This is a genomic window from Rhodanobacter lindaniclasticus (assembly GCF_004799035.1).
Classification (GTDB): Bacteria; Pseudomonadota; Gammaproteobacteria; order Xanthomonadales; family Rhodanobacteraceae; genus Rhodanobacter; species Rhodanobacter lindaniclasticus.
Genome location: NZ_MWIO01000018.1, coordinates 1 through 57,671, shown reverse-complemented (window position 1 = coordinate 57,671; position 57,671 = coordinate 1). Strand labels below are relative to the sequence as shown.

Annotated in this window: 44 protein-coding genes and 1 tRNA gene (1 of these 45 running past the window's edge); 32 read left to right on the top strand and 13 right to left on the bottom strand. The window is 67.9% G+C overall.

What is annotated here, in order from left to right:
• The 3 genes from B1991_RS06705 to B1991_RS06695 form a co-directional block, all read right to left on the bottom strand.
• Positions 1–1,255, bottom strand: the 5' portion of a protein-coding gene (locus B1991_RS06705) for a DNA topoisomerase I (RefSeq protein WP_136257951.1). 1,244 nt of this gene lie to the left of the window's left edge; 1,255 of the gene's 2,499 nt are visible here — the first part of the coding sequence; the start codon lies at positions 1,253–1,255; its stop codon lies off the left edge, out of view.
• Between the two features lie 82 nt (positions 1,256–1,337).
• Complete coding sequence (gene dprA, locus B1991_RS06700; RefSeq protein ID WP_136257950.1) at positions 1,338–2,489, bottom strand: DNA-processing protein DprA; 1,152 nt, start codon at positions 2,487–2,489, stop codon at positions 1,338–1,340.
• Positions 2,490–2,575: 86 nt separating this feature from the next.
• Positions 2,576–3,697: a LysM peptidoglycan-binding domain-containing protein gene (locus tag B1991_RS06695; RefSeq protein WP_136257949.1), complete on the bottom strand. Its 1,122-nt coding sequence runs from the start codon at positions 3,695–3,697 to the stop codon at positions 2,576–2,578.
• A gap of 188 nt (positions 3,698–3,885) precedes the next feature.
• Between B1991_RS06695 and def the strand changes: the two genes are divergently transcribed.
• The 5 genes from def to B1991_RS06670 all read left to right on the top strand — a co-directional run bounded on the left by def (position 3,886) and on the right by B1991_RS06670 (position 9,775).
• Positions 3,886–4,395, top strand: a complete 510-nt coding sequence (gene def / locus B1991_RS06690; RefSeq protein ID WP_136257948.1) for a peptide deformylase — start codon at positions 3,886–3,888, stop codon at positions 4,393–4,395.
• Between the two features lie 11 nt (positions 4,396–4,406).
• On the top strand, positions 4,407–5,333 hold the full coding sequence (fmt, locus tag B1991_RS06685; RefSeq protein ID WP_210772097.1) for a methionyl-tRNA formyltransferase: 927 nt from the start codon (positions 4,407–4,409) through the stop codon (positions 5,331–5,333).
• Positions 5,330–6,631, top strand: coding sequence for a 16S rRNA (cytosine(967)-C(5))-methyltransferase RsmB (gene rsmB, locus B1991_RS06680; RefSeq protein ID WP_136257946.1), 1,302 nt, complete (start codon positions 5,330–5,332; stop codon positions 6,629–6,631). Before fmt ends, rsmB begins: the two co-directional genes overlap by 4 nt.
• 89 nt (positions 6,632–6,720) lie before the next feature.
• Entirely contained in the window at positions 6,721–8,430 is a 1,710-nt protein-coding gene (locus B1991_RS06675) for an ArnT family glycosyltransferase (RefSeq protein WP_136257945.1), read from the top strand.
• Positions 8,431–8,497: 67 nt separating this feature from the next.
• Complete coding sequence (locus B1991_RS06670) at positions 8,498–9,775, top strand: O-antigen ligase family protein (protein WP_136257944.1); 1,278 nt, start codon at positions 8,498–8,500, stop codon at positions 9,773–9,775.
• 18 nt (positions 9,776–9,793) lie between these two features.
• Here the strand turns inward: B1991_RS06670 and B1991_RS06665 are convergent, their stop codons facing one another.
• Positions 9,794–10,690 (bottom strand): glycosyltransferase family 2 protein, encoded by an 897-nt coding sequence (locus B1991_RS06665; protein ID WP_136257943.1) that lies wholly within the window; start codon positions 10,688–10,690, stop codon positions 9,794–9,796.
• 298 nt (positions 10,691–10,988) lie between these two features.
• Here B1991_RS06665 and B1991_RS06660 point away from each other — a divergent pair, with 298 nt between their 5' ends.
• Genes B1991_RS06660 through B1991_RS06645 form a run of 4 tightly spaced genes read left to right on the top strand, consistent with a single transcriptional unit; the run spans position 10,989 to position 14,949 of the window.
• Positions 10,989–11,807, top strand: a complete 819-nt coding sequence (locus B1991_RS06660; RefSeq protein WP_136257942.1) for a glycosyltransferase family 2 protein — start codon at positions 10,989–10,991, stop codon at positions 11,805–11,807.
• Positions 11,804–12,835, top strand: coding sequence for a CDP-glycerol glycerophosphotransferase family protein (locus B1991_RS06655; protein ID WP_136257941.1), 1,032 nt, complete (start codon positions 11,804–11,806; stop codon positions 12,833–12,835). The genes B1991_RS06660 and B1991_RS06655 overlap by 4 nt, the downstream gene beginning before the upstream one ends.
• 48 nt (positions 12,836–12,883) lie before the next feature.
• Positions 12,884–14,608: an ArnT family glycosyltransferase gene (locus tag B1991_RS06650; RefSeq protein ID WP_136257940.1), complete on the top strand. Its 1,725-nt coding sequence runs from the start codon at positions 12,884–12,886 to the stop codon at positions 14,606–14,608.
• Positions 14,605–14,949, top strand: coding sequence for a tetratricopeptide repeat protein (locus B1991_RS06645; protein ID WP_136257939.1), 345 nt, complete (start codon positions 14,605–14,607; stop codon positions 14,947–14,949). The genes B1991_RS06650 and B1991_RS06645 overlap by 4 nt, the downstream gene beginning before the upstream one ends.
• Here the strand turns inward: B1991_RS06645 and B1991_RS06640 are convergent.
• Positions 14,940–15,839 (bottom strand): LpxL/LpxP family acyltransferase, encoded by a 900-nt coding sequence (locus B1991_RS06640; protein WP_136257938.1) that lies wholly within the window; start codon positions 15,837–15,839, stop codon positions 14,940–14,942. The genes B1991_RS06645 and B1991_RS06640 overlap by 10 nt on opposite strands.
• Before the next feature lie 78 nt (positions 15,840–15,917).
• Here B1991_RS06640 and dtd point away from each other — a divergent pair, with 78 nt between their 5' ends.
• Positions 15,918–16,358 (top strand): D-aminoacyl-tRNA deacylase, encoded by a 441-nt coding sequence (dtd, locus tag B1991_RS06635; RefSeq protein ID WP_136257937.1) that lies wholly within the window; start codon positions 15,918–15,920, stop codon positions 16,356–16,358.
• A 171-nt stretch (positions 16,359–16,529) separates the two neighbouring features.
• On the top strand, positions 16,530–18,416 hold the full coding sequence (gene rpoD, locus B1991_RS06630; protein WP_136257936.1) for an RNA polymerase sigma factor RpoD: 1,887 nt from the start codon (positions 16,530–16,532) through the stop codon (positions 18,414–18,416).
• A 58-nt stretch (positions 18,417–18,474) separates the two neighbouring features.
• Here rpoD and B1991_RS06625 read toward each other — a convergent pair whose 3' ends face one another.
• Entirely contained in the window at positions 18,475–18,846 is a 372-nt protein-coding gene (locus B1991_RS06625; protein ID WP_136257935.1) for a SnoaL-like domain-containing protein, read from the bottom strand.
• Between the two features lie 124 nt (positions 18,847–18,970).
• On the opposite strand from B1991_RS06625, the gene B1991_RS06620 reads away from it, so the two are divergent.
• The 6 genes from B1991_RS06620 to B1991_RS06595 all read left to right on the top strand — a co-directional run bounded on the left by B1991_RS06620 (position 18,971) and on the right by B1991_RS06595 (position 29,381).
• A tRNA-Ile gene (locus tag B1991_RS06620) sits at positions 18,971–19,046 on the top strand.
• A gap of 282 nt (positions 19,047–19,328) precedes the next feature.
• Positions 19,329–21,800 carry an EcoAI/FtnUII family type I restriction enzme subunit R gene (hsdR, locus tag B1991_RS06615; RefSeq protein WP_136257934.1) on the top strand — a complete coding sequence of 824 codons (2,472 nt, stop codon included), beginning with the start codon at positions 19,329–19,331 and terminating at the stop codon, positions 21,798–21,800.
• 3 nt (positions 21,801–21,803) lie between these two features.
• Positions 21,804–23,261 (top strand): class I SAM-dependent DNA methyltransferase, encoded by a 1,458-nt coding sequence (locus B1991_RS06610; RefSeq protein ID WP_136257933.1) that lies wholly within the window; start codon positions 21,804–21,806, stop codon positions 23,259–23,261.
• Positions 23,258–25,540, top strand: coding sequence for a restriction endonuclease subunit S (locus B1991_RS06605; RefSeq protein WP_136257932.1), 2,283 nt, complete (start codon positions 23,258–23,260; stop codon positions 25,538–25,540). The genes B1991_RS06610 and B1991_RS06605 overlap by 4 nt, the downstream gene beginning before the upstream one ends.
• 3 nt (positions 25,541–25,543) lie before the next feature.
• A complete protein-coding gene (locus B1991_RS06600) occupies positions 25,544–28,072 on the top strand; it encodes an AAA family ATPase (protein ID WP_136257931.1) in 2,529 nt (842 codons plus the stop codon).
• A 4-nt stretch (positions 28,073–28,076) separates the two neighbouring features.
• Entirely contained in the window at positions 28,077–29,381 is a 1,305-nt protein-coding gene (locus B1991_RS06595) for an McrC family protein (protein WP_246031080.1), read from the top strand.
• Between the two features lie 260 nt (positions 29,382–29,641).
• Here the strand turns inward: B1991_RS06595 and B1991_RS06590 are convergent, their stop codons facing one another.
• Complete coding sequence (locus B1991_RS06590; protein ID WP_136257929.1) at positions 29,642–30,427, bottom strand: SDR family NAD(P)-dependent oxidoreductase; 786 nt, start codon at positions 30,425–30,427, stop codon at positions 29,642–29,644.
• 176 nt (positions 30,428–30,603) lie between these two features.
• On the opposite strand from B1991_RS06590, the gene B1991_RS06585 reads away from it, so the two are divergent.
• The 11 genes from B1991_RS06585 (at position 30,604) to B1991_RS06535 (ending at position 47,046) form a co-directional block, all read left to right on the top strand.
• Positions 30,604–31,596: an RNA polymerase subunit sigma-70 gene (locus B1991_RS06585; RefSeq protein ID WP_136257928.1), complete on the top strand. Its 993-nt coding sequence runs from the start codon at positions 30,604–30,606 to the stop codon at positions 31,594–31,596.
• Positions 31,597–31,720: 124 nt separating this feature from the next.
• Positions 31,721–32,572 carry an HpcH/HpaI aldolase/citrate lyase family protein gene (locus B1991_RS06580; protein WP_136257927.1) on the top strand — a complete coding sequence of 284 codons (852 nt, stop codon included), beginning with the start codon at positions 31,721–31,723 and terminating at the stop codon, positions 32,570–32,572.
• A complete protein-coding gene (locus tag B1991_RS06575) occupies positions 32,572–34,974 on the top strand; it encodes a sodium:solute symporter family protein (RefSeq protein ID WP_136257926.1) in 2,403 nt (800 codons plus the stop codon). The genes B1991_RS06580 and B1991_RS06575 overlap by 1 nt, the downstream gene beginning before the upstream one ends.
• Before the next feature lie 97 nt (positions 34,975–35,071).
• Positions 35,072–35,965, top strand: a complete 894-nt coding sequence (locus tag B1991_RS06570; RefSeq protein WP_136257925.1) for a LysR family transcriptional regulator — start codon at positions 35,072–35,074, stop codon at positions 35,963–35,965.
• Between the two features lie 224 nt (positions 35,966–36,189).
• Positions 36,190–38,472 carry a TonB-dependent receptor gene (locus tag B1991_RS06565; protein ID WP_136257924.1) on the top strand — a complete coding sequence of 761 codons (2,283 nt, stop codon included), beginning with the start codon at positions 36,190–36,192 and terminating at the stop codon, positions 38,470–38,472.
• A gap of 76 nt (positions 38,473–38,548) precedes the next feature.
• On the top strand, positions 38,549–39,862 hold the full coding sequence (locus B1991_RS06560) for a serine hydrolase domain-containing protein (RefSeq protein WP_136257923.1): 1,314 nt from the start codon (positions 38,549–38,551) through the stop codon (positions 39,860–39,862).
• A gap of 31 nt (positions 39,863–39,893) precedes the next feature.
• Complete coding sequence (locus tag B1991_RS06555; protein ID WP_136257922.1) at positions 39,894–42,065, top strand: formylglycine-generating enzyme family protein; 2,172 nt, start codon at positions 39,894–39,896, stop codon at positions 42,063–42,065.
• On the top strand, positions 42,062–43,897 hold the full coding sequence (locus B1991_RS06550) for a glycoside hydrolase family 127 protein (protein WP_246031079.1): 1,836 nt from the start codon (positions 42,062–42,064) through the stop codon (positions 43,895–43,897). The genes B1991_RS06555 and B1991_RS06550 overlap by 4 nt, the downstream gene beginning before the upstream one ends.
• A gap of 126 nt (positions 43,898–44,023) precedes the next feature.
• On the top strand, positions 44,024–45,211 hold the full coding sequence (locus tag B1991_RS06545) for a CaiB/BaiF CoA transferase family protein (RefSeq protein ID WP_136257921.1): 1,188 nt from the start codon (positions 44,024–44,026) through the stop codon (positions 45,209–45,211).
• A 158-nt stretch (positions 45,212–45,369) separates the two neighbouring features.
• Complete coding sequence (locus B1991_RS06540) at positions 45,370–45,567, top strand: CsbD family protein (RefSeq protein ID WP_136257920.1); 198 nt, start codon at positions 45,370–45,372, stop codon at positions 45,565–45,567.
• 150 nt (positions 45,568–45,717) lie between these two features.
• On the top strand, positions 45,718–47,046 hold the full coding sequence (locus tag B1991_RS06535) for a Fic family protein (protein WP_136257919.1): 1,329 nt from the start codon (positions 45,718–45,720) through the stop codon (positions 47,044–47,046).
• Positions 47,047–47,145: 99 nt separating this feature from the next.
• Here the strand turns inward: B1991_RS06535 and mnhG are convergent, their stop codons facing one another.
• Genes mnhG through B1991_RS06505 form a run of 6 tightly spaced genes read right to left on the bottom strand, consistent with a single transcriptional unit; the run spans position 47,146 to position 53,092 of the window.
• Positions 47,146–47,499, bottom strand: a complete 354-nt coding sequence (gene mnhG / locus B1991_RS06530) for a monovalent cation/H(+) antiporter subunit G (RefSeq protein ID WP_136257918.1) — start codon at positions 47,497–47,499, stop codon at positions 47,146–47,148.
• A complete protein-coding gene (locus B1991_RS06525) occupies positions 47,496–47,777 on the bottom strand; it encodes a K+/H+ antiporter subunit F (RefSeq protein ID WP_136257917.1) in 282 nt (93 codons plus the stop codon). Before B1991_RS06525 ends, mnhG begins: the two co-directional genes overlap by 4 nt.
• Entirely contained in the window at positions 47,774–48,262 is a 489-nt protein-coding gene (locus B1991_RS06520) for a Na+/H+ antiporter subunit E (RefSeq protein ID WP_136257916.1), read from the bottom strand. The genes B1991_RS06525 and B1991_RS06520 overlap by 4 nt, the downstream gene beginning before the upstream one ends.
• Positions 48,259–49,854, bottom strand: coding sequence for a monovalent cation/H+ antiporter subunit D (locus B1991_RS06515; protein WP_136257915.1), 1,596 nt, complete (start codon positions 49,852–49,854; stop codon positions 48,259–48,261). Before B1991_RS06515 ends, B1991_RS06520 begins: the two co-directional genes overlap by 4 nt.
• Positions 49,851–50,192 (bottom strand): Na+/H+ antiporter subunit C, encoded by a 342-nt coding sequence (locus B1991_RS06510; RefSeq protein WP_136257914.1) that lies wholly within the window; start codon positions 50,190–50,192, stop codon positions 49,851–49,853. The genes B1991_RS06515 and B1991_RS06510 overlap by 4 nt, the downstream gene beginning before the upstream one ends.
• The gene (locus tag B1991_RS06505; protein WP_136257913.1) at positions 50,192–53,092 is read right to left on the bottom strand and encodes a monovalent cation/H+ antiporter subunit A; all 2,901 of its coding nucleotides are present in this window, start codon (positions 53,090–53,092) and stop codon (positions 50,192–50,194) included. The genes B1991_RS06510 and B1991_RS06505 overlap by 1 nt, the downstream gene beginning before the upstream one ends.
• 331 nt (positions 53,093–53,423) lie before the next feature.
• Here B1991_RS06505 and B1991_RS06500 point away from each other — a divergent pair, with 331 nt between their 5' ends.
• From B1991_RS06500 to B1991_RS06485, 4 genes are all read left to right on the top strand, one after another.
• Positions 53,424–54,260 (top strand): hypothetical protein, encoded by an 837-nt coding sequence (locus B1991_RS06500; RefSeq protein WP_136257912.1) that lies wholly within the window; start codon positions 53,424–53,426, stop codon positions 54,258–54,260.
• Positions 54,261–54,361: 101 nt separating this feature from the next.
• Complete coding sequence (locus B1991_RS06495; protein WP_136257911.1) at positions 54,362–55,915, top strand: EAL domain-containing protein; 1,554 nt, start codon at positions 54,362–54,364, stop codon at positions 55,913–55,915.
• A gap of 137 nt (positions 55,916–56,052) precedes the next feature.
• Entirely contained in the window at positions 56,053–56,718 is a 666-nt protein-coding gene (locus tag B1991_RS06490) for a response regulator (RefSeq protein WP_136257910.1), read from the top strand.
• Positions 56,715–57,671: histidine kinase dimerization/phospho-acceptor domain-containing protein (locus tag B1991_RS06485; protein WP_136257909.1), on the top strand; the 957-nt coding region annotated here is incomplete at its 3' end. The genes B1991_RS06490 and B1991_RS06485, both read left to right, overlap by 4 nt.

Sequence of the window (57,671 nt, the reverse complement as noted above, 5' to 3'; positions counted from 1 at the left end):
GGAACGAGGCGTCGCCGCCGGGAGCGTGCGGCAGCGCGAACTCCACCGTGACGGTGTTCAGCGTGGCGTGGATCATCTGGCAGGCCACCGTGCGCTTCCAGATCAGCTCGTACAGCTTGCGCTGGTCGTCGTTGAGGAAGGCGGCTACCGATTTCGGCGTGCGCATCGCCGAGGTCGGGCGGATCGCCTCATGTGCTTCCTGCGCGTTCTTCGACTTGGTCTTGTACACCTGCGCCGCGTCCGGCAGCGCCTGGCCACCGAAGTCGCGCGCGATCAGCTGGCGCAACTCGGCCATGGCGTCCTCACCGAGCATGGTCGAGTCGGTACGCATGTAGGTGATCAGGCCGACGTTGCCCTCGTCGCCCAGGGCCACGCCTTCGTACAGGCCCTGCGCCACCTTCATCGTGCGGCTGGTGGTGAAGCCGAGCTTGCGCGCGGCCTCCTGCTGCAGGGTGGAGGTGGTGAACGGCGCGGCCGGGCGGCGCTTGCGCTCCTTCGAGGTGACGTCGCTGACAGTGAGCTGGCCGCGTGCAGCCTGTTTCAGCGCCGCACGCGCGGCTTGCGCATCGGCTTCGTTGGTGAGGTCGAACTGCTCGAACTTCTTGCCGTTGAGACGCGACAGCCGCGCGCTGAAGTCGCCGTCGGCGTGCTTGAGCTGGGCCTCGACGGTCCAGTACTCGCGCGCCTTGAACGCCTCGATCTCTTCCTCGCGCTCGACGATCATGCGCAGCGCCGGCGACTGCACCCGGCCGGCGGACAGCCCGCGCTGCACCTTGCGCCACAGCACCGGCGAGAGGTTGAAGCCGACCAGGTAGTCCAGCGCGCGGCGCGCCTGCTGCGCATCGACCAGGTCGTGCGACAGCTGCCGCGGCGCGGCTACCGCGGCCTTGATCGCCTTCGGCGTGATCTCGGAAAACACCACCCGATGCAGTTGCTTGCCCTTGGTCAGGCCGCGCTCGCCCAGGATCTCGCTGATGTGCCAGCTGATCGCCTCGCCTTCGCGATCCAAGTCGGTCGCGAGGTAGATGTCGTCGGCCAGCTTGGCCGCCTTGGCGATCGCGTCGACGTGCTTCTGGTTGCGCTCGATCACCTCGTAGGCCATCGCGAAACCGTGCTCGGTGTCGACCGCGCCCTCCTTCGGCTTGAGGTCGCGCACGTGGCCGTAGGAGGCGAGGACCTGGAAGTCCTTGCCGAGGTATTTGTTGATCGTCTTGGCCTTGGCCGGCGACTCGACGATGAGCAGGTTTTTTGCCATGAAACGGGATATCCGAAAGTGAACCACCGGCGCTTCCGTGCCGGGCATATATATAGTTGAAACCACGTCGCAGCTTGGGCTGTCAAGCCTGCAGGGGCAAGGGCATGGCCTGGTAGGCATTCCCCGGGCGACGCTCGATGCGCCCGTCCAGCTCGAGCATCAGCAGCATCGAGGACAGCGTTCCGGTCGACAGTCCGGTGCGCTGCACAAGTTCTTCCATTGTCGCCGGTTCGTGGCCAAGTGCGGACAACAATCGCCGATAATCGGGATCCGCCACGGTCGTCATGACGGCTTCTCCAGCCCCTTCTTCACTCAGCCGCGCGGCCAGTTCCAGGCCCAGCGAACGGGCCGCGGGAGCCAGCAATTCGACGATTTCCGAAGCGTGTTCCACCAGCCGTGCGCCGTCGCGGATCAGCCGGTGGCAGCCGCTGGCCAGCGGATTGTGGATCGATCCGGGCAGCGCGAACACCTCGCGACCCTGCTCGGCGGCCAACCGCGCGGTGATCAGCGAGCCCGAGCGCAGCCCCGCCTCGATCACCAGCACGCCCAGTGCCAGCCCGGAGATGATCCGGTTGCGGCGGGGGAAATGGTCGGGCCGCGCTGCCGTGCCGGGCGGGAACTCGCTGACCAGCGCGCCGTGTTCGGCCAGGCGTCGGGCCAGCGCGTGATGCTTGCGCGGATAGACCCGGTCGGGCCCGGTGCCGATCACCGCCAGCGCCTTCGCGCCGGCATCCAGCGCGGCGGCGTGTGCCGCGCCGTCGATGCCGTCGGCCATGCCGCTGGTGATCGTGAAACCCGCCCCGGCGAGCGTGCGGGCGAACGCGCGCGCGTGGGCCATGCCGCTGGCACTGGCCGCACGCGCACCGACGATGGCCACCTGCGGATGCAGCAGCAGGCTCGGGTCGCCGGCCACGAACAGCACCGCCGGCGGCTGCGGGATGTGTTCCAGCTGCGGCGGGAAATCCGCATCCGTGCAACGCAGCAGCCGATGGCCGGGCTCGGCCAGCCACGCCAGGTCTTGCGCCAGGCGCGCCTCGTCCGGGCGCGCCAGCCAGGCCCGCGCGGCAGGGTCGAACGTGGCGCCGTCCCGATGCAACTGCGCCAGCGCGGCATGGATGTCGCCGCCGCTGCGATCCAGCCACTGGCGCAGGCCGCCGGGGCCGAGTCCGGGCGTGCGCAGCGCGGTCAGCCAGGCGCGGAGTTCATCGTCGTCAGCAGGGAGCGGGTCATGCATGCCCGGGAGTGTACGCAGCGACCGCAGACGAAGACGGCGCGGTGGTGGCCGCGCCGTCGTGTAGGCAGATGCCGCTGTCGTGGCCGCTATTCGGGCTTGGTCAGCCGGCCGCCGGCGTGCACCGGGCGCAGGCTGTCCATCACCAGGCCATAGCTGACCCGGTCGAAGGTGCGGAACACCATCACGTGGCCGACATACTCGTCCGGCAGCGTCACCCGTTCGCCCACGCTGCGGTTCGCGCTGTTGCTGGCGACGTCGTCGTGGATGGTTTCGCCCGGTTCGAAGATGGAGAACGTGGTGCCGTTGTCGACGCCGTCGCGGGCGCCGACCGAGAGCAGCACCACCTGGCGCGAGCCCGCCGCGCGCAGGGCGTCGGCGAAACCGATCACCTTGGCGTCGGCCGGCAGCGACTTCGGCGCATGCGGGTAGTAGTACGCGTCGTACGGGCTGTCGTCGATCGGCAGGATGCGGTCGCCGCTGCGGATCTCGCGGGTGGAGTCGAGCAGCAGCATGGTCGCCGGATCGCCGGTACGCAGGGTCTCGGCGGTGCCGATCACCGTCACCTCGACGCCGAGGTCGTCGCCCTTGCCGTAGTGGCCGTCATTGCGCGAATCCTCGCGCCACGGCGCGTTGACCATCGCCGCATTGCTGTCCAGGCCATGCGCCACCAGGTCGGCATCTGCCGGATCGTTCTGGTCGAAGCCGCGGAACACGTGGCTGGGCCGCACGATCGCCCAGCGCTGGCCCGGCTCGCCCTGCAGGCCGCGCACGTAGAGGTTCTGGCCGACGGCGCCGCGCAAGCGGTTCTCTTCCAGGCCGACCACGTAGGGCGCGGAACTGACGGCGTTGGAATCCATCACCCGCATGTCTTTCAGGAACATCTTCAGCTGGCTGAGCGGGATCGCCGGCACCGCCTCGCTTTCGCGACGCACGCCCGGCTCCAGCCGCAGGCTCGGGCCATTGATGAAGGACAGGTTGAGCACGTCGCCCGGATAGATCAGGTGGGGATTGCGCACCTGCGGGTTGGCCTGCCAGATCTCCGGCCACAACCACGGCTTGGCCAGGAATTTGGCGGAGATGTCCCACAACGTGTCGCCACGGCGAACGGTGTAGCTGTCGGGGTGATTGGCACGCAATTGCGCGCCCGCGGCATAGACGGTCAGGGTGACCAGCATGCCGGCCAGCAACACGATTGTCTTTCTGATCATTGGCGGGAATCCCCCTTCCCCAGATGCTCGGTCGAGTGTAACCGAATGGTTAACCCGCGCAACTGGCGCGGGTTGGCAAAAATCGTCTGCGCTCGCGTGCTTGCCGACGTACAATGATGCACATTCTAGTTCGCGTCGGGGTGGGGTTTTTACCAATTCGCCCGCACTTTCGACGCCGAGGTGAAGCGATGTCCATACTTTCCATTCTGGAGTTCCCCGACCCGCGCCTGCGCACCCGCGCCGCGCCGGTCACCGCGTTCGACGCCAAGCTGAAGCAGTTCGTCGCCGACATGTTCGAGACCATGTACGCGGCCAACGGCGTCGGCCTGGCCGCCACCCAGGTCAACGTGCACCAGCGGGTGCTGGTGGCCGACATGAGCGAGGGGCGCAACCAGCCGCTGGCGCTGATCAATGCCCAGCTGCTGGAAAAGGACGGCTCGCAGGTCTACCAGGAGGGCTGCCTGTCGTTTCCGGGGCTGTACGCCGACGTCACTCGCGCGCTGAAGGTGAAGGTCAAGGCGCAGGACGTGGACGGCAAGGACATCGTGGTGGAGGCCGAGGGCCCGCTGGCCGTATGCATCCAGCACGAGATGGATCACCTGGACGGCAAGGTCTTCGTCGATTATCTGTCGCCGCTCAAGCGCAGCCTGCTGCTGAAGCGGCTGGACAAGCAGCGCAAGCAGGCGGCGAGTGCTTGAGTAGCGCCGGCCTGCGGCTGGCCTTTGCCGGCACCCCCGAGTTCTCCGTGCCTTGTTTCGAGGCCTGCCGCGCCAGCGGCGCCGAGCTGGTGGCCGTCTATACCCAGCCCGACCGCCCGGCCGGTCGCGGCCGCAAGCTGGCGCCCAGTCCGGTCAAACAGGCCGCGCTGGCCACCGGGGTGGCGGTCGAGCAGCCCGAGTCGCTGAAATCCGCCGAGGCGCAGCAGCGGCTCGCCGACTACCGTCCCGACCTGCTGGTGGTGGTCGCCTACGGCCTGATCCTGCCGCGCAAGGTGCTGGCAATCCCCCGCCTGGGCTGCTGGAACGTGCACGCGAGCATGCTGCCGCGCTGGCGCGGTGCCGCACCGATCCAGCGCGCGATCCTCGCCGGCGACGCCGAGAGCGGCGTCGACCTGATGCAGATGGAAGCCGGCCTCGATACCGGCCCGGTGTTGTTGAGCCGGCGCACCCCGATCCACCGTGACGACACCGGCGGCTCGCTGCACGACCGCCTTGCCGCCCTGGGTGCCCAGGTGCTGGCCGAGGGCCTGCGCCGCACACTGGCCGGCGAGGTGCTGGTGGCCACGCCGCAACCGGCCGATGGGGTGACCTACGCGCACAAGCTGGAGAAGGCCGAGGCGAAGCTCGACTTCCGCCGTCCGGCCATCGAGCTGGAACGCCAAGTGCGCGCATTCGACCCGTGGCCGGTGGCCGAGGCGGAGATCGCCGGCGAATCGCTGCGGATCTGGGCCGCCCGAGCGATCGAGGCGGACCACCACGCCGCTCCGGGCAGCGTACTGGCGAGCGGGCGTGAAGGCATCGACATCGCCTGCGGCAACGGCGCGCTGCGCATCACCGCGGTACAGCGTGCCGGCGGCAAACGCATCGGCGCGGCGGACTATCTCAACGCCCGCCCCGACCTGCGCCAGCGCCCGTGAAAACCGACACCCGCGCCCTCGCCGCCAGGGGTCTGGCCGAGATCGCCCTGCGCGGCGCCTCGCTGCGCGAGGTGATGGAACGCAGCGCCCCGAAGCTGACCGACCCACGCGACCGCGCGCTGCTGATGGCCCTGCTCAGTGAAGGCGCGCGCTGGTGGCTGCGCTTCGACCCGGCCATCGACGGGCTGCTGGAGAAACCGCTGCGCCACAAGGACCCGGCGGTGCACGCACTGCTGGTGCTGGGGCTGGTGCAGCTGGAGATCCTCGAACTGCAGGATTACGCCGCGGTGGCCGCCACCGTGGAGGCAGTGCGTGCGCTGAAACGCCCGCAGCTCGCCGGCCTGGTCAACGCCGTGCTGCGCCGCTGGCAGCGCGAGCGAACCGCGCGGCTGGCCGCGCTCGACGCCAACCCCGCCACGCGCCACGCCCATCCCGCCTGGCTGGCCGCGGTGCTCGAACGCGACTGGCCGCAACAGGCCGCCGCGGTGATGGCGGCCGACAACGGCGAGCCGCCGCTGATGCTGCGGGTCAATCGCCGGCGCTGCCAGCGCGAAACGCTGATCGGCCAACTGCAGGCCGCCGGCCACGCGGCCACCGCCCACCCGTGGCTGGCCGACGCGCTGGTGCTGCCGCACAGCACCGACGTCACCCGGCTGCCCGGCTTCGACGCCGGACACTTCGCGGTGCAGGACGGCGCCGCCCAGGTCGCCGCCGACCTCGCCGACCTGCGCGACGGCCTGCGCGTGCTGGACGCCTGCGCCGCGCCCGGCGGCAAGGCCTGCCATCTGCTGGAGCGCGCCGACATCGACCTCACCGCGCTGGAGTTCGAGCCCGCGCGCGCCGAACGCATCCGGCAGAACCTGATGCGCCTGCGACTGGACGCGAAGATCGTGGTCGGCGACGCCGGCATGCCCGCGCGCTGGTGGAAGGGCCAGCGGTTCGACCGCATCCTGATCGACGCGCCCTGCTCGGCCAGCGGCGTGCTGCGCCGCCGGCCGGACGTGCGCCTGCATCGGCGCGAGAGCGACATCGCCGCAATGGGCGCGCAGCAGCGGCGCATCCTCGCCGCGCTGTGGCCGTTGCTGGCGCCGGGCGGGAGACTGGTCTACATCACCTGCTCGGTGCTGCGCGCGGAGAACGAGGCGGTGGTCGGCGCGTGGCTGGGGCAGCAGGAGGACGCACAAGCGATACCGATCAGCCTGCCGGTCGGCCAGGCCGCCGCGACGGGCTGGCAGATCCTGCCCGGCGACGGCGATCTGGACGGCATGTATTACGCCGTGTTGCGCAAGCGCGGCTGAGCACACCTGCGGCAAGGGCGGGGCTGTGCGGGATCGTGCCGGCCGTTTATGCTTGCCGTCCCTGTCCCCGCAGCGGAACTCCCTCCATCGTGAATCCCCCGGTGCCCTTGTCCCGCGCCCGTCCGCTGTGGTTGCGCGACGCCCGTTGGGAGCTGGTCGTGTTCGGCGCGTTCGCGCTGCTGGTGCTGGCCGCCGGGCTGGGGTTGCGCGATCCGTGGCCTTCGGACGAACCGCGCTTCGCGCTGGTCGCGCAGTGGATGGTCGAGCACGGCCAGTGGCTGTTCCCGCATCGTGGCCACGAGCTGTACCCGGACAAGCCACCGGTGTTCATGTGGCTGCAGGCGCTCAGCTACTACCTCACCCACAACTGGCGCATTGCCTTCCTGCTGCCCTCGCTGCTCGCCGCACTGGGCGCGCTGGCGCTGGTCTACGACCTGGCACGCCGGCTGTGGAACCACCGCAGCGCGCTGCTGGCCGCGGCCACGCTGCTGGTCACCATCCACTTCACCTACCAGATGCGCAACGCGCAGATCGACCCGCTGCTGCTGGGCTGGATGACGCTGGCCAACTACGGCCTGCTGCGCCATCTGCTGCTGGGGCCATGCTGGCGCTGGTTCGCGATCGGCTGCTTCTTCGCCGGCGTGGGCGTGGCGACCAAGGGCGTGGGTGTGCTGGCGCTGCTGATGCTGGTGCCGTACCTGGTCGCGCGTCGCGGCCACTGGCGGCAGCTCGCCCTGCCCACCGGCGGCTGGCGCTGGGCCGGCGGCCTGGCGCTGTTCTTCGTGGCGATCCTCGGCTGGCTGCTGCCGATGCTGCTGGTCGCCCGTGCCGACGGCGACCCGCAGCACGCCGAGTACGTGCAGAACATCCTGTTCGGGCAGACCGTGCACCGCTACGCCACGCCCACCGGGCACATCCATTCGCCGTTCTACTTCCTCGGCATCATCGTGGTCGACTGGCTGCCGCTGTCGCTGCTGCTGCCGTGGGCGTTGCCGGCGTGGTGGCGCCGGCTGAAGCGGCGCGACGCGCGTTTCCTGCTGCCGCTGGGCTGGGCCGCGCTGGTGCTGTTGTTCTTCTCGATCAGCCCCGGCAAGCGCGACGTCTACATCCTGCCGGCGCTGCCGATGGTGGCGCTGGCGCTGGCGCCGCTGCTGCCAGGGCTGCTGCGTCGACGCGGCGTGCGCGTCGCGGTGTTCGCGCTGACCGTGCTGCTGGCCGGCACGCTGGCCGCCGCCTCGGCGCTGGCGATCCATCGCCACCCGGCCTGGGCGCTGAAGATCGAACAGAGCCTGGACCCGCGGATCTGGTGGATGCTGCTGGCCACCGGCGTGGCCGGCCTCGCCATCGCCGCGCTGACGCGGGTGCGCCGCGCGCCGCTGGGCTGGCTGCTGTTCGCCGGCGTGCTGTGGAGCGTGTATGGGGTATGGGGCTATCCGCTACTCAACGGCGACCGCTCGGCGCGCGACGTGATGGTCGAGGCGCGCGCCATCGCCGGCCCGCAGGCCACCATCGGCCTGCTCGCATGGAAGGAACAGAACCTGCTGATGGCGCAGGGCCCGGTGGCCGAGTTCGGTTTTCTCAGGCCATGGCCGCAGCAATACGCCGAGGCGGTCGCCTGGCTGCAAGCCGATCCGGCGCAACGCTGGGTGTTCAGCCTGGACGAGGCGATGGGCGCCTGCGTGGATCGCGCGCGCGCCGTCCACGTCGGCCACGCCAACCGGCGCGATTGGTGGATGTTCAGGCACGACGCGGTAATACCCGGGTGCATCCCCCGTACCGCAGGCGACGACGACGAATGACCCGCCCCACCGCCTCTCCACGCCGCGCAGCTCGTCGCGCGGCGCTCTCCGCGAGCGTGACGCGCGCATGACCGACACTCGCCTCGCGCAGGCGTTCGCGCGCCCCGGGCCGGCGTGGGCCGTGTCGCTCCTGCTCGCCCTGATGCCGCTGTCGTTCTCGATCGACTGGGGGATCAAGGCCCTGCCGTCGGCGCTGCTGTTCCTGCTGGGGTTGGCGCTGATGGCAAGCACCGCCTCGATCCGGCGCAGCTATCGCGCAGCGTGGCCGGTGGTGGCGGTGGCGCTGGTGATGATCGGCTTCGTGATCTTCAACGTGCTGCTGCACGGCCTGGGCTGGCGGCCGCTGGATCGGCCGGCGCACATCCTGCTGTTCCTGGTCGTGGCGGCGTGCTTCAGCCTGCCGTTGCGGATGCGGGTGGTGTGGATCGGTTTCAGCCTCGGCGCCATCGTGCTGGGCGCGGCCGCCGTGGTGCAGGCCTACGCGCTCGGCATCGACCGTCCGCACGGCCTCAACGGCGGCCCGTCGGCCTCGATCGAACTGGCCACGGTGTTGCTGGGCCTGTCGACGATGGCGCTGGTGCAATTCCTGGCGCACGGCACGCCGCGTCGGGAACGTTGGCTGCATCTGTTGGCGATGGGTTGCGCCATGTACGGCGCGCTGCTGACCCAGAGCCGCGGCCCGCTGCTGGCGTTTGCGCCGGTCTTCCTGCTGCTGGTGCTGCTGCACGGACGACGCTGTGGACACTGGCGCTCCAGTCTGCTGCTGGTTGGCGCCGTGTTCGTGGTGGCCGGGACCGTCACCTTCGGCATGCGCGGCGAGATGGTGGAGCGGTTCCAGGCCATCGCGCCGGAGGTCACCCGCTTCGACCACCGCCTGGCCACCCATGGCGCGGTGATCGAGCGGCTGGAGATGTGGCGCACCGCGGCGCGCGCCTTCGGCGAACACCCGCTGGTGGGCATCGGCGTGGGCCAGTTCGACGCGTATACGCGCAAGGAGATCGCCGCCGGCCGCAGCCATGCCGCGATCGAGCGCTACAACCAGCCGCACAACGAGTATCTGGAAGCGGCCGCCACCGGCGGTGTGCCGGGTCTGCTGGCGCTGCTGGCAGTGTTCCTGGTGCCGCTGTACTACTTCGGCCGGCGCGTGCTGGATGCGGACGACGAGGTGGCGCTGCCGGCTGCCGTCGGCGCGGGCGTGATCGTCTTGTACATGCTGTGCGCGCTCACCGACGCGGTGTTCTACCGGGTGATGACGCAATCGTTCTATTTCTTCACGGTGTTGGGGCTGGCGCTGCGGCTCGCCTGGCTGCGCCACGCCGAGACGCGCCGGGCGTCCGCGGCCTGATCGGCGCGGACGATCTCCTCACGCGGTGGCGGCAGCCGGTGGCGCGGCCACGCGACCCACCGGCACCGGCGGTCGCAACGGCGTCGGTGCAGTGACCGCGCGCAGGTCCACCGGCGCGACGGCGAACTCGTCGCGGTATTGCTCGACGCCTCGTTCGCAGCGAACGAGGTTGCGCTGCCGGGTGTCGGCCAGGATGCGGTCGTTGGGGTTGTCCACCAGATGCTTGCGGGTGGGGTGGTAGAGATGCACCGCCAGCGCACCCAGGCGCAGGTCGCGGCGCAGCAGGCCGGCGTGGAAGGCGCGCACGGCCAGCTCGGTGTCCTCGCGGCCCCAGCCGGTCATCGCCTCGTTGAAACCGTTGAGGCGCAGCAGGTCGTCGCGCCAGAAACCCATGTTGCAACTCTTGATGCCGCGCTGGCGCATGCTCGGACGGGCGAACAGGTGGGCCAGCAGCGGGAGGCGCACGGTGTGGCGGCGACGGTCGATGCCGCGGCGGAAGAAATCCGGAAAGGTCGGCCTGCAGCCCAGCATCTCTTTTACCGAGCTGGCATCGGTGAGCACGCGCGAACCCTGGGTGAAGCAGCCATGCCGGGCGAAGCGGCGGTGATCGGCGATGAAATGCCGCTCCACCACCATGTCGCCATCGAGCAGGATGAGATAGTCGCCCTGCGCGGCGGCGATCGCGCGGTTGCGCGCGCGGCTCATGCGCGCGCCGTCGTCGGGCTGCCACAGGTGCACCAGCCGCACCGGAAAGTCGCGCGCCAGGCGCAGCAGCAACTCGCGCGTGGCCGGCTTCGAGCCGTCGTCCGTGACGATCACCTCATGCGGCAGTTCGGTCTGCCTGGCCAGCGCGCGCAGCACCAGCTCCAGGGCCTCGGGCCAGTTGTATGTGATCACGGCGACGCTGATGCGCATGGCTGTCCCCCGACCGGCGGTTCACGAAGATGGGCAATGAGTGCGACCTCCGGCCGCTGGCAGACACTCGCGTTCCGCCACTTTCCGCCGGGTGATCCACGCCCGATGTCTGACCCTTGGGCGATCTCCTGACGCTAGCTGGTGGGTACTTCGGTACCCGATTGCCGTCCGACGGCAACCTACTGAAAACGCTGGCGCGCCCGGAATCCCTCCACTCGCCTGCCAGCCACAGTTCACTCCGCATTCACATCATAACCCAGCCTCGGGCGGATGGCATGATTCGGCTAGAATCCCCGCCATGCCCGCGTTTCCCCTGACCCTCGCCGTGATCACCCGCAACGAGGCGGCCCACATCGCGCGCTGCCTGGACAGCGTGCCGTTCGCCGCCGAGAAGCTGGTGGTGGACTGCGGCAGCGACGACGACACGGTGGCGATCGCGCAGGCGCATGGTGCGCGCGTCGTCCACCAGGACTGGCTCGGTTTCGGGCCGCAGCGCAATTTCGCCGCCGGCCAGTGCGCGCACGACTGGATCCTGGTGCTGGACGCCGACGAGTACCTCGGCCGCGACCTCGCCGAGGAACTGCAGCGACGCCTGCCCGCGCTGATGGCCGGCGACGCCGCCGCGGCATACCTGCGCCGCAGCACGGTCTACATGGGCGCGCCGATGCGCTGGTACCGGCCATCGACGGGCGAGCGCATGGCCCGCCTGTACCACCGCGGTCGCGCACGCTGGAGCGATGCGCGCGTGCACGAATCGCTGCAGTTCGACGGCCCCGCACCCACCCTGCGCGGCAGCTTCCTGCACACCAACAACCCGACCCTGGTGCACAAGCAGCTCAAGGTGCTGCAGTACGCCGAACTGAAATGCCGGGACTGGCTGGACCACGGCAAGCCGGCACGGATGTGGCAGGCGCCGTTCGTCTACGCGCTGGCCTTTCTCAAGGATTACCTGTTCCGGCTGGCCTGCCTGGACGGCTGGCGCGGCTTCGTGATCGCGCAGACCGCTGCCAGCTACGCGCTGTACAAGCGCATGCGTTATTACGAGATGACGCGCAACCCGGCATCCGTCGAACAGGCCGCCAATGCGCTGCGCGCGCAGGGCGCGAGCATCGAATGAACAACCCGAAGCGCTATCTGATGTACGGCTCCGAGCGCTACGCGCTGGCTATCCTGCGCCCGCTGCAGGAGGCGGTGCGCGCCCGCGGCGGCGAGGCGGCGTGGTTTTTCGACGGCCCCGGCGCCGAGGACCTGGTCGAGGGCGAGCGCCTGCTCGACGTGGCCGGTGTGCGCGCGTGGAAGCCCGATGCCGTGCTGACCCCGGGCAACCACCTGCCGCACTTCTTCCCCGGCGTGAAGGTCGAGGTGTTCCACGGCTTCGACGCCGGCAAGCCGCGCCACATCTACATCCGCGGTTTCTTCGACCTGTACTGCACCACCGGCCCGCGCGACACCACGCAGTTCCAGGCGCTGGCCGACCAGCTTGGCCACTTTGCGGTGACCGAGACCGGCTGGCCCAAGCTCGACCCGTTCATGCGCGAGATCGCCGGCCCGCTGCCGCCGGTGCGCCGGCCGCCGGTGATCCTCTACCACTCGACCTTTTCGCCGTCGTGGAGCGCCGCCGAGACGTTGTACGAGGAAGTGAAGCGGCTGTCCCGCGACGGTCGCTGGCACTGGATCGTCACCTTCCACCCGAAGATGAACCCGGAGACCACGGCGAAGTTCAAGGCACTGCAGAACGAGTACCTCACCTTCGCCGAGAACGACAACATCCTCGAACTGTTCCCGCAGGTCGACATGATGTGTTCGGACACCTCCTCGGCGCTCAACGAATTCCTGCTCACCGGCAAGCCGGTGGTCACCTTCAGGAACCGCCGGCCCGGGCCGCAGCTGATCGACATCGACGACGCGAAGGATTTCGAGCCGGCGATCGAGCGCGCGCTGGCGCGGCCGGCGGAACTGATGCAGGCGATCGCCGACTACGGCAACGCGATCCACCCGCACCGCGACGGCCACTCCAGCGAGCGCGTGCTCGATGCGATCGATGCCTTCCTCGCCCGCGGCGGTCGCAACCGCCGGCGCAAGCCTCTCAACCTGTGGCGCAAGCTGAAACTGCGTCGCCGCATCGGCTACTGGGGCCCGGCCTAGACGCGGTCGCAGGCTAGAATCCCCCCTCTCCCACCGCGAGTGCACCCCGTGTCGCCCAGCTCCTTCAGCCGTTCCGAACACCTGCGCGCAGCCTGGCCGTGGCTGCCGCTGTGGATGCTGGTGGCGCTGCTGGCGATCTTCGCGCACGGCCCGATGCCGCTGTATTCCACCCGCACGCTGGCGGTGGCGTGGGACATGTTCAGTCATGGTCACTGGCTGGTGCCGCACATCAACGGCCAGCCGTACAGCGAGAAGGCGCCGCTGCTGTTCTGGCTGATCGAGGCCGGCTGGTTCGTGTTCGGCGTCAACGACGTGTGGCCACGGGTGCTGGAGGTGCTGTTCGGCGGCGCGCAGCTGGTACTGGTCTCGCTGCTGGCGCGGCGGCTGTTTCCGCAGCGGCCGTGGATGGCCAAGGCCGCGCCGTGGATGCTGCTGGCGTTTGGCTATGCGTTCCTGTTCGCCTTGCAGATCATGTACGACGTGCTGCTGGCGGTCTGGGTGCTGGCCGCGCTGCTGTGCCTGACGCCGAAGCCGCGACGCGGCGAACCGCGCTGGCTGCTGTTCGGCGTCTGCGTGGGACTGGGCCTGCTGACCAAGGGCCCGGTGATGCTGCTGCACGTCGCCTTCCCGTGGCTGCTCGGGCCGTTGTGGAGCGAGTGGGCGCGCGAACATCGTGCGCGCTGGTACGGCGCCGGCGCGCTGTCCCTGCTGCTCGGCGGCGCGATGCTGCTGGCGTGGGCCTTGCCGGCCGGCCTGGCCGGCGGCGATGCCTATCGCGAACGGCTGTTCTTCACCCAGACTGCCGGCCGCGTGGTCGACAAGCTGTCCGAAGGCAAGGACCTGCAGAACCACGCCGAGCCGTTCTGGTTCTACCTGTTGTGGCTGCCGGTGCTGCTGTTCCCGTTCAGCGGCTGGCCGCGGGCGTGGGTGGCCGTGGCCGGGCTGCGCCGGCCGCTGGAATCGGGCCTGCGCTTCGCGCTGTGCTGGCTGGTTCCCGCGTTCGTGGTGTTCTCGCTGATCAGCGGCAAGCAGCTGTACTACCCGCTGCCGGAGCTGGCCGGCGTGGCCCTGCTGATGGCCGGCGCGATTGCCGTGCTGCGCGATCGCCGCCCCACCCTGGCGAACCATTACGCGCTCGGCACCTGGCCGCTGGGTGTGGCCGGCATCGTCTTCGCGCTGCTGCTGTTTGCGCTGCCCATGCTGGTGGAGCACACCGTCGTGCAGGGCGACTGGGCGCACACGGTCGCGCCGTACAGCCGCTACTTCAGCGTGATCTTCCTGCTGCTCGGCGTCCTGCTGCTGATGCGCGGTCGCGGCGAGCTGCGCCGGCTGGCGGTGGCCGGATTGATCGGCGTGTTCGCACTGAATGCGTTGTTCACGCTGACCCTGTGGCCGCGCTGGGACCTGCGCCCCTCGGCCGAACTGCTGGGCCGCGCCGAACAGGCCGGCCACCCGCTGGCCTTCATGGGCAGCTACGCCGGCGAGTTCCATTTCGCCGGCCGGCTGACCCGGCCGATCACCGAGCTGTACGGCGACCGGGCGCTGGCCGATTACGCGCGCGCGCATCCCGATGCGCTGGTGGTCGACCGGCCGGAGCAGCTCAGCCCTGCGGATCTGCGCTACGCCTTGCTGGCGCAGCCGTTCCGCTCCTCCTGGGTGGTGATCTGGACAGCCAGTTCGCTGGCCGACCTGCGTGCCGGCCACACGCCGCCCGAACCGGCGCAGCCAACCCAGCTCTATCCGGCCGACGACCGCCGCTACCGCCTGCCGTGAGCGCCCTGCTCGACAACCTGCGCCGGCAATGCGACGGCCCGCGCGATGGCGCGCTGCTGCGCTACTCGCTGGGCAGCGCCCTGCTCGACGCGGGCGACGCTGCCGGGGCGGTGGCGGCCTTCGAGCGCGCGCTGGAATTCGACCCGACCTATTCGGCCGCGTGGAAGCTGCTGGGCAAGGCGCGACTCGCCGCCGGCACGCCCGCTTCGGCTGCCGAGGCCTGGCGTCGCGGCATCGCCGCCGCTGGCGCACGCGGCGACAAGCAGGCCGAAAAGGAAATGACCGTGTTCCTGCGCCGGCTGGAGCAATCGTCCGCGCCGGACGCCGCCGCTCAGTCCTGACGACCCTCGTCGTCGTACGGGCTGACCAGGCCCACCGCCGACCAGCGCTTGTACTGCCACTGGTACTGCGCAAACGCCAGCTCGACACAATCCTGCACGCCGCGGTTGAGCGCCGTGCAGGCGACCTGCGGGTCGGCGTCGGCGATGCCGGGCGGTGCCTCGCGCAGGTGGATGCGATAACCCGCGCCGGCGGGCAGGCGTTCGGCGAAGGCGAACAGCACCGTGGCGCCGGTGCGTGCGGCCAGCCGCGGCAGCAGCACCATGGTCAGCGCGTCGCGGCCGAAGAACGGCGCCAGCCGCCCCTCGCCCGCGCGCGGCTTCTGGTCGGGCAGGATGCCCACCGCACCGCCGGCGGCCACGCGCTTGTACAAGGCCCGCACGCCGGCGCCGTCGGCGCGGATCTGCTCCGGCGCCAGCGCCCCGCGCACCTTGCGCAGCAGGCCCTCGATCGCGGCGATCCGCGGCGGCCGGTACAGGATCGCCATCGGCGTCTTGCGGCACAGCCAGTAGTTCAGCAACTCCCAGCAGCCCAGGTGCGGCGCGGCGATGATCACGCCCTTGCCCGCCGCCAGCGCGGCATCGAGCAGCGCCTCGCCGCGCACCTCGCGCACCAGATCCAGTGCGCGCCCGGCGCCACCGCCCCACACCTTGACGATTTCGGTGATCGACTTGCCGCCCTCGCCCATCACCTCGCGCAGCAGCGCGCGCTGGCGCGCCGCATCCGGCAACGGCCGCGCGATCCGCAGATTCACCGCGGTGTGATGGGCCGTGCGCCCCCCGCGCCACAGCACCAGCCGCCCCAGCCCCGCCCCGATGCCATGCAGCACCCGCAGCGGCAACAGTGCCAGCAGGCGCAGCAGCAGATAGATCACGTAGATGTCGAAACGCATGCCCGAAAGTGTAGCTGGGGCCGCGCCGCCGCTTCGCTTATGCTTTTGCGCGTCCCCAATTCCGAATCCCGGCATCCGATGATCTCCCTCATCCAGCGCGTGACCTCCGCCAGCGTGCGGGTCGAGGACGAAACCGTCGGCGCCATCGACGCCGGCCTGCTCGCCCTGGTCGCGGTGCAGCCGGAGGACGGCGAGGCGCAGGCGCGGCGCATGCTGGAGCGCCTGCTCGGCTACCGCGTGTTCGCCGACGATGCCGGCCGCATGAACCGCTCGCTGCGCGATACCGGCGGCGGCCTGCTGCTGGTCAGCCAGTTCACCCTGGCCGCCGACACCCGCTCGGGGATGCGCCCCAGCTTCACCCGCGCCGCCGCGCCCGGGCATGCGCGCCACTGGTTCGACTACCTGCTGGAGCTGGCGCGAGTTGCCCATCCGAGGGTGGAAACCGGGCGCTTCGGTGCCCATATGATGGTCGAACTGGTCAACGACGGCCCGGTCACCTTCTGGCTGGACACCGCCTGACTGACATGCCGCGCGCGACGTCGCAGACAGCGCCAACACCGCAGTCTGGCTCGAATTTTGCGTGTCCTCCGACACGGCAGACGAGAGAATTTTTCACTTGAAAACTGGTCAGAAAAGCAGCACATCGCTATAATGTCCGGTTCTTGCACCCCTTTGGCGGTCGGTCAATCCATGAACAGCAAAGCTCCCCACGAGCAACAGTCGGAAATCAAGGCACTCATCTCGAAGGGCCTGGAGCAGGGTTACCTGACCTACGCCGAAATCAACGATCACCTCCCCGACGACATCGTCGATCCGGAGCAGATCGAAGACATCATGGCGGTGCTCAAGGGCGTCGGCATCGAGGTCCATGACGCCGCGCCGGATACCGACACGATCTCCGACAGCGCCGCCCCCGGCGGCGGCTCGGGCGACGACGACTCCGCCGCCGAGGAGGCCGTGGCGCTGCTCTCCGCCGTGGACGCCGAAGTGGGCCGCACCACCGACCCGGTGCGCATGTACATGCGCGAGATGGGCACGGTCGAGCTGCTCACCCGCGAGGGCGAAATCGCCATCGCCAAGCGCATCGAGGAAGGCCTGGGCCAGGTACAGACCGCGCTGGCCAGCTTCCCGCTGACCATCGAGCTGCTGCTGGAGGAATACGACCAGCACCTGGACGGCAAGCGCCGCCTCAGCGAAATCCTCGCCGGCTTTCTCGACCTGGAGGAAGCTGCCGACCTCGCCCGCAAGGAGAAGGAAGCCGCTGCCGCCGAAGCCGCCGAGCTGGGTCTGGACGAGGAATCCGACGGCGACGACGACGACGATGCTGACGATGCCGACGAGGAAGAGGCCGGCCCCAGCGGCCCCGATCCGGAGGAAGTCAAGCGCCGCATGGAGCTCCTGCGCGACTACTACGCCAAGTTCCAGAAGGCCGCGCCGAAGGCCGCCAGCATCACCGACAAGAAGATCGTCAAGCTGCGCGACCAGATGGCCGAGGAGTTCCTCAAGCTCAAGCTGCCCAGCGCGCTGATCGACGGTTTCGTACGCAAGCTGCGCGAGGTCGTGGGCGACATCCGCCATCATGAGCGCGTGCTGATGGACATCTTCGTCAAGCAGGTGAAGATGCCCAAGGCCGAGTTCATCAAGGCCTTCCCCAGCAACGAGGGCAACCCGGAGTGGGTCGCCGAGCTCAGCCGCAAGCGGCAGAAGTGGTCGCCGAACATCAAGGTCCATCGCGAGGCGATCGACGCCGAGCAGGAGAAGCTGGCCGCGATCGAGCGCAAGCTGTTCCTGCCGCTGATCGACATCAAGGACATCAACCGCGCCATGGCCTCGGGCGAGGCCAAGGCCCGCCGCGCCAAGAAGGAAATGGTCGAGGCGAACCTGCGCCTGGTGATCTCGATCGCCAAGAAGTACACCAACCGCGGCCTGCAGTTCCTCGACCTGATCCAGGAAGGCAACATCGGCCTGATGAAGGCGGTGGACAAGTTCGAGTATCGCCGCGGCTACAAGTTCTCGACCTATGCCACCTGGTGGATCCGCCAGGCGATCACCCGCTCGATCGCCGACCAGGCGCGCACCATCCGCATCCCGGTGCACATGATCGAGACGATCAACAAGCTGAACCGCATTTCCCGCCAGATGCTGCAGCAGTTCGGCCGCGAGGCCACGCCGGAGGAGCTGGCCAAGGAAATGGAGATGCCCGAGGACAAGATCCGCAAGGTGCTGAAGATCGCCAAGGAACCGATCTCGATGGAAACCCCGATCGGCGACGACGAGGATTCCCACCTGGGCGACTTCATCGAGGACGGCAACGCCAGCTCGCCGATCGACTCGGCGACGGAAACCGGCCTGATGGAGACCGTGCGCGACGTGCTCGCCGGGCTCACCCCGCGCGAGGCCAAGGTGCTGCGCATGCGCTTCGGCATCGACATGAACACCGACCACACGCTGGAGGAGGTCGGCAAGCAGTTCGACGTCACCCGCGAGCGCATCCGCCAGATCGAGGCCAAGGCCCTGCGCAAGCTGCGCCACCCCAGCCGCTCGGAGCAGCTGCGCTCGTTTCTCGACGTCGAGTAGGCGACGCAGCCGCCCCCATGAAAAAGCCCCGCCCGTGCGGGGCTTTTTCGTTTCCCGCTCAGCCCACGTCGTAGAAGAACTGCTCGCGCACGATCTTGCCGTCGCGCACGCGGTACACGCCGATCTCGCTCATGTTCATGCGGCCGCGGCCCTTCATGGTCACGTCCATCGCCAGCGCGATGCTGAACCAGTTCGCCGCGACCACCGGATCGCTCACGCTGCCGCCATGCACGGCCTCCAGCATCGCGCCGAACTGCCGGCCCTTCTCGTAGATCGCCGCCAGTCCCTTCACGTTGCCCAACGCGCCCGGCGGCAGGCCCTCCGGCTCGATGCTCTCCGCATCCTCGGCATACAGCTCGCGCTGCGCTTCCTCGTACTTGCCTTCGCGGCACAACTCGACCAGCCGCTTCGCAATCGCTTCGGTGTTCATCGGGTATCTCCTCGGGAAGGAACCGCCACCTTACGCCACCCCACTGACAACGTACTGTCAGCAGCCACCCTCACTCGACGCCCGGCACCACCGGCCGCTACCATGCCGGGCTGCACCGCCGCGCGGGCCTATAGCTCAATGGTTAGAGCAGGGGACTCATAATCCCTTGGTTCCAGGTTCGAGTCCTGGTGGGCCCACCATCGGTGGCCGTCGCGCGGCCCTATGCATTCTTCAAAAGTTTGGCGTTCGCGCCAAATTTTGAAGGATTTCTCTCGAAGTTTGACGCTGCCATCCACAGGAGCTGGTTAGCTACTGCGCGATCTCTAGACGGCTGCCAATTCCACAGGCATCGCACACAGATCTCTCCAGGGTCTGTTTCCAACCGACCAATTCCAAGGCTCTCAGAAGGCGTTATTTGAGGCATCCTTTGTTAAGCTCAGGGAACACCCGCGCTTCGAACGGGCGACCAGGGGCCGAGGGCAGTGGACGCAGGGGCAAAACTGAGCGAACGCGACGTCTGCACCAAATTCATCACCCCAGCGCTGGTGGCTGCCGGGTGGGACGTGCAGACACAAATTCGCGAGGAAGTGGGCTTTACCAAAGGCCGCATCATCGTGCGCGGCCGGTTGGTCACCCGCGGTAAGGCCAAGCGGGCCGACTATGTCCTGTACTACAAGCATTTACCGCTAGCCCTGATCGAGGCCAAGGATCAGACTCATGCCGCCGGCGATGGCATGCAGCAGGCGTTGGGCTACGCCAACACGCTCGACATCCCGTACGTCTTCTCCTCAAATGGCAAAGGCTTCCAGTTCCACGACCGCAGCGGCGTTTCGGTGCCGCTTGAGCAGTCGCTGTCGATGAACGAGTTCCCAAGCCCGAACGAACTGTGGAGCCGTTACCGAAGCTGGAAAGGCTTGCAGCCCGCACAGGAAAGCACTGTCCTGCAGGCGTACTACGAGGATGGCAGCGGCAAGGAACCACGTTACTACCAGCGCAACGCCATCAACGCCGCCGTCGAGGCCATCGCCAAGGGCCAGAACCGCATCCTGCTGGTGATGGCCACCGGTACCGGCAAGACCTATACCGCGTTCCAGATCATCTGGCGACTGTGGAAGGCCGGTCAAAAGAAACGCATTTTGTTCTTGGCCGACCGCAACGTGCTGGTCGACCAGACCATGGTCAACGATTTTCGGCCGTTCGGGCCGGCGATGGCCAAGCTCAGCACTGCCAGCAAGACGATCGAGCGAGCAGACGGGACTGAAATCGAGCTGACGCTGGCGCTGGACAAGAGGCGCCGCATCGACCCGGCGTACGAAATCTATCTCGGCCTGTACCAGGCGATCACCGGGCCGGAAGAACGCCAGAAGCTGTTCCGCGAGTTCTCCCCCGACTTCTTCGACCTGATCGTCATCGACGAATGCCACCGCGGCAGCGCCGCCGAGGATTCCGCGTGGCGGGAAATTCTGGAGTACTTCGGCAACGCCACCCAGATCGGCCTTACCGCCACACCCAAGGAAACCGAGTACGTCTCCAACATCCACTACTTCGGTGAGCCGGTGTACACCTACTCGCTCAAGCAGGGCATCAGTGACGGCTTCCTGGCGCCGTACAAGGTCATCAAGGTGCACCTGGATGTCGACGTGCAGGGCTACCGGCCCAAATCGGGCGAGACCGACAAGCACGGTTATCTCATCGACGACCGGCTCTACAACGAGAAGGACTTCGACCGCACGCTGGTGATCGACGAGCGCACCCAGCGCGTGGCGAAGTGGATCTCCGACTACCTCAAGCAGAGCGGCGACCGGTTCCAGAAGACCATCGTGTTCTGCGTCGACACCGAGCACGCCGCGCGCATGCGCCAGGCGCTGATCAACGAGAACGCTGATCTGGTGAAGCAGAACGCCCGCTATGTCATGCGCATCACCGGCGACGACAGCGAGGGCGCCGCCCAGCTCGGCAATTTCATCGACCCGGAGTCCACCCACCCGGTCATCGTCACCACCTCGCGCCTGCTCTCCACCGGCGTGGACGCGCAGACCTGCCGCCTGATCGTGCTGGACCGCGAAGTCGGCTCCATGACCGAGTTCAAGCAGATCGTTGGGCGTGGCACCCGCGTGCACGAGGACACTCACAAGTACTACTTCACCCTGGTGGACTTCCGAAAGGCCACCAACCATTTCGCCGATCCCGATTTCGACGGCGAGCCGGTGCAGATCTACCAGCCCACCGAGTACGACCCGCCGGTGCCGCCGGACGATGTCCCGCTCGATGACGAAGGCACACCGTTGCCGCCCACGCCCACCGACGAGGAAACCGTTGTCGATCAGCCGCCACCGACGACTCCGCCACCCGGCGTGGATGACGGCCAGCCGCGAAAGTTCTACGTCAAGCAACGCCCGGTCACCGTGGTGCTGGAACGCGTGGAATACCTCGACGAGTCCGGCAAGCTGGTCACCGAGTCGCTGCGCGATTACAGCCGCAACGCCATCCGTCGCCACTTCACCAGCCTCGACACCTTCCTGCGTCGCTGGCGCGAAGCCGAGCGCAAGGAGTCGGTGATTGCCGAGCTGGCCGAGGAAGGCCTGCTGCTGGAACCCCTGCAGGAAGAAGTCGGCAAGGATCTGGATCCGTTCGACCTGATCTGCCACATCGCCTTCGACCAGCCACCACTCAGCCGCCGCGAGCGCGCCGACAACGTGACCAAGCGCGACGTATTCACCAAATACGGCCCGCAGGCACGCGCCGTGCTGGAGGCCCTGCTGGCCAAGTACCGGGACGAAGGCGTGGTCGGCGACCTCGACAACGTGCGCGTCCTGGAGATTCCTCCTTTCAACGCGATGGGCACGCCCCTCCAGCTCATCAAGCCCTTCGGCAGCAAGGCCGGCTTCGAGCGTGCCGTGCATGAACTGCAGAACGCGCTCTACGCCAGTAACACGCAACAGGAATCCGCTTAACCCATGTCAGCCCGTACCACCGTCAAATCCATCCAGGACCTCATGCGCCAGGACGTCGGCGTCGATGGCGACGCCCAGCGCCTGTCCCAGTTGTGCTGGATGTTCTTCCTCAAGATCATCGACGATCAGGATCAGCAACTCGAATTGATGCAGGACGTCTACGTCTCGCCGATCCCGCCGCGCCTGCAGTGGCGCAGCTGGGCCGCCGATCCCGAGGGCGACACCGGCGACACGCTGATGGCCTTCGTCAACGACGACCTGTTTCCCGCCCTCAAGGAACTCCCCGCGCTGGGCAAGCAGGCCAACCGCGCCCGCGTCATCCGCAGCCTATTTGGAGACGCCTACAACTACATGAAGTCCGGCCACCTGATGCGTCAGGTGATCAACAAGATCAACACGGTGGACTTCAACGACCTGGCCGAGCGCAAGCACTTCGGGGAGGTCTACGAGCAGTTGCTCAACGATCTGCAGAACGCGGGCAACGCCGGCGAGTACTACACACCGCGCGCGGTCACCGCCTTCATGGTCGACCGCATCGACCCGCATCCCGGCGAAAAGCTGTTTGATCCCGCCTGCGGCACGGGCGGCTTTCTCACCTGCGCCATCCGCCACATGCGCGACCGCTACGTGAAATCGGTAGCCGATGAAAAGGCCCTGCAAGCGGGCCTGCGCGCAGTGGAGAAAAAGCCGCTGCCGCACATGCTGTGCGTCACCAACATGCTGCTGCACGGCATCGAAGACCCCAGCTTCGTGCAGCACGACAACACCCTGGCCCGACCCTACATCAGCTGGGAGCGGAAGGAGCGCGTCGACATCATCCTTGCCAACCCGCCCTTCGGCGGCAAGGAAGAGGACGGCATCGAGTCCAACTTCCCCGCGCACTTCCGCACCAAGGAAACCGCCGACCTGTTCCTGGCGTTGTTCATTCGCCTGCTCAAGCCCGGTGGCCGCGCCGCGATCGTGTTGCCGGACGGCTCGCTGTTCGGCGAGGGCGTGAAAGCGCGGCTCAAGGAACATCTGCTGGAAGAGTGCAACCTGCACACCATTGTGCGGTTGCCGAACAGCGTGTTCAAACCCTACGCCAGCATCGGCACCAACCTGCTGTTCTTCGAAAAGGGCAGCCCCACGCAGGACATCTGGTACTACGAGCACCGCGTGCCCGAAGGCCAAAAGGCCTACTCCATGACCCGGCCGATCAGGATCGAGCACCTGCAGAATTGCGTGGAATGGTGGGGCGGCGCCAGCCGCGAAGGCCGCGTGGAAACGCCCCAGGCGTGGAAGGTCACCGCGGACGAGGTGAAGGCACGCGGCTACAACCTCGATGTCAAGAATCCCCATACCGAGACCGAAGACCACGGCGACCCAGAAATCCTGCTTGCCCAACTGGACGCGGCCGAGGCCGAGACGGCGCGGTTGCGCGAACAGCTGAAGGCGATCCTGGCCGAAGCGCTGGCGCGATGAATAGCGAAGGCTTTCTTGCTGCTCTAGCTCATGCCGGCGATGGACCTGCGCAGATTCAGCAGATGCGCAAGGTCATCATCGCACTCGCGATCTCGGGAAAGCTGACGAACTTCGATCGCGCGATCGGTTCCGCACAAATAGAAGATGTAGATCGGTCAGGCGCTTTCGTCCCGGCGGCGGGAAGATCACCACGCCGAAAGAAATCGGTCGTCACGATCAATCAAGACCATCTCCCAGAGGGCTTTGACGAACCCAGTCGCTTCATTCGTCTGGGCTCAGTGGCAACGATTGAAAAGGGGCGCACCGGCATCAAAGGAGCGCCACCCGGACCGTACCCGATGGTTGTCACCGCTGCCGAACGGATGACGAGCGATCACTATGACTTCGACGGTGCCGCTGCAATCGTGCCGCTGGTGTCTTCCACAGGACATGGCAAGGCAAGCTTGCACCGCCTTCACTATCAAGAGGGGCGGTTCGCGTTAGGCACCATTCTTGCGGCGATCTTCCCTCATGATCCGCAAAAGCTATCGGCTCGCTTTCTCTACGAATACCTGACGACGTTCAAGGATGAACTACTCGTCTCGCGCATGATTGGTACAGCAAATGTCTCGCTAAGCATCGGGAAAATAGCTGAAGTCCCTGTGCCACTTGTCGACCCATCGACCCAGAAGCAGGTCGATGAGCTGATGGCGCTGTGCGACCAGCTGGAAGGGACGCGGGCGCAGCGCGAGGCCACGCGTGACCGGCTGGCGGCCGCCAGCCTGGCCCGCCTCAGCACCCCCGATCCCGACACCTTCCCCGCCGACGCCCGCTTCGCCCTCGACGCCCTCCCGGCCCTCACCGCCCGCCCGGACCAGATCAAGCAACTTCGCCAAGCCATCCTCAACCTCGCCGTCCGCGGCAAGCTCGTACCGCAAGACCCTTCGAGCGAGCCGGCAACATCCTTGCTGAAAAAAATTGCCTCACTTCGATCCAAGAAGCTTGAAGGGGGCTACCCGAATGAAGTTGAAGCTCGTGCCCAACTTAAAAAGTTGCTAACGCAGCGTGTGCCGGATCAGCTAGATCCGCTTCCCGCTGGTTGGACATGGGCGACATTGATGCAGTGCTCGATCCTTGTCGTTGACTGCAAGAACAAGACTGCGCCTTACGCAAAATCCGGCGTTCGCTTGATCCGGACAACGAACGTGCGCGATGGCCAGATGAACAACATCGACCAGAGGTATGTTGACCAGCGTACATACGAGGAATGGAGCGCCAGGTGCACACCCGAACCAGGCGACGTGTTGATAACCCGGGAGGCCCCCATGGGCGAGGTCTGCCTGATTCCTCCGGGCGAAAGAATATGTCTCGGCCAGCGAATGATGCTTGCTCGCTTGCCAGCCGACTTGATGGATCCGCGCTTCATTCTCTATTCACTCCAAGACCCGCGACTGATGGATCGGGTTCAAGACAAGCCTATCGGAGCAACGGTTCAGCATCTCCGTGTGGGTGGCGTTGAAACATTGCTTATGCCAGTCCCTCCTCTAGAGGAGCAACGCCGTATCGTCGCCAAGCTCGACGAGCTGATGGCGCTGTGCGACCAACTGGAAGCCAGCCTCACCACCGGCGAAGCCGCCCGCAGCCAGTTGCTCGAAGCGTTGCTGCATGGGGCGCTTGCGCCCACTCCGGCAGCGAGCTGCAAACATCCACGCGCTGCCGTGAGCGGCTACGTAGTCTCGCGTCTCGCCTCCAGGCGAAACTTCGGCCGTACCGCGCACATGAAGCATCTCTATCTGGCCGAATCACGCCTTGGCCTGAAGCTTGGAGGCCGCTACATGCGCCAAGCAGCCGGCCCACTGGACACCGACATCTACGCGTTGGAAAAGCAGGCGGAGGCCGCTGGCTGGTACACCCACAGCGTCGAGACACTTCCTTCCGGCCACGAGAAGGTGAGCTACGTGCCCGGCAAGGGCATCAAGGCGTTGGCCGAAGAAGGCGTCGCCGTGCTTGGCCATGCGCGCATCGAGATGGATCGCCTGATCGATCTCATGGGCGGCCTGAATACCGAACAGGTCGAGATCATCGCCACCCTTTTCGCCGCCTGGAACGACGCCCTGCTCGACGGCCACACCCCGGACGACGACTGGATCGTCAAAGAGGTGCGCGAGCACTGGCACGCCAGCAAGCAGCGCTTTGCGCCCGCCGAGCTGCACAAGTGGCTGGGGTGGATGCGCCAGAACGATGTCGTGCCCCTCGGCCATCCGCCTCGCACGACGCAACAAACCACGATGGAGTTTTGACCCATGGCCTTCAGCACGGACGACACGTTGTGGCGCGAGTTTCTTCAGGTGTGGCCGTTGGAACGGCTACGCACCATGACCCCGGCCCAGTACACCACCGCGGGCGACAAAGACTGCTTCATCTATTGGCTGGAATTCCGGTTGATCGATTACGGCAGCATCGCCGGGGGCTCCGCCTTCAAGTTCGGGATCTTCTCCCGCAAGGACACCGTGACGCGCGAGGGCGACACCTCGCTGGCTTACGACGAGCACTACGGCTGGTACCGCCGATTCGGCAATTCGCCCGAAGAGGCATTTCAAGCGATCCGTGGCCATGTGGTAGCCGTGGCCGAGGCCGCTCGTGACGGCCGCATGGACGAGATCGACAGCAGCCCGCTCGGCGCGGCCTATCGCTGGAAAATTGCCTTTCACTATCAGCCACTGCAGAACCCTAGCATCCCCTGCGTGTACGTGCGCAAGCCTCTTCTGCACTTTCTCGGCCTGCCGGCGTCGGACAGCACGACACCTCAAGGTGAGCTCTACCGATCCCTCGCAAAGTTGCGCCAGGCGGATGAGAGCATCTTCGCGTTCAGCGAACGGCTCTGGAAGGACTGGGTGGCCAACACACCGTTTGTCGTCAAGCTGAGCGAGGGGGCCATCAAGAACGGCTATCTCCCAGTCAATCTCATCTCCGCACCCTTTCCGGAGACCATGTACGGCGGCAAGACACCGGATGACACCGCCGACACGGCTCACTTCCGCACCGACTCAGGCCTGGAGTTCGACACCGACATACGCGTTTCAAGCCCCGGCAGCGGTCGACTGCGTCATCGGCTAGGTAGCTACTTCAAGGACATTGGTGCAGCGGCCGGTGACGTCATCACCGTCACTCAGGACGGCAATGGGACCTACCTTTTGTCTTCCAAGGTTGCGACCCATGCAGTCGGTCCGGTGGCACCGGTTGCAACAACCTCCACGGCGACCTCGGCGAAAGAGAGTGCCGCCGAGCGCCCCCCTTTGAACCAGATCCTTTTCGGACCGCCGGGGACGGGGAAGACCTACCAGGCCATCGAGAAGGCGCTGGAGATCCTCGACCCTTCATTTCTCCTGCGGTTGGGCGACGACGAAAGCGACGAGCGCCGCAAGGAGCTCAAGCAGCGCTACGACGAACTGGCAAAGGAAGGCCTCGTGCAGTTCGTGACGTTCCACCAGAGCTTCAGCTACGAGAACTTCGTCGAAGGCTTGAGCGCCAGCTCCGATCCGGATACCAGGCAGATCCGCTATGACGTGGAAGACGGCGTCTTCAAGGAGCTCTGTGAATCCGCGCGCACCCGGCTGGTACGCAGGAGCGATGACGCTCCAATGGAGCTGTCGGGGCGGCGCATCTGGAAGTTGTCGCTGGGCGACTCCAACACAGAGGGACACATCTACGAGGAGTGCATGGAGAAAGGCCTTGCCCTGATGGGCTTTGGCAACAATGCAGACTTTTCTCGGTGCCAATCCCGCGAAGATATCCAAAAAGTCTTTGCCTCCTCCGGTGATCAGCTCTCGCTGGGCGACTACCCGATCACGGCCATCAACACCTTTGTCCGCCAGATGAAGAAGGGCGACCTCGTTGTCGTGAGCGAAGGCAACTTGAAGTTCCGCGCCATTGGCGAGATCACCGGCGACTATCAGTTGGTCGCCCGTGAAAGTGACAACTACTCCCAGGTGCGAACCGTACGTTGGCTTCGCGCCTATAAGCCCGCCTTGCCGTACGGCGCGCTGATGGAAAACCGCTTCAGTCAGATGACCGTGTACGAGCTGCGAGCGGGCTCGATTAGCTACGACAAGCTTCGCGCGCTTCTGAAATCTGAAGACACGGCGGCCGGTGCTGACAGGCCGCGCGTGTTGATCATCGACGAGATCAATCGGGGCAATGTCTCGCGAATCTTTGGCGAGCTGATCACGCTGATCGAGCCATCCAAGCGCTCAGGTGCTGCCGAGGCGCTGGAGGTCTTGCTGCCCTACTCGAAAGATCCATTCAGCGTGCCGGATAACGTGTACCTGATCGGCACGATGAATACGGCTGACCGTTCACTGGCCGGCCTCGATATAGCGCTTCGTCGACGCTTCGACTTTGTGGAAATGCCACCCAGGCCGGACAAGCTGACTGGCATCACAGTGGCCGGAATCGACATGTCGGCTGTACTCGAGACGATGAACCGCCGCATAGAGATCTTGCTCGATCGTGACCACCAGCTTGGGCATGCCTATTTCATGTCGCTCGAGAACAGCAATGACCTGTCGAGGCTGTCGAGCATCTTCCTGAAGCAGATCATCCCGCTGCTTCAGGAATACTTCTTTGAGGACTGGCAGCGCATTGCGTGGGTCCTGAACGACCATCGCAAAGACAAGGGATTCCGTTTCGTCGTGCCCGCCACTTATTCCATGGACTCGTTGTTCGGCAACACGGGCGACGTAGTACCTGAAGCCAAGGCATGGCGATTGGACGAAGACGCCTTCCATAAGCCCCAGAGTTATCTGGGCATTCTCGGTGACGGCAAGGTCTGAACAGGTGCGCCAGCCTGTCGTCGTCAGGGAATACGCCCGACTGACCACGTCAGCCGTTGCAGAGGGCTCGCTGGATGTCGCCCGTGTCTCGGAATCGGCATTCGACTGGCTGTGCCGTGAGAGTGCACGACTGCAGAAGTCCGGCGCTGCTTTGGTGCAGGTGGATGATCGCCGCTGGTTGCGGCTGGACAGCTATGTCGGCGTGATCGAGACGCCTTGCGGCACGCGCATCGAGATCTTGCCAAAGACGGCAGAACACGGCGACAACCGCGACGCGGCCCGGTGTCTGCTGCGAAAGATGCTGGCACGTTGCCTGGATTTGCCAGCCCGTGAAACGTCGCCCACCGACATCCAGACTTTTGACACGCCGCTGACCGAATGGGTGATGCGTCAGTTCCTGCAGGCGTTGGACAAGCTCGTAAAGCGCGGCCTGCGCTTCGACTACCACCGTGTGCAGGAGGAGCAGCGTTTTCTGCGCGGCCGGCTGGATGTGCCGCGTCAGCTGCGCCAGCCGCCGGGACGCGACCACCTGTTCCAAATCGAGCACGACGTGTTTGATGCCGACCGACCCGAGAATCGACTGCTGTGCTTGGCGCTGGACCGGGTTTGTCGGCTGACCCGCGACGCTGGCAACTGGCGGCTAGCCCACGAGTTGGCGACCTTCCTCGCGCCGGTGCCACGCAGCTGCAATGTCAACGAAGACTTCCGCCGCTGGCGCAGCGATCGCCTACTCACGCACTACCAACCAGCACGTCCGTGGTGCGCATTGATACTCGGCGAGCAGACCCCGCTGTCGGTCATGGGCGAGTGGCATGGCACCAGCCTGCTGTTCCCGATGGAGAAGATCTTCGAACGCTATGTCGAGGCCTACCTGCGCAAGACGCTGCCCCGGGACGCGACAATCAAGACGCAGGCATCCAGCCAGTACCTGTGCGGACACGACAGTCAGGAATGGTTTCAGCTCAAACCCGACTTTCTCATCAAGCAGGGTGAGCGGACTTGGGTACTGGATACCAAGTGGAAGCTGCTTGACCAGGCCTTGGGTGGCACCAAGGATAAATACGGCCTCAGCCAGTCCGACTTCTATCAGCTCTTCGCCTACGGCCACCGCTACCTACCCGCGGAAGGACAGATGCTGCTGATCTACCCCATGACCCACAGGTTCCAGCAGCCGTTGCCGGTGTTCACCTATTCGCAGCATCTACACCTTCGGGTCGTGCCGTTCGATTTGCAGAACGATCGGTTGGTTGGGGATCTATCGCAAGGGTCGGGCTTCTGGGTTGCACAGACTAATGAGGCCATTCAGTAGTACCCAATCGGTCACGATTCGGGCGTTGGGTCCGGTAGCGCCTCGCTAGCGCAGGCAGGTGGTGTCTGAAGTACCCCGCCGAAATGCAATTAGCAAATCGCGAACTCGTCAACTGTCGTATCTGCACCACTTGGGCTCTTCGAGTTGTGCTTGCATAGCGTTGCACGCTATTGCGACGCGGCAGCCATCGCACGCGAGGGTCTTATCGCACACCCGCTGCTATCGCGGCGGGTGCGCGACGGGAAACCGGACCGGTCCCCTCAATCGCCGATGCTGCCCATGGTCAGGTTGACGTTGGTGCCAGTCATGCCGCTGGCGCGGTCGGAGGCCATGAAGGCCGCGACATGGGCGACTTCGGCCAGTGCCATGGCGCGGCGCGGGTGGGTGGTGCCGGCGAGGTAGGCCTGGAACTGTTCGTAGCTCATCGCCGCGGCCTTGAGCGCGTGCACGTTTTTCATCGTGGCGGTTTCCGGGATGCCGTGCGGGCGCAGGCTGAGCACGCGGATGCCGTGGGGGGCGAGCTCGGCGGACAGGTCGCGGGTGAGCGCCTCCTTGGCGGCCATCGCCGCGCCGTAGCCGCCGTTCATGGTGGTGCCGGTGCGCGCGGGGAGCGCGGTGACGGTCATGATCACGCCTGCCTTGTTCGCGAGCATGCGCCTGGCGGCCAGCCGTGCGGTGAGGAAGTACGACCTGGCGTAGGCCGCGATCGGCCCGGCGAACCGTTCGGCATCCAGTTCGAGCAGGGACACGCCGAGCGCCTGTGCATCGGAGAAACCCACCGCGTTGAACGAGATGTCCACACGGCCCGCCTGGCCGGTGACGGACTGCAGGTGGCCGTCCACGGCCTGCTCGTCGAGCGCGTCGACCTCCGCCGCCACGGCGGAGCCGCCGGCGGCCACGATGTCCTGCGCGACCGCCTCGAGCGGTGCCCGTCGGCGACCGGTGAGAAACAGCGTGGCGCCTTCGTCCGCCATCGCCCGTGCGACGGCGCCGCCGATCGCACCGCCGGCACCGTAGATCACGGCAACTTTGTCTTTCAGCATCATCTGTGTTTCCTTCTCGTGGTGGGTCGGATGTGCGGATCAGCGATCCGTCGCCGGGGCAGACACCGCCACGGGCAGAAACTGGGCGCTGGCAGGCCGCCCGGTTTCCCGCCTGGCCGGTGTCTATCCGCGACCGGCACGACGAGGTGCGCAACGAAGGTGACGCGATGGGGAGCGTGATGACAGCCGACTTGATGTCCAGGGCGCGCGCCGGCGACGGCGAGGCCTTTCGCGAGCTGACCGGGCCGCACGCGCGGGACTTGCAGGTGCACTGCTACCGCATGCTCGGCTCGCTGCAGGATGCCGAGGACGCCTTGCAGGACACGCTGCTGGCGGCGTGGCAGGGCCTGGGCCAGTTCGAGGGGCGCGCCTCGCTGCGCACCTGGCTGTACCGCATCGCCACCCACCGCTGCCTCAACGCGCGCCGCGCGGCCGGCCGGCGCCCGGCCAGCCCGTGGAACGTCCCCGGGATCGAACCGCCCGCGCCGACGCGGCTGGGCGAGGTGCCGTGGCTCGAGCCGTTCCCCGACGCCCTGCTCGCGCAGGCGGCCGCCGCGCCGCCCGGCTCGGAGGCACGCTACGAGCAAGCCCAGTCCATCGGCCTGGCCTTCGTGACCGCCCTGCAGCTGCTGCCGCCGCGCCAGCTGGCCGTGCTGATCCTGCGCGACGTGCTCGGCTTCCACGCCAAAGAGGTGGCCGACATGCTGGATTCGACCGTCGAGTCGGCCAACAGCGCGCTGAAGCGGGCGCGGGCCAGCCTGAAGGGCCGCTCGGCGGCGGCGGATCGGCCGCCGCCGCCCGCGCGCCACTCGGGCGCCGAGGAGGCGATCGTGGCCCGGTTCGTCGACGCCTACCAGGCCGCCGATCTCGACGCGCTGGTCACCCTGCTGACCGACGACGTCTTCATGTCGATGCCGCCGATACCGCTCGAATACGAGGGTCGCGAGGCAGTGGCCCGTTTCCTCGCCATCCTGTTCGGCGCAGGCCGGCGGTTCGAGCTGGTGCCCACACGCGCCAACGGCCACCCGGCCTTCGGCGCCTACCTGACCGGCGTCGACGGCAGCCGCCGTCCGAGCGGACTGATCACCATCACCCTCGCCGGCGATCGCGTCTGCGCCTTGAGCCGCTTCGAGAGCAACGTGTTCCCGTGGTTCGGCCTGCCGGATCGGTAGCCGCCGCGCGGCTGCCGGTTCGATAGAAAAACTATCTTTTGAACATGGTGCATCGGCTCGATTGCCCGGCTGGCTTGCCGCACACTGCCGCCCATGACGAGGATCGCGACAAGCGGGCGGGGCCATGCGTAGCAAGCTGTTCGTGCCGGGTGGACGGCCGGAGCTGTTCGCCAAGGCGCTGGCCGGCGAGGCCGATGCGCTGTCGTTCGACCTGGAAGACGCCGTGGCCGAGGACCGCAAGGCCACGGCGCGCGATGCGGTGGCGCAGTTCATCGCCGGTGACGCCGTCGCGCGGGCAGCCAAGCTGATCATCGTGCGCACCAACGCGCCGGACTCGCCGCACTTCGCGACGGACCTCGCCGCGGTGGCCCGTCCCGGCGTGACCCTGCTCAACCTGCCCAAGATCGAATCGCCGCAGGCCGTGGCGGCGGCCGTGGCCGCGATCGAGCAGGCCGAGCGCGCGAACGGCGTGACGCAACCGATCGGCCTGCTGCTGAACATCGAGACGCCGCGTGCGTTGGCCGCCGCGGCACGCATCGCCGCGGCGCATCCGCGCGTCGCCGGCCTGCAGCTGGGCCTGGGCGACCTGTTCGAGCCGCACGGCATCGACCGCGCCGATCCGCGCAACGTGCATGCGGCGATGTTCGCCCTGCGCGTGGCCGCGGCGCAGGCCGGGGTGTTCGCGATGGATGGCGCCTACGCCTTGCTCGACGACGACGCCGGCTATCGCGAGGAGGCGCACATGGCGCGCCGGCTGGGTTTCGTCGGCAAGACCTGCATCCATCCGCGGCAGGTCGCGCTGGCCAACGCCGCGTTCGCCGCCTCGGAGGCGGAGCTGGCGCTGGCGCGCCGGATCGTCGAAACCGCGGCCCGGGCGCCGTCTCGCGGCGCCTTCGTGGTGGACGGCCGGATGATCGACCTGCCGTTCCTGAAACGCGCGCAGGCCCTGCTCGCCACCGCGCACCGGGCGGACTGATGCACGGGCGACTTCGCCGGGTCGTGCCGTGGCTGTACGCGCTGCTGCTCCTTACGATCGCCCCGTTGCACGCGCAGAGCCTGGCCCCGGTGCAGGACGGGCAGCTGCCCGCGCTGGAAACCGCGAAAGCGCTGCGGGCCATCGCCCTGGTTGACGGGCGACCGCTCGCCATGGCCGCCGACGACACCTGGCGGCTCGACGCGACGCGCAAGGCCTGGCGCCGCGTGTCGTCGCCGGCCGGCGTGGCGGTTGCCCCGGACGGCATCGTCGACGGCGGAACCCAGGCCTGGGCGCTGACCACCGCAACCGATGCCCGCGTGGTGACCGGCGTGGCCCGGCTGCGCCTGCACGGCGACACGCTGCAGTGGCAGCGCCTGCCCGCCCTGCCCGAGCCGCTGCACGACGCGCGCGGGGCGTGGGCGAACGATACGTTGTCCGTCGCCGGCCTCGGCGCCGACGGCAGCGCGCAGCTGCTGCAGCTGCGGACCAACACGGAGCAACCGCAGTGGAGCCGGGTCGGCGGCTGGCCGGGTGGCGGCATGCCGACCTCCCTCGTTGCCCAGTCCGCGGCCGTGTTCGTCACCGTGGCCGATGCGGCCGGTACCGCGGAGCGCCTGTTGCGCTGGAACGCCGACACCGGCTGGAGCGAGCGCGGCCGGGTGCCTGGCCGCGTACTGCCCGGCTCCGGGCACGCGCTGGGGCAGGCCAATGCGCTCTATCTGGTGCGCGATGCCGGCACGACCAGGCTGATGACTTTCCAGGTCATCACCGGCGCCTGGGCCGCGCTGCCGGGTGCCGCGCCCGCCGAGGTCGTGGCGACCGGCGCATGGACCGACGGCATGTTCTGGGCGCAGCGCGATGCGGGTGGCCAGCACATCGACTTCGGCTACGCACGCGTGCAGTCCACCAAGCTGCTGCTGCGCTGGCTGGACTGGGTGGTGATCCTGGTCTACCTGGCGGCCATGGTCGGCATCGGCCTGTTCTTCTACCGGCGCGAGAAACGCACCTCCACCGCCAGCTTCTTCGTCGGCGGGCGCAGCATCCCGTTCTGGGCCGCGGGCATCAGCCTGTACGCCACCAACACCAGTTCCATCAGCTTCATCGCGATCCCGGCCAAGGCGTTCGAGACCAACTGGCAGTACCTCACCAACAACCTGATCGCGGTCCTCGGCCTGATGTTCGTGGCGGTGTGGGTGGTACCGCTGCTGCGCCGGCTAGACCTGATGAGCGTGTTCTCGTACCTGGAAACGCGCTTCCACCCGGCCATCCGCATGCTGGCCAGCGCGTTGTGCATCGTGATGCAGATCGGCAGCCGGATGAGCGTGATCCTGTTCCTGCCGGCGCTGGCGATCGCCACCATCACCGGCATCGACGTGGTGTGGAGCGTGCTGATCATGGGCGTGTTCACCATCCTGTACACCACGCTGGGCGGCATGAAGGCGGTGATCTGGACCGACTTCGTGCAGGTGTTCGTGATGTTCGGCGGCGCGCTGTTCGCGATCGGCTTCATCATCGTGCACATCCACGGCGGCGTGCCGGGCTTCTTCCATGCGGCGATGGCCGAGCACAAGATGCGCCTGCTGGATTTCCGTTTCGACCTGACCAAGGCCACGGTGTGGGGGTTCGTGTTCCTGGTGCTGTTCGACGTGGTGCTGACCTTCCCCAAGGACCAGGTGCTGATGCAGCGCATCCTGTCCACGCGCTCGGACAAGGAGGCGGGGCGTTCGGTATGGATGTTCGCGGCGGTGATGATCCCGGGCGGCTTCGTGTTCTATCTGATCGGCACGGCGCTGTTCGTCTACTACAAGTCGCACCCCGAGCGGATGAACCCGACCCTGCCGATCGACGCCACCTTCCCGCTGTTCATCGCCGCCGAACTGCCGATGGGTGTCACCGGCCTGATCATCGCCGGCATCTTCGCCGCCGCCATGTCCACCCTGTCGAGCATCATCAACAGCGTGTCCACGCTGGCCTCGGTGGACTTCTACGAGAAACTGGTGAAGCACCCGACGCCGAAGAAGAGCGTGCTGTTCGCGGAAGTCGCCGGCGTCATGGTCGGGCTGATCGCGATCGGGCTGGCCGTGCTGCTGTCGCGCTACGACATCCATTCGCTGTTCGACGTCTCGATCGAACTGGCCGGGCTGCTCGGCGGCGGTTTCGCCGGCGCCTACACGCTGGGCATGTTCACCCGCCGCGCGAATGCGCCGGGCGTGGCCATCGGCATCGGTGCAAGCATCTGCCTGACCCTGGTGGCGTGGTGGTTCAAGCTGGTGCACCCGTATTTCTACCTGGCCATCTCGATCGCGCTGTGCATCGTGATCGGCTACTTGGCCAGCCTGTGCTTCCCTGCGCCCGCGCGCTCGCTGAAGGGGCTGACCATCTACGCCGACCGCGCCGACTGAGTGTGCCTTCGAGCACTCCCCGCGAAGCCGCCGGACACGGCATGATGGCAGCGACCGGCAGGCTCCGCTGACCTGCCGCCCAGACCCGCGAGGCGCCGTGGAAACCCAGTTCCTGCACACCTTCATCACCATCGTCGACCAGGGTTCGATGGCCGCCGCGGCACGCGTGCTGAACATCACGCCGGCGGCGGTGGCGCAGCAGATCCGCACGCTGGAGCGGGAGATCGGCGCCACCCTGATCGCCCGCGTCGGCCGCACGGTCAGCGTCACCGAGGAAGGCTCGCGCATCCTGCAGCGCTCGCGCGACCTGTTGCGCCACGTGGCCGACCTGCGCAGCGTGGCCAACGAGAACGCGGTCTCCGGCGAGCTGCGCCTGGGCGCCTGCCCCACGGCGCTGGCGGGCCTCCTGCCCGACGTGCTGGCGCGCATGGTCGAGACGTTTCCGCAGATCAACGTGTTCATCAAGCCCGGCTACTCGGCCGAGCTCTACCGCGCGGTGGAAGCCGGCGACCTCGACGCGGCGATGGTGCTGCAGGCACCGTTCGCCCTGCCCAAGACCTGCGAATGGCTGCTGCTGCGCGAGGAGCCGTTGATTGTGTTGGCGCCGAGGAGCATGGCCGAACGCGACCCGCACGAGTTGCTGGCGACCCAGCCGCTGATCCGCTACGACCGCAACCAGTGGGGCGGCCGCCAGGCCGACGAGTACCTGCGTACCCACGGCATCGTGCCGCGCGAGCGCTTCGAGCTGAATGCGCTCAACGCGATCGCGGTGATGGTCGACCGCGGCCTCGGCGTGTCGCTGGTGCCGGACTGGGCGCACCCCTGGCCCGAGGGCGTGCAGCTGGCGCGCATCCCGTTGCCGGCGCCCACGGTGCCGCGGCGGATCGGCATCGTGTGGTCCCGTTCCAGCGTGCGCGTGCGCCTGGTCACCGTGCTGTTGCAGGAAAGCCGCCAGGCCATGCAACAGCGGCAGGCCGCCGGCCGGGGCTGAGCGGGCCAGGGCCCGCGTTGCTCAAGCAACAAAAGCTAGCCTCTGAAGATAGCCAGCGACGGTTCCTCGTCCGTCGGCAAACGCCTAGCCTCGCGCATGAGGATCTGCACGGCGGAGGGGATACGGCTACCGACCGGGACGCGCACCGCGATGGTGCGCGGGCAGAGACGGCGCGTTCACCGCGAACTTCGTTCGCGGCCACCTGAACCATCACGAGACAGGCCATGATCAAACCACTTTGCGTAGCAATAAGCGGCATCCTGCTGGTCTACTCCCTCGCCGCCGATGCGTCTGCCCAGGTTGCCGCGAGCACGGGTGACGGGGCTCCGTCTGGCCAGGACCAGGCAGCCACGTCCACCGACGACAAAGCGACGTCGGCGAAGAAGCGGGCCACCGAGCTGGGCGAGGTCATCGTCACCGGCACGCGCAGCCCGAAGGCGGTGGACGAGATCCCCGGCGCGATCACCGTGGTGACCAAGGAGGAGATCCAGCAGACCCTGACCGTGACCGAGGACGCCACCGCCGTGCTGTCGCGCACCGTGCCGGGCTACGCGGAATCCTCGCAGATGATGAGCAGCAGCGGCGAGACGCTGCGCGGGCGCATCCCGCTGCGCCTGTTCGACGGCATCCCGCAGGGCTCGCCGCTGCGCGACGGCTCGCGCAACGCCACCTTCACCGACATGGGCATCATCGGCCGCGTCGAGGTCATCAACGGCCCGTCCGCCTCCGAAGGCATCGGCGCGGCCGGCGGCATCATCAACTACATTTCCAAGGTGCCGGACAAGGAAGGCAGCGAGACCACGCTCAGCACCCGCCTGCAGACCCAGGGCCCGCGCGACAGCGGCGGCTGGAAGGTGGGCGGCACCTACGCGCTGAAGCAGGGTTCGTACGACCTGCTGGTCGCCGCCTCCTACCTCGACCGCGGCATCACCTACGACGGCAACGGGCGCCGCATCGGCCTGAGCGGCAGCGGCTCGGTGGCCGATTCGACCTCGAAGAACCTGTTCCTCAAGGGCGGCGTCAACTTCGGCCAGGGCGACACGCAGCGGCTGCAGGCGACCTACAGCCACTTCAAGATCGAGGGCAAGGGCGACTACGTGCAGGTGCTCGGCTGCCGCGGCCCGGACGACGATCCGCCGTGCGCCGTGCCGTTCACCAACACCTCGGAGAAGGGCCACCTGCACGGCTCGCTGGACGCGTTCAACGACTTCGAGCAGTACAGCGTCGAGTACAGCAACAGCGACTTCCTCGGCGGCTCGCTGGTGGCCACTGCCTACCATGCCGACCAGGCGATGCGCTTCCTGCCGGAGGACGGCGACGACAAGCAGCTCATCGCGCCACCCATCCCCGACGACCAGCGGATCTGGGACCAGTCGGAGATCACCTCGAAGAAGAGCGGCCTGCGCACCTCGTGGACGCGCGGTGAGCTGTTCACCGTACCCGGCCTGCAGCTGCAGGTGGGCGTGGACGTGGTCAAGGACGAAGCGCAGCAACGACTGGCGCTGACCAAGCGCATCTGGGTGCCGCCGATGCACTACAAGAGCACGGCGCCCTACGGCCAGCTCTCCTGGGACGTCGGCCCGGTCACGCTGAGCGCCGGTTTCCGCCGCGAGGACGACAAGCTGCACGTCAACGACTACACCACCACGCCGTACCGCAACAGCGTGTTCGTCAAGGGTGGCGGCGTGAAGTACACCGAGAACCTGAAGAACTTCGGCGCGATCTGGCGCATCGGCAGCCAGTGGTCGGTGTTCGGCTCGTACAGCGAAGGGTTCACCCTGCCCAACATCGGCATCCCGCTGCGCAACATCAGCGTGCCCAACCAGTCCGTCGACCGCATCAGCGGCCTGGCCGCGATCATCTACAAGAACACCGAGTTCGGCTTCAACTGGCACGGCGAGCACGCCGCGTTCGGCGCCACCCACTACATCTCCAAGTCGCCGTTCGGCTCCTCGCTGGCGGTCGACCCGAACTCCAACGACTACATCCTGTCGCGCGCACCGGTACGCATCGAAGGCACCGAACTCACCGGCGAATGGCGCTTCGACGAGCAGTGGAAGGTGAGCGGCGTCTACTCGCACATCACCGGCGAGACCGCGTTCTGGGCCGCCAGCCCGGGCGGCCTGTACCCGGCCGGCGGCATGAACAAGCCGCTGGGCATCTTCGACATCAGCCCGGACAAGCTGGCCGGCTCGGTGACCTGGAAGTTCCTGCCCAACGCCGACGCCAACCTCGGCTTCACCTCGCTGTTCGGCCGCCACGTGTCCGGCAGCGACACGCGCGCCTACGACGGCAACACCTACAGCTACGAGGAACGCACCAGCGGCTACACCTTGTTCAACCTGGGCGTGAACTACGCCTTCCCGCGCTACGGCCAGCTCTCGCTCGGCGTGGAGAACCTGCTGGACAAGTTCTACATCCTCAGCACCTCGCAGGTGGTCGGCTACCAGAACTACTGGTCCGGTCGCGGCCGCGTCACCTCGCTGACGTATACGATCACGTTCTGATCCCCGGTAACGTGACGCCATACGGGCCGCGGCATCCTCGTCCGTCCCCCGGGATGCCGCGGCCGGCGAGACCTCGATGAACCGAGCCGACGCCAATACCCGATCCGGCAGCCGCTTGTACGTCGCACTGCTGGTCGCCTGCCTGCTGCTCGCGGCCGCGTCGCCAGCGCGGACAGCGCCGCCGTTGCCGACCGCCCCTGCCGACACGCAAGGCGTCCCGGCGGCAAGGTTGCAGCGCCTGCACGACTTCATGCGCGAGTCGACCGGCGTTGACGGCTACCTCGGCGGCGTCACCCTGGTGGCGCGCAACGGCCGCATCGTGGACTGGCAGGCCTACGGCCATCGCGACCTGGCGCGGCGCGAGCCGATGCGCAGGGACTCGATCTTCCGCATCTACTCGATGACCAAGACGGTGACCTCGGTCGCGGTGATGATGCTGGTGGAGGAAGGCAAGCTCACCCTGGACGATCCGCTGTCGCGCCATCTGCCCGGCTTCGACGCGCCGCAGGTGCTGGTCGGCGGCAGCGTCGACGTGCCGACGCTGCGCCCGGCCAGCCGGCCGGTCACCCTGCACGACCTGCTCACCCACACCGCCGGCTACCCGGCCGGCCTGAAGGGCGACGAGCCGGCCGTGCAACTGCTGGAACGCGCCGACCCGCACGGCGCCGCCGACCTGCGCGGCTTCGCCGAACGCATGCGCCGCGTGCCGCTGGCCGCCGATCCCGGCACCCGTTTCGGCTACGACGGCGCCTCGCTGGAGCTGCTGGCGCGGGTGGTCGAGGTGGCCTCCGGGCAATCGTTCGAACGCTTCCTGCGCCAGCGCATCTTCGAGCCGCTGGCGATGCACGACACCGGCTTCAGCGTGCCGGCGACGCGGCGCTCGCGCGTGGTCGACCTCACCCGGATGGGCGCGGCCGGCAAGCTGGAGATCGCCGACACCACCAGTGCACGGCATCCCGGCGAGCCGCTCAACGCCTACGACAGCGGCGCCGGCGGCCTGTATTCCACCGCCGGCGACTACGCCCGCTTCGCGCAGATGCTGCTCGACGGCGGCACGCTGGACGGCCACACCCTGCTCGGCCGCAAGACGGTGGAGCTGATGCTGCGCAACCACCTCACCATGCTCGACCCGCCGGTGACCCAGTTCAGCGACGCCGAGGGCTTCGGCCTCGGCGGTTACGTGGTGCTCGATCCGGCCCGCCGCGGCCAGCTCGGCTCGCCCGGCCAGTTCGGCTGGAGCGGCGCGGCCTCGACCTACTACACGATCGATCCGCACGAGCACCTGCTGGCGATCCTGATGCTGCAGCACCTGCCGCGCGAGGATGGCGGCAGGGACCTGCCACGGATCAGCCGCAACTTCTACGATCTGGTCTACCAGGCGCTGCCATGACTTCACCACGCACGGCTTTACCGAGTACCCGATGAGCACCGACCCCGATTCGCCCGACCACACCGCCGCCCCGCGCGTGACGCACGAATTCAAGTTCTCCCACGTCACCACCGGCCGCTACCTGCCCACCCCGGGCAAGGCGCCGGGCTGGCCGTTCGCCGAGATCGGCCACTGGAAGACGGACGTGGACGGCTGCGTCGACGACTGGGTCCGCGAGCTGACCGACTGGCGCCGCGAGCACCTCGTGCGGATAGGCTACGACGACGCCAACTACCGCCGCCCCGAGCTGCAGTGGGCGCAGCGCAATTTCGTGCACGCGCAGATGATGGTGGAGGATCGTTATTTCTACGATCCGGTGGCCGGCAAGTACACCGTCGACCGTTACCTGGACGATCTCGAGGCACGCTTCGGCGGCATCGACAGCGTGCTGATCTGGTTCGTCTACCCCAATATCGGCATCGACGACCGCAACAAGACCGACCTGGCGCATGACCTGCCCGGCGGCCTCGAAGGGCTCAAGGGCGCGGTGGACGATTTCCACCGCCGCGGCGTACACGTGTTCCTGCCCACCATGCCGTGGGACCACGGTACCCGCGAGCCGGAGCAGAGCGACTGGCAGGCGATCGCCGCACTGGTCAAGGCGGTCGGCGCCGACGGCATCAACGGCGACACCTACAACGGCGTGCCGCGCGCGTTCTTCGACGCCTGCGACGCGCTCGGCTGCCCGGTGGTGCTGCAGCCCGAATCCACCATCAGTTCCGAGGAGCAGCTGATCTGGAACGTGCAGAGCTGGGGCAAGAAGGCGCCGAACGAAGTGATCCCGCCGGTGGCCAAGTGGAAGTGGCTGGAGCCGCGCCACATGATCAACTACGAGAACCGGTGGGGCCGCGAGCGCAACCACGACCTGCAGTACATCTTCTTCAACGGCATCGGCTACAACGCCTGGGAAAACATCTGGGGCATCTGGAACCAGTTCACCCCGCGCGACGCGGAGACGCTGCGCCGCATCGCCGCGATCGAGCGCCAGTTTGCAGCGGCGATGGTCAGCCGCCACTGGCGCCCGTACGAGCGCACGCTGCAGGCCGGCGTGTTCGCCAGCCGCTTCCCCACCGATGCCTTCACGCTGTGGACGCTGGTCAACCGCAACGAGTATGCGGTGGACGGCGAGCAGATCGCGCTGCCGCATCAGGGCGGCACGCGCTGGTACGACATTTGGCACGGCGTGCCGCTGCAACCTCGCCTGGACGGCGATCGCGCGGTGTTCGATTTCGCACTGGAAGGCCACGGCTTCGGCGCCCTGCTGGCGCTCCCGCCGGGCGCCACGCTCGACAGCCTCGACGCCTTCCTCGCGCGCATGCGCGAGCGCGCCGCGGTGCCGCTCGGCTCGCTGTCAGCCCAATGGCGTTCGCTGCCGCAGCAGCTGGTGCCGATCGAGCCCACCCGCCGCGTCGCCGAAGCCCCGCCCGGCATGCTGGCGATTCCCGCCGGCAGCTTCGACTTCGTGGTCGGCGGCGTCGAGATCGAAGGCCAGACCTGGGAAGGCAACGACGTGCAGTACCCGTGGGAGGACAGCGCGCGCCGCCACCACCGCCATCGCCTGCAGATGCACGCGTTCTTCATCGACCGCACGCCGGTGACCAATGCGCAGTTCCGCGAATTCCTCGACGCCAGCGGTTGGCGCCCGCGCGACCCGCACAACTTCCTGCGCCATTGGGTCGACGGCGCACCACCACCGGGCTGGGACAACAAGCCGGTGACCTGGGTCGCGATCGAGGACGCCCGCGCCTACGCCGCCTGGGCCGGCAAGCGCCTGCCGCACGAATGGGAATGGCAGGTCGCCGCGCAGGGCCACGACGGCCGCCGCTATCCGTGGGGCAACGACTGGGATGCGTCGATGGTGCCCGCCGTCAACCGCGGCCGCACGCTGACGGCGCCGGCCGACGCCGACGCGCATCCGGCCGCGGCCAGCCCGTTCGGCGTGCTCGACCTGGTCGGCAACGTCTGGCAATGGACCGACGAATACACTGATGAACACACCCGCGCCGCGATCCTGCGCGGCGGCAGCAGCTACCAGCCGCAGACCTCCCACTGGTACTTCCCGCAAGCCTACCGACTCGACCAGCACGGCAAGTACCTGCTGATGGCGCCGTGCAAGGACCGCTCCGGCAGCGTCGGCTTTCGCTGCGTGGTGGATTCGGCATGACGACCACCGTGCAACTCGGCGGCCTGCTCGGCGAGGCGCTCGCTGCCAACCTGCGCGGCCGGCTCGCACATTTCATCGTCGACGAACACAGCCCGGCGATCGCGCTGTTCGCGCCTGAGCGGCGCAAGGACAACCGCGAGGGCGACTGGTACGGCGAGCACGCCGGCAAGTGGCTGGTGGCAGCGGCGAAGGCGGCGGCGCGCAGCGCAGACGACGCCCTGCGCACCGGCGTGCTGCGCGTGGCCGACTACCTGGTGTCGGTGCAGGAACCCGACGGCTATCTCGGCACCTACGCAGCGGACCACCGCTTCATGCGTCCGCAGCCACCCAAACCCGTGAGCTGGGACGGCGCGCCCAGCGTGCGCACCTGGGACATCTGGACGCATGCCTACCTGATCCTCGGCCTGCTCGAAGTACACCGGCATTTTCCAGCAGCCCGCTACCTTGATGCCGCGCGCCGGATCGGCGACCTGTGCCTGCACACGCTGACCGCCGGCGGCATCGACATCACCGAGCTGGGCAATCATCACGGGCTGTCGGCGACGGTGCTGATGGACCCGGCCGCCGAGCTGCATGCCGTCACCGGCGAACCGCGCTACCTGCAGCTGGCCGAACTCGTGCTGCGGCAAGCGGATGAGCATCCCGAGCTGGCGCTGCTCACGCGCGCGCTGCAGGGCGCAGACGTTTCCACCATCGCCACCGGCAAGGCCTACCAGCTGGCGTGGAACCTGGTCGGCCTGGCCAAGCTGCACCGCGCCACCGGCAAGGCGGATTACCGCCGCGCCGTGGAGCAGGCCTGGCGCAGCATCCGAGAGCACCACCTCACCCTGGGCGGCGGGCCGTGGGGCGGCGTGGCGCACCGCTCGCGCGAGGTGTTCAACCCGGCCGGCGTGTTCAGCCCCTACGGCTATGTCGAGACCTGCTCGTCGCTGGCGTGGATCCAGTTGAACCGCGAACTGCTGGCGATCACCGGCGAGGCGCGCTACGCCGAGGAGATCGAACGCACCGCGTACAACGACCTGCTCGGCGCGCAGGCGCCGAACGGCGAGGACTGGTGCTACTACGTGTTCCCGAACGGCAAGCGCGTGCACACCACCTACTGGCGCTGCTGCAAGTCCAGCGGCGCGATGGCGCTGGAGGAACTGCCCGCGCTCGCCTATGCGCGTGACGACGACGGCACGATCACCGTCAATCTCTACGGCGCCGGTTCGGCGAGTTTCGCATCGGATGGTGGCGACGAGCTGCGCATCGAACAAGACACCGCTTGTCCGTATCCCGACGATGTCCGCCTGCGCATCGCCCTCGGCCGCCCGATGCGCTTCGCGCTGAAGCTGCGCATCCCGTCGTGGGCCACCGGCGCCACGCTGGCGGTCAACGGCGAGGATGCCGGCATCGCACTCGTTCCGGAAAGCTACGCCACGCTTGAACGTGAATGGCACGACGGCGACGACCTGGTGGCGCGCTTCCCGATGCAGCCGCGGCTGCACCGCGCGGCCAACCGCAACGTGCAGGAGTCGCGCGCGCCGGACGGCAGCGCGGTGCGCCAGGAAGTGCTGCGCTTCGAGTACGCCGCCGTCACCTGCGGCCCGCTGGTGTATGCCACGGGGCTGATCGACGGCTTCAAGGTCGAGGAGACCCTGCGCCTGCCCGATGCACCGATTGAGCAGTGGCTCGCGCTGCAGCCCCCGGCGACGGGCGGTCTGCCGCGCATCGTGCTGGATCCCGGCTACCGCGCGCCGCTGGAATTCACGCCGTACTTCGCCACCGGCGGCCGCGTCGACGGCAGCTGGCGGCTGAGCTGGCTGCCGCTGGCGCCGGATTCCCCGGGATGACGCCGCCGGCGCGCATCACACAAGAATTTGTGGCGCCAGAACATAGCCGTCTTGCCTGTTTCCTCACCGGGGCATGGTGCACAGTGGCCCGAAGCTTTCACCCCGCTCCCCATGGATGCATCGCGCATGGAAACCTCACCGCCTGAGTCGAACACCGCCCGCCACGGCCCGCTGGCCGGCGTGCGCGTGCTGGACCTGAGCGCCTACATCGCCGGGCCGTACGCCTGCTCGCTGCTGGCCGACCAGGGCGCGGATGTGATCAAGGTGGAGCCGCCGGGCGGCGACAACCTGCGCCAGTACCCGTCCACCCTGCCCAGCGAGAGCCGCGCCTTCCTCGGCGTCAACCGCAGCAAGCGCGGCATCGTGCTCGACCTCAAGCGTGCGGCCGACCATGCCGCCCTGCTCAAGCTGGTGCGCGACGCCGACGTGCTGGTGCACAACTTCCGCCCCGGCGTACCCGAGCGCCTGCACATCGGCCACGCGCAGCTGAACCTGATCAACCCGCGACTGGTCTACTGCGCGATCACCGGCTACGGCGACAGCGGCCCGCTGAAGGACAAGGCGGGCTACGACCAGGTGCTGCAGACCATGACCGGCATGTGCACCCTGCAGGGCAAGCGCGGCGGCCCGCCGGAGATCATCTACGGGTCGGTGGTCGACTACTACGCCGCGGCGCTGCTGGCCGCCGGCGTATCGTCGGCGCTGTACGAGCGCGAGCGCAGCGGGCTGGGCCAGTTCGTCGGCGTGTCGTTGCTGCGCAGCGCGTTGACCATGCAGTCGGCGCGGATGATCTGGGCCGAAGGCGAGTCGCTCGACATCGGGCGCGACATGCGCTCCGGCGGCGTCACCGGTATCCACCCCACGCGCGAAGGCTGGATCTACATCTCGGCCAACACGCCGCGATTCTGGAAGGCGTTGTGCGCCAGGACCGGGCTGAACGCGATGGCGGAGGACCCGCGCTACGACACCGTGCGCAAGCGTGCGCAGCACTTCGCGCAGATCCTGCCCGCGCTGCACGCGGCGCTGGCCACGCGGTCCGCGCTGGAGTGGGAGGCCATCTTCGGCGACGAGGTGCCGTGCGCCGCGGCGCGGCGGATCGAGGACATGTTCGACCACCCGCAAGTGCAATCGCAGGGCATCATCGACACCTTCGAGCACCCGCTGGTGGGTCGCTACCGTGGCGTCGCCCAGTCGATCCGCTTCGGCCGCACGCCGGGACCGGCGCCGTTCGCCGCACCGGTGCTGGACCAGGACACTGCCGCCGTGATCGCCGCGCTCGAGCACGATGCCGGCAGCGCGTTCCGCAAACGCTGACCCGGGCGGCGGGCGGCGCACGCCGCGGATCATGAACGCCCGCCCCTCCCCTGCACGAACCGACCACCTGCCGCTCACAACCGATTCCGGAGAGTAGGTGGCGCGGAAGGGTTTCCGTCGGAAGCCCGCCGCATGTCCCCCACACGGAGTCGCCACCCATGAACAACGACCGCATCCAGGGCAACTGGAAACAGCTCACCGGGAAGATCAAGGCCAAATGGGGCGATCTGACCGACGACGACCTGACCCAGGCCGAAGGCAACACCGAGTACCTGGTAGGCAAGGTGCAGGAGCGTTACGGCATCGCCCGTGACGAGGCGCAGCGCCAGGTGAACGAGTTCGAGCGCACGCTGTAAGCGTCACCACGCCGGATCGTGCAGGGTCGGTACTGCGTACTGGCCCTCCCGCGCGTCGGCTCGGGCACAGCCCGCCGCGAAGCCGATACCTGGCACTGTCAATTTGCTACTAATTACGCTATCAATTAGTAGCAAATTGACAGGTGCCTCATGAAACTCCCCATGCCGCCCCCGGCGTTCGGCGACCTGTTCGAGCGTTCCGACGTCCGCAAGATACTGCTCGGCAAGCTTGGTCCCGAGGTCAAGGGACGATACGAGCACTGGGATCAGCTGCGCCATCTCACGCCACCGGAGAACCTTACGCCGGAAGAATGGTGGCTGGGAATCAAGATGGCGCGCCGCGGGCTGCGCCAGGAAATGCCGTTGAAGGACAAGGCAGGCCACCCGTTCACCGTCGTTCTGAGCGACAGCATCCAGCGAAACCTGTTCCTCATCGGCCGTGATGCCGCTGGTGCGCTTCGTGGCCAGGAGGCATCTCAATCGGAAGTCACCCGCGAGCATTACCTCGTTCGATCCCTGATGGAGGAAGCGATGACTTCGTCGCAGCTTGAAGGAGCTGCCACGACCACCCAGGTCGCCAAGGACATGCTTCGCAGCGGACGCGAGCCGCGGGATTGCGGCGAACGCATGATCTACAACAACTACCTGGCCATGCGCGAACTGAAAGCCTGGAGGCAGCGGCCGCTGACCCCTGCCGCGGTGTTCGAGATCCACCGCAAGCTGACCGATGGAACGCTCGAGGACGAGGGCTGCGCGGGAAGATTCCGATTGCCCTCGGAAGACATTGTCATCGAGGACGAGACTGGTCGCGTTCTCCACGCGCCGCCACCGGCACGGGAACTCGAGCAGCGCCTGCAGGCCCTTTGCGACTTCGCCAACCAGTCGGACGACGGCGAGCACTTCGTGCACCCGGTGGTCAGGGCGATCCTGATCCACTTCCAGATCGGCTACGACCATCCGTTCGTCGACGGAAACGGCCGGACCGCCAGGACGTTGTTCTACTGGTCGCTGCTGAGATCGGGTTTCTGGATGGCGGAGTATCTGTCGATATCGAGCATCCTCAAGCGCGCCCCCGCCCAGTACATGCGGTCATACCTGTACACGGAGACCGACGAGGGGGACACCACCTATTTCGTGGCTCACCAGCTGACCGTCATTCTCGAAGCCATCGATGGCGTTCATGGCTACATCACGCGAAAGCAGAATGAGCAGGCAGCCGCCGCGGCGCTGCTCAAACCCGGCAGCCCGCTGGCTCACCGGATCAACCACAGGCAAAGAGCGCTCCTTCTGAACGCCCTCAGGAACCCGGGAAAAGTCTTCACCATCGAGATGCATCGCGGAAGCCACGGCACGTCGTACCAGACCGCCAGGGCCGACCTGCTTGCCCTGGTGGCCGAAGGATTCCTGCGCCAATCCCGCGAAGGAAAGGCCTTCGTGTTCGTTCCGGTGCCCGATCTCGAAAAACGATTGCATGCATGACCACGGCTGGGTCTCGTCACATGCGGGATCGCGCGTGACGAGGCCAGGCACCAGGTGCGCGGTTTCGAGCGGACGCTGCAGCTGCAGCGGCCCCGCGTGTCATTCCTTGCGCGTCAGCTGCGGCACGTCCTGCGAGCCTTCCTCGCGGTCGCGGTACAGCGCGGCGCGCACCAGCAGCATCAGGGTGATCGGGGTGGTCAGGGTGAGGAACACGCCGATCAGCACCTCGTTGAAGATCGGCCGGCCATGCAGCACCGAGAAGCAGGTGATCGAGGCGGCCAGCATGAAGAACGTGCCCAGCGTGGTGCCCAGGGTGGGCGCATGCACGCGCTGGTAGAAGTTCTTCAGGCGCAGCAGGCCGAGCGAGCCGATGAAGGCGAACAGCGCGCCCAGCAGCATCAGCACGGCGACCGTGATGGCCGCCCACGGCGGCAGCGCGTCGAGGTGGTTCATTCGATCACCTGTCCGCGCATCAGGAATTTCGACAGCGCCACCGTGCTGGCGAAGCCGAGCAGGGCGATGATCAGGCCGGCCTCGACGTAGAGCATGCTGCCGCTGCGGATGCCGATGGTCAGCAGCAGGATCATCGCGTTGACGTACAGCGCGTCCAGCGCCAGCACGCGATCCTGGGCGCGCGGACCGCGCACCATGCGGATCAGCGAGAAGGCCATCGCCAGCAGCAGCAGGATCTGCGCCGCGCGGATCGCCACGTCGAGCAGTGCATGGCTCATGGGAAGATCTCCAGCAGGGGGCGTTCGTAGCGCTGCTTGATCGAGTCGATCCAGTCCGCTTCGTCGACCAGGTCCAGCACGTGGATCAGCAGGATGTTGGCGCTGGAGTCGTAGCTGACCCAGATCGTGCCGGGGGTGGAGGTGATGATGCACGACAGCACGGCCAGGCCGTAACGGTCGGTCAGCTGCAGCGGGATCGCCACGAAGCCGGAGTGCATCGGGCGCTTGCCGAACAGCACGATGCGCGCCACCGCGAGGTTGGAGCGCACGATGTCCAGCACCACGCGCACGAACAGGCGCAGCAGCAGCGGGTAGTGGCGCAGCCGCGCCTTCGGAGGGTCCAGCAGGTCGAGCATCCGGCCCAGCACGACGCCGAACACGACGCCGAGCAGCACGGTGCCGGGCGACACGCTCTGGTTGAGAACCAGCCAGATCAGCGCCAGCAGCGCGCTCAGCAGCGGATGCGGCAGCCAGCGGCGGATCATGGTGCGACCTCGGCGCCCGGCAGCACGGCGTGGATGTAGTTGCCCGGCGCATGCAGCTGCGCGGCGGTGTCGCGCAAATAGTGCAGCGGCCGCTCGGGCCAGACCGTCAGCAGCAGGCACAGCCCCAGCAGCAGCGCGACGGAGACGCTCTCGGTGAGGCGCACCTTCGGAAAGATCCGCTCCGGCTCGACCCAGAAGATCTGGATGCCGGCGCGGCACAGCGCGGTCACGGTGCAGAAACCGGCCGCCACGACCAGCGCGAACAGCAGCTGCGCGCCGCGCCCGGCGTCATCGAGCATCGGCGCCAGCAGGGCGAACTTGGCCAGGAAGCCGGACAGCGGCGGCAGCCCCGCCAGCAGCACCGCGCAGGCCGAGAAGCTCAAGCCAAGCATCGCGATCGGCGCCGGGATCACCACGCGGCTCTCGTCCTCCTGCGCGTACAGGCTTTCGTTCGCGGGGGTCTCGCCGGGCTGCTCGTACGGCTCCAGGCTCAGCGTGTCGTCGGTATCGTCGTCGCCGTCGGAGGCGAGCAGGCCGGCAATCAGGAAGAACGCGGCGATCGCCAGGGTGGAGATCACCAGGTAGGCCAGCGCGCCGGCGGTCACCGCGCTCTGCTGCAGGCCGATCGCGCCGAGCAGGGTGCCGGCGGAGACCACCACGTTGTAGCCGGCCAGCTTGCCGAGGTCGCGCGCGCCCAGCATGCCGATGGTGCCGGCCACCAGCGTGGCCATGCCGCCCCACAGCATCCACGCGCTGCCGAAATGCGCCGAGGCGGGCCCGGCGCCAGCGCCGAACAGCAGCAGGCCGAGGCGCAGCAGCACGTAGATGCCGAGCTTGGTCATCAGCGCGAACATCGCGGCCACCGCCGGCGCCGCGGCCGCGTAGGTGCGCGGCAGCCAGAAGCCGAGCGGCCACATCGCGGTCTTGATCAGGAACGCCACGCCGAGCAGCGCCGCGCCCGCATGCAGCAGCGCGCGGGTGCGCTCCGGCACGTGCGGGATCAGCTCGGCCAGTGCCGCCATGTTGAGCGTGCCGGTGACGCCGAAGATCAGGCTGACGCCGAGCAGGAACAGCATCGAGGCGGTCAGGTTGACCGCGATGTAATGCAGCCCCGCACTGACCCGCCGCGCGCCCGAGCCATGCAGCGCCAGGCCATAGGACGCCGCCAGCAGCACCTCGAAGAACACGAACAGGTTGAACAGGTCGCCGGTGAGGAAGGCGCCGTTCAGCCCCATCAGCAGGAACTGCAGCAGCGGCTGGAAATGGCCGCCGCGATGCTGCCAGCGGCCCAGCGCATACGGCAGCAGCGCCAGCGCCAGCACGCTGGTGAGCAGCACCATCAAGGCGGAGAGGCGGTCCGCCACCAGCACGATGCCGAAGCGCGCCGGCCAGTCGCCGATGCGGTACACCGCGGCCTGTGCACCCTCGACGGACACCGCGTGCATCAGCGCGGCGCAGGCCAGCACCAGCCCCGCGCAGGAGGCGATGCTCAGCGCCAGCGTGGTGCGCCGGCGCCGCTCGCCGATCAGCAGTTGCAGCGCGGCCACCAGCAGCGGCAGCAGGATCGGCACGATGACCAGGTGCAGGCTCATGGCGTGCCGTCCTCGCCGTCGACATGATCGTTGCCGGTAAGCCCGCGCGAGGTCAGCAGCACGACCAGGAACAGCGCGGTGGTGGCGAAGCCGATCACGATCGCGGTGAGCACCAGCGCCTGCGGCAGCGGGTCGGTGTACTGCGCCACGTCGCCGGCCACCTCGTGCAGCACCGGATCGGCACCGGTGCGCAGGCCGCCGATGGAGAAGATGAACAGGTTCACCGCATAGGAAATCAGGGTCAGCCCGATGATCACCTGGAACGTGCGCGGGCGCAGCAGCAGCCACACGCCGGAGGCGGCGAGGATCCCGATGGCGGCGGCCAGCACCAGTTCCATCAGCCCTGCCCTCCCGTCTCGGCAGTCGGCGCCTGGCGCGGCCGGCGCAGCGACTGGTGCGCCAGCGCAATCAGCATCAGGATGGTGGCGCCCACCACCGTGGCGAACACGCCCAGGTCGAACAGCAAGGCGGTGGCCAGCGGCACGTCGCCGAACAGTGGCAGTTCCAGGTACTGGAAGTGGCTGGTCAGGAATGGACGGCCAAACGCCAGCGAGCCGAGGCCGGTGAGCACCGCCAGCAGCAAGCCGGCGCCGATCCAGCGCAGCGGCAGCACGCGCAGGCGCGACTCCACCCAGCGCGCGCCGCGCGCCATGTAGAGCAGGATCAGCGCCACCGCCACGGTGATGCCGGCGACGAAGCCGCCGCCCGGCAGGTCATGCCCGCGCAGGAACAGGTGCAGCCCGAACAGCACGATCACCGGCGCCATCAGCTGGATGATCAGGCCCGGGATCATCAGATAGTCGGTCAGCGAGTGGTCCGCCGCGCGGCCGGGCGCGCCATTCTCCAGCACCGTCTGCTGGCGCTGCTGCTCCGGCGCGCTGATGCTTTCGGCCGCCGGGCGGAAGCGGCGCAACAGGGCGAACACGGTCAGCGCCACGATCGCCAGCACGCTGATCTCGCCCAGCGTGTCGAAGCCGCGGAAGTCGACCAGGATCACGTTGACCACGTTGTGGCCGCCGCCCTCGGCGTAGGCCCGCTCGAGGAAGAAGCGCGAGATCGAGTCGGCCACCGGGTGCATCATCGCCGCATAGGCCAGGCTGGCCACGCCGACGCCCACCGCCATCGCGATCACGATGTCGCGGCGGCGGCGGAAGCGCTGGCGCCACCCTTCGGGCGCATAGCCGGCGATGCGCTTGGGCAGCCAGCGCAGGCCGAGCAGGATCAGGATGGTGGTGACCACCTCCACCAGCAGCTGCGTCGCCGCCAGGTCCGGCGCCGACAGCCACACGAAGCTCGCGCACGAGACCAGCCCGGCGCCGCCGCTGAGCACCAGCGCGGCGAGGCGGTGGAACTTGGCCTGGCTCGCCGCGCCGATCGCGCAGGCCGCGCCGAGCAGCCACAGCAGCGCGAACGCCGGATCGACACTGGGCCAGTGCGGACGGAAATCCAGCGGCGCCGTGGTGGCCGCCAGCCCGCCGGCCAGCAGGGCGAGCAGCACGATCCACAGCAACTGCGACTGCAGCCGCCGGCTCGGGTAGAGCCGTTCGATCCGCTGCGGCCAGTCCGCCGCGAACACCGCCAGCGCGCGCTCGAACAGCCGCCTGCCGCTGAAGCGGCTGGTCAGCGGCGCCGTCTCGATGGCGTCGAAGCGGCGACGCAGGCTGGCGAACAGCAGGCAGCCGGCGACGAAGGCGAACACGCTCATCAGCAGCGGCGTGGTCAGGCCGTGCCACACCGCCAGGCTGTACGCCGGCGTGTCCGCGCCGAGCACCGCGCCGGCCGCCGCACGCAGCGTGGGTCCGATCACCCGCCCCGGCAACACGCCCACCAGCAGGCAGGCCAGCGCGAGAAAGCCGATCGGGAAGCGCATCCACAGCGGCGGCTCGTGCGGCTCGCGCGGCAGGTCGGCGGGCATGCGGCCGAAGAACACGCCGCGCACGAAGCGGATCGAGTAGGTCACGCCGAACGCGCTGGCCGCCACCGCGATCACCACCGAGATCGCGTCCAGCAGCGGGCCCTGGCGCGCCGCCAGCGTCTCGGCGAAGAACATCTCCTTGGACAGGAAGCCGTTCAGCAGCGGCACGCCGGCCATCGCCGCGCCGGCCACCAGCGCCAGCGTGGCGGTGACCGGCATCACCCGGTACAGGCCGCCGAGCTTGCGCAGGTCGCGCGTGCCGGCCTCGTGGTCGACCGCGCCGGCGGCCATGAACAGCGAGGACTTGAAGGTGGCGTGGTTGACGATGTGGAAGATCGCCGCCACCACGCCCAGCGCGCTGCCCAGCCCCACCAGCATGGTGATCAGGCCCAGGTGGCTGATCGTCGAATAGGCCAACACGCCCTTCATGTCCTGCTCGAACATCGCCGCGTAGGCGCCCAGGATCAGGGTGACCAGGCCCACGCCGCCGACGATCCACGACCACTCGGCGGTGCCGCCCAGCACCGGCCAGAAGCGCACCAGCAGGAACACGCCGGCCTTCACCATGGTGGCCGAGTGCAGGTAGGCCGACGCCGGCGTGGGCGCCGACATCGCCTGCGGCAGCCAGAAGTGGAACGGGAACTGCGCGCTCTTGGTGAACGCGCCGAGCAGCACCAGCAGCAGGGTCGGCGTGTACCACGGATGCGCGCGCACCGCATCGCCCGCGGCGAGGATCGCGTCGAGCTCGTAGCTGCCCGCGATGTGGCCCAGCAACAGCATGCCGGCGAGCAGGCAGAAGCCGCCGCCGGAGGTGACGATCAGCGCCATCCGCGCGCCGTCGCGCGCCGAGGCGCCGTTGTGCCAATAGCCGATCAGCAGGAACGAGAACAGGCTGGTCAGCTCCCAGAAGAACACCAGCTGGATCACGTTGCCGGACATCACGATGCCCAGCATCGAACCCATGAACGCCAGCAGCAGCGCGAAGAAGCGCGCCAGCGGATCGTCCGGCGACATGTAGTAGCGCGCATACACGCCCACCAGCGCGCCGATGCCGCAGACCAGCAGCATCATCAGCCAGCTGAAGCCGTCGACCCGCAGCACCAGGTCCAGCCCGAGCGAGCCCGCCCATGGAATGGTCTGGCGCAGCACCGCGCCGGCAAGGATCGCCGGGGCCAGCCACAACGAAAGGGCCAGGCCGAGCAGCGCGGTGGCGGTCATCAGCCAGGCGGCGCGATTGTGCCCGCGCTCGCGCATCAGCCACGTCAGCACCGCCGCCGCGAAAGGCAGGCAGAGGATGGCGCCTGGGATGAGGTTGTCGGGCATCGCTCACTGCGTTCGATGGAAACATCGTCGGTGTCGCCCGTCACCGGACCGGCACCCCGCTGCATCACGCACGACAACCGCCTCGAACCAGCTGCCATGCAGGCGCGCGGCATGGCAGGCCATCGTCGCGATCGCCCGCATGCGCTCACCCTGGACTGGGAGCGTGGCGGCCAGAACCGTCCGGACTCCTCGTTCGATTCTATCGTTCGCCGCGCGCCAGCGGCAACGAGCCTGCACGGCGCTTGCACACGCGCTGTTCCTACCATGTCCGCGGGAATCAGGATGGCCACGAATGCCCCGCAGCATTCATCACCACCCGGAGACATGGCAGATGATCCATCCCCCGATCCGCCGACATGCGCTGCGCGCCGCCGCCTTGCTCCCGCTGGCACTGGCCAGCGGGCTGGCCTGCGCGCAGCAGTCGCCCGCGCTCGATCGCGTCAGCCTGTGGCTGGGCGGCTATGACGCGCATGTCGACACCACCCTCGGCGCCAGCGATGCGGGCGGCCGGTACGGCGGCAGCTTCAACCTGGAGAACGACCTCGGCTTCAACGACCGCAAGCGCGTGCCGCGCGCACGACTGGATTTCCTGATCGGCGACAGCCAGGGTTTCTCGCTGGACTATTACAGCGTCAACCGCTCGCGCCGCCAGAGCCTGGCGCGTTCGATCAGCTATGCCGGCAACGATTACGAGGCCGCCGCCACGGTGCGCGGCAAGTTGAATTTCGACTTCGGCAGCGCCTCCTGGCGCTGGTGGTTCGGCCACGGCAACGACGTGTTCGGGCTGGGCCTGGGCGGCGCCTACTACCGCGTGCATGCCGGCATCAGCGGCGCGGCCAGCGTCAACGGCGAGCCGGTGGGACAGGCCTCCTCCAGCACCAGCGACGGCGCCTGGGCACCGATGCTGCAGCTCGGCTGGCGCCATGCGTTCAGCGACCAGTGGCGCATGTTTGCCGACGCCGCCGGGGTGAAGAAGAACGGCGGCCGGCTCAGCGGCCACATCGTGAACGCCGCGCTGGGCGTGGAATGGCTGCCGTGGCCACACCTGGGCTTCGGCGCCGAATACGGCTACAGCCGCGTGGTGCTGCACCAGCGCAAGCACGCCTACCACGCCAACCTCGACATGAAACTGGACGGCCCCTCGCTGTTCGTCCACCTGCGCTTCTGAGGCGTGCCGCCGGCGCATGAGCGGATAGGCACGCCGGCAGCGTTGGTGCATCATCGAGGCTCCGACGAGCCGTCCGGACACGGGCGCGGCAAGGGGAAACGATGCCAAGGCGGTTTGCCACCACCATCGCGCTGACGCTGTGCACCGTGGCCATCGTCCTGCCGCTGGTGGCGGCGCTGCTGATCGCCCGCCACCAGTCGATGGAGGAAGCCGGCGCCCAGGCATCGAACATCGCCAGCGCCATCATCCATCGCACGGAAGCGGTGGGCGAACAGTCCGCGGCCGCCTATCAGCGGTTGACCGAGTTGAATCCCTCCGGCACGTGCTCCGAGGCCAAACGCGCGCAGCTGCGCCGGATTCTGCTGGATTACGACTACGTGCAGGCGGCCGGCTACGTCTCCGGCGATCGCATCACCTGCTCGGCCATCGGCCCGCAGGCCGACGGCCTGCAGATGGGGCCACCGGCGTACGTGAGCCCGAAGGGCACGCGGGTGCACTTCGGGGTTTCCATCGACGGCAGCCGCCCGTTCGTGGTGCTCAGCGGCGACCATTACGCCACCGCGGTTCACCCGGACAACCTGCTGGTCGAAACGCCTTCCGTGCCGGGCCTTGCGCAGGGCGTGTTCGGGCGCAGCGCCGGCAAGGTCTGGGCCCGTGACGGCCACTTCGACCCGGCATGGCTGGAGCAGCACGGCAAGGCTGCCCGCGCGATCTTCTACGACGGCGGCTACCTGGTGGCGATCCAGGGATCGGAACGCTTCGACGTGGGCGCCTACGCGGCGATTCCGCGTGCCTACCTGAGCTCCCGCCTGCGCGAGCTCGCCCTGTTGCTGCTTCCCGTCGGGCTGGCACTGGGCGCGGCGTTGGTCGGCGCGATCGTCATGTTCGCGCGCCAGCGTGCGTCGCTGCCCGCGTTGCTGCGGGCGGCGCTGAACCGGCAGGAGTTCGTGCTGTACTACCAGCCGATCGTCGAGCTGGGCTCCAACACGATAGCCGGGGCCGAGGCACTCTTGCGCTGGCCCGCCAACAAGCAGATCGGCATGCGCCCGGCGCTGTTCGTGCAGGCCGCGGCCGACTGCGGACTGACCGCCCGCTTCACCGAATACGTGCTCGCCCGCGTCGCCATCGACGGGCCACGCTTCTTCAGCCGATATCCGGGCTGCTACATCAGCGTCAACCTGGCGCCGAGCGACCTGCTGTCCGGCGCAGTCGTCGAGCACCTGCAGCGCCTGCTGACCACGCCCGGCATCGGCGTGCACAACATCGTGGTGGAGGTGACCGAGAGCTCCTTCGTCGACCCGGCCAGCGCCAACCGCACGATCGCGCGCATCCATGCGCTGGGCATCCGGGTGGCGATCGACGACTTCGGCACCGGCTTTTCCGGCCTGTCGCAATTGACCCAGCTGCGCGCCGATTGCCTGAAGATCGACAAGATCTTCGTCGACGCCATCGGCACCGGGTCGGTCACCAGCGAAGTGGTGCTGCACATCATCGCGATGGCGCGCTCGCTCAAGCTCACGCTGATCAGCGAAGGAGTGGAGACCCACGCCCAGGCCGAGTTCCTGCGTCAGCACGGCGTGGCGTTTGCCCAGGGCTGGCTGTTCGGCAAGGCGCAGCCGCTGGACGAGCTGCTGCGCCCGGCCGGGCCCGACTGATTGCCGGCGGCACCCGGTCGAGCGCCTCCGCGCGGACCGCGCAGCCACCGGCTCTTGACGTGTCGACTGCGCCATAAGCACTTCTTAAGCCGGCACACGGATAATCCGCCGGGCCGCCGCCACACCGGAGCCTGTTCGTGCACATCATCCTGGTCGAGGACGACGCCCAGCTCGGCGCCGCGATCCAGCGCGCGCTGGAACGCCTCGCCTATACGGTGAGCTGGCTGCGCGACGGCCGCGAGGCGCTCATCGCGCTGCGCGACGAAACCGCCGACCTGGTGCTGCTCGACCTCGGCCTGCCCGGCAAGGACGGCCTCGACGTGCTGGTCGAGGCGCGCCGCAGCCACGTCACCACGCCGGTGATCGTGATGACCGCGCGCGATGGCCTGCAGGCGCGCGTGCACGGACTCGATGCCGGCGCCGACGATTACCTGATCAAGCCGTTCCACCTCGACGAGCTGTGCGCGCGCATCCGCTCGCTGAGCCGGCGCGCGCAGGGCCTGGCGGTCAACCGCATCGAGGTCGGCGCGCTGACGCTGGACCTGGGCACCTCGCAGGTGACTTTTCGCGGCGAAGTGATCGAACTGACCCGGCGCGAGTTCGCCTTGCTGCAGATCCTGCTGGAGCGCGCGGGCAAGCTGGTGCGCCGCGAAAGCCTGATCAACTCGCTGTATGGTCTGGACAACGTGGTCGGCGACAACGCGCTGGAGGTCCTCGTGCACACGCTGCGCAAGAAACTCGGTTACGACACCGTGCGCACCGTGCGCGGCTTCGGCTACATGATCCCGCGGGAACCCGCATGAGCCAGCCCAGCCTGCGCGGCCGGCTGCGTTGGCTGATCATCGGGGTGATGATCGCGGTGCTGCTGCCGCTGGCGGTGCTCAGCTTCCGGCGCACCATGGAAGAGGTCAACGAGCTGTCCGACGGCCGGCTGGCGCAGTCGGCGCGCACGCTGCAGGTCATCATCGGGCAGGAGGGCGGCGACGTGCTGCGCGGCCGCGACCGGAACGGCCAGCTGGTGCCGATCGAACCGCCCGAGATGCAGGCCCTGCGCCGGCGCGGCCATACGTTCGAGTCCGAAGTCGGCTTCCAGGTGTTCGATACCGCCGGCCATCTGGTGATGGCCACCACCAACCTCGCGGCGTTGCCAGCGCCACAACCCGGTGATGCCGAGTTTCGCGACATCCGCGCCAACGGCTACCGCTGGCGCCTGTTCACTTTGCAGGACCCGTCCGACGGCGTGGTGATCCGCACCGGCGAGCGCTACGACAGCCGCCACGACATCCTGCGTGCACTGTGGTTCGACCACGCCCTGCCGCTGCTGATCGGCCTGCCGCTGCTCGGCCTGCTGGTCGGCTGGGCGGTGCGGCGCGGACTGCGCCCGCTGCAGTCGCTGACCGGCGCACTGGCCTCGCGGGCGCTGGGCAGCCGCGAGGCGATCGTGCTGGAACGCGCGCCGCTGGAACTGCAGCCCGTGCTCGACGCGTTGAACGGGCAACTGCGACGGCTCGCCGATGCGCTGGAGCGCGAGCACCGCTTCAGCGCCGACGTGGCACACGAACTGCGCACGCCGCTGGCCTCGATCATGCTGAACATCGAAAGCGCCACGGCCACCCGCGACCCCGCCGAAGCCGCCACCAGCCTGGCCGGCGCGCGCCACAACGTCGCCGCGCTGGCGCGGCGGGTCGAGCAGCTGCTGGCGCTGGCGCGGCTGGAATCCGGCACCGCACTGGAGCAGCGCCAGTCCGTCGATCTG

Coding starts and splice junctions, on each gene's coding strand:
- B1991_RS06660 (WP_136257942.1), top strand. CDS start 10,989: ATGCCCGCGTTTCCCCTGACCCTCGCCGTGATCACCCGCAACGAGGCG.
- dtd (WP_136257937.1), top strand. CDS start 15,918: ATGATCTCCCTCATCCAGCGCGTGACCTCCGCCAGCGTGCGGGTCGAG.
- B1991_RS06655 (WP_136257941.1), top strand. CDS start 11,804: ATGAACAACCCGAAGCGCTATCTGATGTACGGCTCCGAGCGCTACGCG.
- B1991_RS06625 (WP_136257935.1), bottom strand. CDS start 18,846: ATGAACACCGAAGCGATTGCGAAGCGGCTGGTCGAGTTGTGCCGCGAA.
- rpoD (WP_136257936.1), top strand. CDS start 16,530: ATGAACAGCAAAGCTCCCCACGAGCAACAGTCGGAAATCAAGGCACTC.
- B1991_RS06520 (WP_136257916.1), bottom strand. CDS start 48,262: ATGATCCGCCGCTGGCTGCCGCATCCGCTGCTGAGCGCGCTGCTGGCG.
- B1991_RS06610 (WP_136257933.1), top strand. CDS start 21,804: ATGTCAGCCCGTACCACCGTCAAATCCATCCAGGACCTCATGCGCCAG.
- B1991_RS06495 (WP_136257911.1), top strand. CDS start 54,362: ATGCCAAGGCGGTTTGCCACCACCATCGCGCTGACGCTGTGCACCGTG.
- B1991_RS06590 (WP_136257929.1), bottom strand. CDS start 30,427: ATGATGCTGAAAGACAAAGTTGCCGTGATCTACGGTGCCGGCGGTGCG.
- B1991_RS06560 (WP_136257923.1), top strand. CDS start 38,549: ATGAACCGAGCCGACGCCAATACCCGATCCGGCAGCCGCTTGTACGTC.
- B1991_RS06600 (WP_136257931.1), top strand. CDS start 25,544: ATGGCCTTCAGCACGGACGACACGTTGTGGCGCGAGTTTCTTCAGGTG.
- B1991_RS06535 (WP_136257919.1), top strand. CDS start 45,718: ATGAAACTCCCCATGCCGCCCCCGGCGTTCGGCGACCTGTTCGAGCGT.
- B1991_RS06545 (WP_136257921.1), top strand. CDS start 44,024: ATGGAAACCTCACCGCCTGAGTCGAACACCGCCCGCCACGGCCCGCTG.
- B1991_RS06505 (WP_136257913.1), bottom strand. CDS start 53,092: ATGCCCGACAACCTCATCCCAGGCGCCATCCTCTGCCTGCCTTTCGCG.
- B1991_RS06695 (WP_136257949.1), bottom strand. CDS start 3,697: ATGATCAGAAAGACAATCGTGTTGCTGGCCGGCATGCTGGTCACCCTG.
- B1991_RS06555 (WP_136257922.1), top strand. CDS start 39,894: ATGAGCACCGACCCCGATTCGCCCGACCACACCGCCGCCCCGCGCGTG.
- B1991_RS06515 (WP_136257915.1), bottom strand. CDS start 49,854: ATGAGCCTGCACCTGGTCATCGTGCCGATCCTGCTGCCGCTGCTGGTG.
- B1991_RS06665 (WP_136257943.1), bottom strand. CDS start 10,690: ATGCGCATCAGCGTCGCCGTGATCACATACAACTGGCCCGAGGCCCTG.
- B1991_RS06510 (WP_136257914.1), bottom strand. CDS start 50,192: ATGGAACTGGTGCTGGCCGCCGCCATCGGGATCCTCGCCGCCTCCGGC.
- B1991_RS06585 (WP_136257928.1), top strand. CDS start 30,604: ATGACAGCCGACTTGATGTCCAGGGCGCGCGCCGGCGACGGCGAGGCC.
- B1991_RS06580 (WP_136257927.1), top strand. CDS start 31,721: ATGCGTAGCAAGCTGTTCGTGCCGGGTGGACGGCCGGAGCTGTTCGCC.
- dprA (WP_136257950.1), bottom strand. CDS start 2,489: ATGCATGACCCGCTCCCTGCTGACGACGATGAACTCCGCGCCTGGCTG.
- B1991_RS06575 (WP_136257926.1), top strand. CDS start 32,572: ATGCACGGGCGACTTCGCCGGGTCGTGCCGTGGCTGTACGCGCTGCTG.
- mnhG (WP_136257918.1), bottom strand. CDS start 47,499: ATGAACCACCTCGACGCGCTGCCGCCGTGGGCGGCCATCACGGTCGCC.
- B1991_RS06565 (WP_136257924.1), top strand. CDS start 36,190: ATGATCAAACCACTTTGCGTAGCAATAAGCGGCATCCTGCTGGTCTAC.
- B1991_RS06640 (WP_136257938.1), bottom strand. CDS start 15,839: ATGCGTTTCGACATCTACGTGATCTATCTGCTGCTGCGCCTGCTGGCA.
- B1991_RS06605 (WP_136257932.1), top strand. CDS start 23,258: ATGAATAGCGAAGGCTTTCTTGCTGCTCTAGCTCATGCCGGCGATGGA.
- B1991_RS06550 (WP_246031079.1), top strand. CDS start 42,062: ATGACGACCACCGTGCAACTCGGCGGCCTGCTCGGCGAGGCGCTCGCT.
- B1991_RS06525 (WP_136257917.1), bottom strand. CDS start 47,777: ATGAGCCATGCACTGCTCGACGTGGCGATCCGCGCGGCGCAGATCCTG.
- B1991_RS06670 (WP_136257944.1), top strand. CDS start 8,498: ATGACCGACACTCGCCTCGCGCAGGCGTTCGCGCGCCCCGGGCCGGCG.
- B1991_RS06500 (WP_136257912.1), top strand. CDS start 53,424: ATGATCCATCCCCCGATCCGCCGACATGCGCTGCGCGCCGCCGCCTTG.
- B1991_RS06540 (WP_136257920.1), top strand. CDS start 45,370: ATGAACAACGACCGCATCCAGGGCAACTGGAAACAGCTCACCGGGAAG.
- def (WP_136257948.1), top strand. CDS start 3,886: ATGTCCATACTTTCCATTCTGGAGTTCCCCGACCCGCGCCTGCGCACC.